This is a genomic window from Candidatus Hydrogenedens sp. (genome assembly GCA_035361075.1).
Taxonomy (GTDB): Bacteria; Hydrogenedentota; Hydrogenedentia; order Hydrogenedentales; family Hydrogenedentaceae; genus Hydrogenedens.
This window is the reverse complement of record DAOSBX010000007.1, coordinates 57,672-106,047: the sequence shown is the minus strand read 5'-3', so window position 1 is coordinate 106,047 and position 48,376 is coordinate 57,672. Positions and strand designations below refer to the sequence as shown.

Here is a 48,376-nt window from a genome sequence, read left to right as displayed (position 1 = left end):
AATACAATGGGCTTGTTGTGCCATTCTCTGAGCGACACGGTGACGTGTCCCTGTTTCATCGGATGGAATTTTTGCATTTGGCTTCAAAAAACGATTTGCATATAAAATTTGTGTTCCATCTGAATTAAGAATAATTGCTCCATCCATTTTTGATAATTCATAAATAAGTTGCGGTTTCAATTCCGCATTTAGTTCAACACCTCCCTCTGATAGTTGAGACAATTTTTTGGGTTCGCCAAAACATAATAAAGCACCCATTCCACTTTGAATTATTGCAGAAAGTGCTTCACGAACCTTGCTCCCTGGTGCAACCATCTGAAGGGCTTTTTTGAAGAGTTCATCTGTATCGTGGATACTACTCATAAGATTCCTCCCGTTCTTTAAACAGGTTCTTTAATTCATATACATTTGTTAGTGAAATTAGATGGACATCTCTACAGTTTTCTGGGATATCCGAAGACTCATATTTAGGAATAATACATGTTTTAAAACCAAATTTTGAAATTTCATTAAGACGAATTCGTGTAGCATTAACTCTGCGGATTTCTCCTGTCAAACCAACCTCACCGAAAGCAACCCAGTCAGGGCTCATTGGAATTTCCCAAAAACTTGAAAGCAATGTAATAAGGATAGGAAGGTCACCCGCAGTCTCATCTACAAAAATTCCTCCTGCCACATTAACAAAAATATCCCTATCCGCAAGGAAAATACCTGCTTTTTTTTCTAAAATTGCTATCAATAAGGACACACGTTGCGCATTTAATCCCATAATTCCACGTCGTGGTTGAGGATTTCTATTTTTTCCGACAAGAGCCTGAATCTCTACCAATAAAGGTCTTGAACCACCTATCATAGGCATCACAAGAGAACCACTTGCTCCCTGTGGACGTTCTTGTAGAAAAACCGCACTCGGATTGGTTATTTCTTTTAATCCTTCAGCACACATTTCAAATACACCTATCTCCTGAGTAGAGCCGAACCGATTTTTTATGGCTCGCAATATTCTAATAGAAAACTTCCCTTCCCCCTCAAAATATAATACTGTATCTACAATATGTTCTAACACCTTCGGTCCTGCAATATAACCCTCTTTCGTGATATGCCCTACTATCAACATTGGTATATTTTTCTCTTTGGCTTTCTGAACAAGTTCATATGTGCATTCCCGCACCTGTGTAATACTACCTGGAATAGAGTCTACTTCTGGGTTACTAACACTTTGAATTGAATCTATAATTAGAAGAGAAAAATGATGTTCATCAATCGCATAAAGTATCTCTTGTAAGACAGTAGATGAGAATAAAAATAGATTGTCTTGAATAGAATTAACTCTACTCGCTCTATCTTTCACTTGATGATAAGACTCTTCTCCATGAACATATAATACAGAGCCAACATTTTTAGACCACATCCCAGCAATTTGAAGTACCAATGTAGATTTCCCTATTCCTGGCTCACCTCCAATCAAAATAACTGCTCCAGGTATAATCCCACCACCTATAACACGGTCAAATTCATCCACCCCTGTTGGAATACGTTTCCTTAGATGCTCAAATGATTCCAAATTAACAATAGAAACGACTTGAGATGAACTCTCTACTTTATAATTTTTGTTGACAGATGTTGAAACCCGTTCTAAAAATGAATTCCATGACTCACATTGGGGACAACGTCCTAACCATTTAGGTGAAATCAAACCGCATTCCGAACATTCATAAATTTTTTTTTCGCGTGCCATCGTTGTAAAATCTTATCACTTTATTTTATTCTTATCATATTACACATAAATAATATCGAAATTTATATTAACATCCCAACTAAAAAGATGAGGTAAAAAATGGAACAGTTGTTTTTCTTATCTGAGGAAGAAGTATTGCATATTCAGGAAAACTATGGAACCCCCATTTTTGTTTACGATGAACAAAGTATGTTTAAATCGGCTCAAGAAGTTTTATCATTTCCCCATGCCTTTGGTTTTACCGCTCGTTTTGCAATGAAAGCACTACCTACTCGCAAAATTCTGCAGAAATTTCACAAGTGGGGATTACATATAGATGCCAGTAGTGAATATGAAGCAGAAAGGGCTCTTCGTGCTGGTATTCCCCCTCAACATATACAAATAACAGCACAGCAACTCCCTATAAATCTCAAAATGTTCGTAGAGAAGGGCGTTTTATTTAATGCATGTTCTCTCCAACAATTAAAAATATATGGAGAAATGTTCCCCGGAACAGAAGTGAGTGTTCGAATAAATCCTGGATTAGGCTCAGGCTCTTCTAATCGCACTAACGTCGGAGGACCGTCATCAAGTTTCGGAATTTGGCATGAATATTTGGACAAGGTGTATGAAGTTGCGAATAAATATAACTTAAAAATCACTGGCTTACATACACATATTGGTTCTGGTTCTGACCCTGAGGTATGGGTTCATTGTGCTCATTTAGCATTAGATACAGCAAGTAAGATGCCAGATGTAACTCGTCTTAGTCTTGGAGGTGGATACAAAGTCGCAAGAATGGCTGATGAAAAAACTGCAAATCTACAAGAAATAGGTAAAAGAATCCTTCCCTCCTTTTATGAGTTTGAAAAAAAATATGGTAGAAAACTTCATCTTGAAATTGAACCAGGAACATATTTAGTGGCACTTGCTGGTTCTTTAATTTGTAGTGTAATTGATGTGGTTGATACAGGACCTTCAGGTTACCGATTTATCAAAGTTGATTCTGGAATGACTGAAAATGTCCGCCCATCAATGTATGGTGCATTACACCCACTTGTACTCGTATCTAAGCATAATAATGCTTCACAAGGAGAATATCCTTACATTGTTTCAGGACATTGTTGCGAAAGTGGAGACATCTTTACTCCACAACGAGGTGACCCTGAAAGTTTAGAGCCACGAATGTTAAAAGAGGCTACCATTGGTGACGCTTTGGTTGTCGAAGGTGCCGGTGCTTATTGTTCCAGTCAATCCTGCAAAAACTACAATTCCTTTCCTGAATGTGGAGAAATCCTCAGGAAAGGTCCATTTGATTACGAGTGGATACGCAAATTCCAAACATTGGAACAGATGATTCAAAATGAATTATAAATACATAAAGAGATGTGACCATGAATAACCTAACTGCGTTAATTACAGGTGCCAGCAGAGGTATTGGGAAAGGGATAGCCTCGATTTTGGCACAAAATGGATATAATATTATTGCTATTGCCCGAAGTCCACAAGGGCTTGAAAAATTAAAAGATGAAATTGAAACAAAATATAAAGTAAAGTGTTATCCTTTTTCTTTAAATATCGAACATCTTAAAGAACAGGATGATTGGTTTTTAAAAGAAGTTCATAATCTTCCTGAAATCGACTTATTAGTAAATAATGCAGGAATTGCTCCTGAACGTCGCATGGATATTTTAGAGTGTATCCCTGAAAGTTACGACCATGTATTAAGCACAAATTTACGAGGACCTTTCTTCTTCACTCAAAAAATAGCCAAGCGAATGATACAGACACGGATAGAAAAAAAACAGATACCATATAACCCACGGATTATTTTTATAACAAGCATCTCTTCAAATACTGCATCACCAAGCCGAGCAGAGTATTGTATAAGCAAAGCAGGTCTCAGCATGACTGCTCAATTATATGCAGTCCGTTTATCTGAATATAACATCCCTGTTTTTGAAATTCGCCCAGGAATTATCATGACAGATATGACAGAACCTGTAAAGGAAAAATACGACAAACTAATTCAAGAAGGTCTGCTTCTTCAAAAACGATGGGGAACTCCAGAAGACATAGGGAAATGTGTTAAAGCCATAGCAGATGGTTTGTTTGATTATGCGACAGGTTCTATTTTTGAAATTAGTGGCGGTTTCAGTGTGTTGAGATTATAATATACAACTAAATAGGAAATAGATTTAGATATGGTTATTAAAAGACACGAATTAGCAAAAATGATAGATCATACTTTACTTCGACCCCATGCTACAGAGGATGAAATTCGAATCCTTTGTGAAGAAGCAAAAGAAAATAATTTCTGTTCTGTAAGTGTTAATCCAACATGGACAAAATTATGTGCTCAGTTGTTAAAGGATACCCCAATAAAAGTCGACGTTTGTATAGGTTTCCCTCTTGGTGCCACAACAGCACATGTTAAAGTACTCGAAACAGAAGAAGCTATCCGCAATGGGGCACAAGAAATTGATATGGTCATTAATATTGGTGCTCTTAAATCAGGCTATACAGCCTATGTAGAAAAAGAGATTGCAGCCATTGTAAAAACAGCTAAAAATGTACCCGTAAAAGTTATCTTAGAAACAAGTTATTTAAGTACTGATGAGAAAGTAGCGGTTTGTGAAATGGCAATACGCACAGGAGCCTCATTTGTGAAAACTTCAACTGGATACGGAATAAAAGGAGCCACTGTTGAGGATGTTCAACTGTTACGGAAAGCTGTTGGAAATTTACTCGGCGTTAAAGCAGCAGGAGGTATACGAACCTATGGTGAGGCAGTAACCATGATAGAGGCAGGTGCAAACCGAATAGGAACAAGCACCAGTTTGGATATATTACAAGATGCCCCGCTTTAATAATAATTTAGAACGATAAGGAGGAATATTATGGATGCTATTGAGGCAATTAAAACACGTCGTTCTGTAAGACAATACATAGATAGAGAGGTTCCAAAAGAATTGCTGGAAACACTGATTGATTGTGGACGACTCTCTGCCACTGCAAGAAATGAACAGCCATGGGAATTTATCGTTATTGTTGACAAAGAATTAAAAAGAAAAGTTGCCGAAACTACTGACCATGGCAAATTTATTAGTGAAGCTGGAGCATGTATTGCTGTGATTTGTAAAGATACAAAATACTATATTGAAGATGGCTCAGCAGCTACACAAAATATCCTCATCTCAGCAAATGCATTGGGCTTGGGCTCATGCTGGGTAGCTGGGGATAAAAAACCTTACTGTGATGTTATCCTGAAATTACTAAATGTTCCTCCTCATTATAAATTAGTGAGTTTAATTGCTATCGGCTATCCTGCTGTTATTCCCTCTCCTTCTAAAAGGAGTCTCTCTGACGTTTTACATTGGAACGTATTTTAAAAATAGTAAAGAGTTTATATAATGTCTTTACTCCAAATGTGACTCACAAGAAGTTAAATAATCAGAGAAATATTGATAAGTGGCATATTGAGCACGAATTATTCCCTTACCATGTTCAACATAACGGTTTGTCTGTCGTTCATCTAATATTCTTGCCTTTACATTATCCTGTATTTGAAAAGATACCATTTTGAGTACTTGCTGTTTAAGTTCAGGATTAAGTATAGGGAATGCAGATTCAACTCGATAATCAAGGTTTCGTTCCATTAAATCTGCTGATGAAAAATATACATCCGCATTTGCACCTCTACCAAAAATATAGATACGTTGATGCTCCAAAAAGCGATCCAAGATAGAAATCGCATAAATATTAGCATGTGCAGGCATAGCATAAGTAGTACGAACAATCAAATCAATATGAACTCCCGCATCTGCTGTTTCTTTTAGTTTTTTTATAATCTTCGTATCGGTAAGATGATTCACCTTCAACAAAATATAACCTTCAGACCCTTTTTCTTTTTCACGGTTTATAAGCCTATTTAGCGATTTGCGAAGTGTAAAAGGTGAAACTAAAATATGTTCAAAATCAGGTGCTTTTAATGGAGGCAATCCCGACGTTCTATCTAATAATCGTATCGCTTCTTCAACTTCTTCTGCTATCTGTACATTTGAAGTAAGTAAAATACTATCTACATATTGTCTTGCTGTTTTCTCATTAAAATTACCTGTCGATAGTGCGACAAATTTCTTGCCTTTCCTTTTTATAAATAGAAATTTTGCATGGACTTTCATAGGAGGAACACCATAAGCAACACGCACACCTGCTTCTGCTAATCGCTCTGCAATTTGGATATTATGTTGTTCATCAAATCTTGCCTGAAGTTCTATCGAAGCAAAAACCTTCTTACCATTCCTTGCAGCATTAATTAAAGCATTTACGATTCGAGATTGATTAGCCACACGATAAATAGTAATTTTTATTTCTTCAACATCTGGGTCAATTGCAGACTCACGTATCAAACGAATCACATGGTCAAACGATTGATAGGGATATGTAAGCAAAATATCCTGTTTTTCCACAATATCCAATATCAGTTTTGATGTTCTACTAAGAACTGGATGTTCAACAGGAGGCAAAGGTTCAAAAAGTAAATCTTGCCTTCGTGCAGGGAAATTTATTAAATCTTTCATGTTATGATAACGCCCACCCGCAATGACAGTATCTTCCTCCGAAATTTTTAATTCTTTCAGGAGTTTTTTACATAATTTTCTCGGCATTTGCTCATCATAATGAAACCGAGTAGGTCTTCCCCCTTTACGCTGTTCCAGCACCTTTCGCATCTTACGGATGTAACCTTCTGAAAAATCATTGTCAATATCTAACTCCGCATCCCTTGATATTTTGAATTCATACGCTTCAATATCATCATAAGGAAAAATATAAAACACATCATTAAGAAATAAACGAATAACATCATCAATGTATGAAATATTACCACTTGGTAGTTCTATAAAACGGGGCAAAACGGACGGAATTTCAAGAATAGCATATTTTTTGTTTTTTTGGATGTTCATTTGTATTGCAAAATAGATAGCCCCATCAATAATAGGTGGTAAAGGAACTTTTTCTTGCAATAAAATAGGGACAAGGGTATGAAGTATATTTTCTTGGAAATATTCTGAAAGCCATTGTAATTCAGATGGGGATAATTCTTTTAACTCTTCATGAGTTAATATTCGAATTCCATAATTTGCTAATTCTTCAGTAATCGTCTGATAGGCTTGTCTAAAACGTTCATCCAATTCTCGAGAAAAATCACCAATAACTTCAAGAAGATACGCCATTTTTTGTTCACCTAATTCAAGCCTCCTTTTAACACTTGCTACACGAACCTTAAAAAATTCATCCATGTTAGAGGAAAAAATTCCAAGGAATTTTAATCGTTCTAAAAGAGGATTTCGAGAATCTTCCGCTTCCTGAAGAACCCGCTCATTAAAAGATAATATAGATATTTCACGTGTATGGAATATTCGTTCTTTATTTAACATAATAACAGACTAATGTTTTTATAATTATAAAGACATAAACATCTTTTACTAATTTAACCTATTTCCCCATCCACTATCAATCTACAAAATTAAAAACAGAAATTATCTTCGCTTTGTCCTGGACATGGATAATATCTACCCGAATTATAAATTTGAATAACACGGAGTAATTCATCAAACTCAATTTTCCAGTTTTGTGGATTATAATCTGCTGAATAAGGTGCACATTCATGGTCATCACCAATACCAGGAGAGTATCCATCTTCAACGTTATTTATATCACAATAATAACCTTCCATATTAAAAAACTGAACAACTCGCAACAGTTCTGAAAGGTTAAGATATCCATCCCGATTCAGATCTGCTGAATAATAATAAATATACTCACCTTCTGTAAATCCCTCGATTATTCCCTCACCTTCCAGCACTCCTTCACCCTCCACTATTCCCTCTGTCGTTCCTTCTATAATTCCTTCCCCTTCTTGGCTCCCCTCGACAATCCCTTCCCCCTCTAAAATTCCCTCATTTGAACCTTCCAATACCTTACATTCCTCATACGTCAAAAAGTCCGATATCTCAAGGTTTTCAGGAACTCCATTTCCACTTGACAATCCTGCAATAAAACTTGAACTCATACAATTAAGCCATGTAATTGCAATTCTACCGTCATAAAATAACTCCACCTGTGTATTTACCTCTCCTGAGCCATATCGCATCACTTGATAATAAGTAACAATAAAAGCATCTTTTTCAAATTGATAGATAACAGAACCACCTGCTGATGGATTTAAATCATCAAAAAACAGCGATATTCTCGGGATAGAAAAATGCCTTTCTAATGATTCGTCATAGTCATTATCACCTCTTGTAAAGGTCAAATAACCATTACTTCCAATATAACAACTTGTATATTCAGTACCATATAGATAAACTTTGGTGCCTAATGGAAATTCAAGAAAATAAAAACTATCATCCCCCAATGTTATAGGAGTTGCGTTTCCTGTATCTCTCATAAAATTAGTTACATCTTCCTTACATGCCGAATAATAATCAGGTGAATTATCAGGTGTAAAAACAATCCGATTGTAAGAAATAGGGACTGTATCAACTATGGTGCTTTGATAATTATATGTAAAATAATCAGGTTGCATGAGAGTCTGGAAAAACGAACAATCACTGGTATAACTATTTCCAGCACGGTCAACTAAAGTAACCCTGTAAAAATATTTCGTATCTGGAGTTAGTCCTGTTAGTAAAATTTTATGGTCTGTAGTCCACATTATCGACTCTTCATGATTTGGGAAAGGAGTAGAACAAAGCAATCCATACTCAAATCTGACATTACTATTTTCATTTGTTTGAATCTGAAATTCAGAACTCCGAGTTGAAGGAAAAGCGTTTAATTGTAGTAATTCTGGTGGAAATGCATCTATATTGGCTTCTGCAACTTTTATCTGTGAAATCCCTTCATCTGTATGTTCATCATAATATTCTGCGGAAATTATTCCTTCATGGATAACAGATAGCATTCCATCATTTTGTCCCGTGTTAGTTGTAGTTAATTGAATTGTTCCCTGAAACAAACCTGGTATTTCTTTTTCAATTAATTGCATCTGTTCCGAATCACCACTTGTCGATGTTATTGACAAGTCTATTGATTGTTGTCCTGCCAAGTCAGCATCTGAAAGCGTCAACATCGCAAGAGATGAAGCGGTATATACTGACTTGTCCCAAATAACACTCCCATCAGACCCCGGTACAACTGGAATCTCTACCTGAATCGGATAAATTGGATTCCCTGTTACGGTTAGAGTAAGCGTAGGAACAAGTCCCGGAGGAGATAACTGAATTAAATTGTTTCCAAACACAGTTAAACCAGCCCCAAATAATGTCGTAGAATTACTCAAAGTTGCAGAGGCATTTTCCCATTCAATATATAAGGGGAATGGCAATCCATCGGGACTTACAGATATATTATAGTTTATAACAGGGTTCTGTAACTCCCCTATCCATATTTCAGTAGAGGGGTCTCCCAAAATATTATACATCTCAAAGTAATATTGTGTTGTACCTATATTGCCGTAAAAATTAAAGAATTTTAATTTACCTGCAAGTATCATTCCAGCCGTCCATGTTTTATTCTCAAAAAAACTTTGAATAATATATTTTTCCAATACATCGTCTTCATCCCAATATGAAGATTCTGAACTCCCGAAAAATCCCACACCTCCAGCTGGAACCCGTTGCCATGTTTCACCAAAACATTCAGGTCTTCCAAATTGACCAGTTTCGCATGCAAAACTCAATACCCAAGGATATACTGTATTAGATAAAGAATTTAAATTATCTTGCGTAATTGCAGGCCCGTCTTGCCATTCGGTTTCAGAACCATGCCCCGAATAGACAATCCAACCCCTCCCCTCATTAATAGCTGACAAGACATCAGAAGTAGTTGCATTATATGTTACTGTATATAATTTTTGTGTAGCGAAACCTTTAGGCGAAAAATAATTCGTTATCACATAATTATGCGTTTGCTCGGTCACTTCATAATGGTCAACACCTGTTAAAAAAGAAGCCTTTAAATACCAAGGTGTGGATAGTGCCCATTGTGCCTTTTCATATTGAAGAATTTTATTAATAGCATTATCTAAATTCGCTATTGTAGATGCACTGATCCGACCAATCCATAAATCGGGTGTATAGTATTCATCACCATCTACAACCGAATAATATAAATCAGTAACAGGATTATAATAAGCATAACCTTGCTGTGCAGGTATATAATTTGCGTCGCCTACTAAAACTACAAATGAAGGAGGAATTTCCCAACTTTCATAAGCCTGTTTTATATAGTTTCGAATTAATGTCGAATTTAATCCAATATCTGCTACATTCTTAACTGTTATTATAAAACCCCTCTGTGTCTTCCATTGTATCCATTCATTCAGTTTGCTACTATTAATAAAATTAGACCCTACGATAACGAGCATTCCTGTCGGTATTGTGTAGTTACTTTCTATTTTCTCTTTACTTGTATCAGAAAGATTATTTACTATCAAAGGCTTCCATAAATCATCAACGTATTTTGATTCATACTTTTTATCTCGTACCTTTAGAGACTTGGCATTATCCCAGCGAACGGAAATATTTACATTACGTCTTAAAAATATTTTATTTTCTGAAGGAATATAATGAATTGGGTAATATGAAATTTGGTATAAATTCTTTCCACGGACTACCCCGAAAGGCTCAAGGGTTATGGTCTCTCTTCCATATTCTTTTCCTTGTTCGTATGCACTGGAATAGATAATAAATTTAGGTTTTTCTTTACCGATAGATTTTTCCCATGGAGGTTGAACTGGATAAACAGGATAAAGCAATTCTTTCTCTTCTTTAATAGATATAACTTCGTAGACAAAAGATACATTTTTCACATTAACTGGAACTTCTATCAATCGACGCAATACTGGAATTTCAGGATAACCTTCAGAACCCTCTATACCCATATCACAGATTTCCAGACGAGAAAATATCTGTTTATCGATATTCTGCTCTTTTATCTCTATATCTGAAACCAATTGTATATTTATATCACAACCTGAAACAAGAGGCGTCGATTGAATATGAACTTCTGTTGAAGCATCATAGGAGAAAATAAAAAAAAGACATATACAACCGATTAAACATTCTTTTTTATATAACATCCGAACAACTCTTACTCCTTCTTACAAATTACATTCCTATTAAAATTATACCACAATATCACCATATTTATTCCTGAAAAAAAAATATTACTGCAGTCTTTTACAGACTGCAGTAATATATATAGTATTGAAAAAATTGTATACTACATTACTTTTTTTGTGGAACAACTGCGTCTTTTGCCGCTTTAGCAATTCTGAATTTCAATACTTTCTTTGCAGGGACTTTCATCTTCTCTTTGGTCTGTGGATTGATTTGGATGCGAGCCTTACGCTGTACTACAACAAGCTTGCCCAATCCGGGAATGACAAAACCTGCAGGAGCCTGAGCATAAGCCAGCTCGACTAACTTTTGAAGAAGTTCATTAACTGTCTTCTTGGTTAGCCCTGTCTCTTCAGCGAGTAGTTGAAGGATTTGAGCTTTGGTCAAAGGCTTATCACCTTCTTTTGCTTTTTTGAATGGCATATTTGTTCCTCCAGTGGGTTACTCCCCATCGTTTTTGTTGGCTCCATGAATATTGCAACTGGCAATATCCAATCAACGCCAACGTTTTTACTGTAATATATGTAAGATATACAATTTAAACTCAAAAATCAAATTGGAAAGTACCTTTTTTTGATTTTTTTATTTAATAAATTAAATTATTTCAAAAATAAAGAATCGGAAGGTTATTTTTATGTTAGCTCACATTATCCAAGGTAGAGAAGGTTGCATTTACGGTAAAGAAAATCATTTAGGTATTATTATTGTAGACGCATTAAGAGCAAGTGCTACAGCATCCATGCTTCTTCATCATGGAGCCACCAAAATATTCGTAGTTGCTGAAGTAGATACCGCACGACAACTAAAACATATTTTTCCAAACGCTCTCTTGTATGGTGAAAGAAATGGCCTTCCACCAGAAGGGTTTAATTTTGGAAACAGCCCACAGGAAACGGTATATGCCAAGGGGAAAGAAGTTATTTTTACTACAACAACAGGAGCACGCTTACTATTTGAAGCATATAGAAGAGATGTCCCTTTTATAATTATGTCTACTACAATCAATGCTAAAGCAACCATTCAATTTCTAAAAAAACAAAATAAAGATTTTGTAATAGTTCCTGCAGGATTATTCGATACCCCTGAATTCTCTGCTCAAGAAGACTGGGTAAGTGCAAGTTTCATTCTTCAGCAATTGGAAATATCGATAGGTTGTGGAAGAGATATATTTGAATACTGGGTAAAAAGAATTGAAAAAGAAGGTATTAAGAAATTATTTCAAACAGCACCACATGCTGATAAATTAAGAACCATCGGACTTAAAAAAGATATATATTGGTGTGCCAGAACAAACATAACCAACTCAATACCTATAGTCACAGGAATAGAAACAAATTATTTAATCCTTGAAAATGCACACATCCCATAACACAGACACAAACTATCTACTCTGGTTGGTAGCCTTCTGGAGATTTTGTAAGTATCGCCCATGAAGCTTTATCTATCCATTCATACAATTTCTCAACCCCCAATCCAAGTGCATACCAGGCAGGAGCATAAAGTAAGGTTATTTGTCCATGAAGATTATAGCGAAGATGGGAATAATCCCAAATTTTTAACCCTATAACCTTGTGAAAGATGATACCTGAGACATACTCAACAAAAAATATACCTATCATATAAACAAATGCCCTCAATGGTAATGGAACCTTATTTGCTTTCAAGGGATTCCTTAACCACGGAGTTATAATACCCAATAAACCATAATCAATCATCATCCATGGCGAGGTATGCCCATATAAATTAATTTCACCATGTTTAATTAAACCTCCGAAACTTGTAAAAAAGACCTCCATCACCAATCCTAACAATGCAAAAATAATAAACCGTACTATAGACCTATGATAATCCATAATATCTCCTTTCCTTTTATAATAAACCTAAAAAGAACTATAGTTTACTTAACTTAGGAGCCTGCCTGCATATTTATTTATCACACCCACTATAAAATTATTTCAAAAAAATCCATTTATGATACCTTACTATTCATTTTTTCACACGATTATAATCTGTTTTATAAATCACAAATAGGATTATGCTCGGGGATGAGCATCCTTATGGGCTCGAGTTATCCGTTCTACACTTACATGTGTGTAAATCTGAGTAGTAGAGATATTTGAATGTCCTAACAATTCTTGAACAACCCTCAAATCGGCACCTCTGTTAAGTAAATGGGTAGCAAACGTATGTCTAAATGTATGCGGAGTCACCTTTTTTGACAAACCTGCTAACATTGCATATTGCTTCACTATCCGCCACAATGTCGTCCTGCCCATTTGTTTGCCCGACCTTGATACAAATATACATGTAGTCTTAACATTCCCAGTATTTCTAACAGATAACCATTCTTGAAGTCGAGAAATCGCCTTACTACCTAACGGAACAATACGTACCTTATCCCCTTTCCCTCGAACTCTTAATAAACCCTCATTAAAAACAATATCTTGGATACTAATCTTTGATAGTTCACTTATTCTTAAACCACAAGAATAAAATAATTCTAAAATAGCAAGGTCCCTTTCTTTATTCTTCTTTGTAGTTTCCGCCACCTTAAAGATTTGCTCTATTTCGCCTTCTGTCATAAAATGGGGTAGTTTCTGAGATAAATGAGGAGTATCTATAACATCAATAGGGTTCGTATCCACTATTTGCTCATCACATAAAAATCGATAAAAACCTCTTAATGTGCTGAGATGCTGAGCTATAGAACGCGTAGATAGTCCTCGTTTTTGAAGATTAAGTAAATATTCAAGTATTAAAGCAGAATCAACTTTTTCCAAACCATTTATATGCTTCTCATACAAAAAATCGAGAAAAGAAAGCAAGTTTCTTTTATATGTATCTAATGTGTTTTCAGAAAGTCCCCATTCAAAAACAGCAAGCTCAAGAAAATAATCTATCAAATTGACGAATTTGGTTTCTTTTTCATTCGGATTCATCCAAAATAAATTCTCCGGGCTCTTTCTGACCTGAAATTTCTCGTTTTACCTCTTCTTTCAGCTTTTTTAATTTCATTTCTTCTTCAATCTTCTGTGTTACCTTCATCAACAGTTTTCCTGCATTGGGATGTTCCAAAGCCAGAGCCTTTTCCAACATCCATCGACTTCTATGCAAATCTCCCAACTTGTAATAACAAAAACCTAAACCATAATATGCATCACGATGTTCTGGATTTTCCTCACAAATCCAACGATATAACGCAATAGCCTCCACTATCTTCCCCCGACTTACCAGTGAGGCGGCTTCTCTCGAACGAATTTTTATATCCGATGAAAAAGTCAAATAGCTCCTCCCTGACTCTTCTAAGCCATCATCTGGTAGCGGAAGTTTCACCACTTCTTTATTAATTTGTACTTGAGGAGGAGGTGAATCTTTTGGTGGTATTTGTTCAGTCTTTGCAGGGTCAATTCTCATTACCAACTTTTTACCACATGCAGGACATGTCCCTCTTAACTCATGGCCATCAACTTGAGGAACCAATCGTGCACCACATTCACACTCCAAAATTTTTGTTTTTATATCTTGTCCATCCATGTTATAACTCCTGAAATAATAAACTAAACTATATTAGTTGCTTATCTATACTATCAGAACTATCAGATAAAGTGTCCTTTCCAATCTCTAACTTTTCTTCAGGTTCTACAATATCTTTTATTGAAAATTTTTTTACTTTTTCTCCAATATGTCCCACAAGGTCTGACTTAACAGATCTAATTGCACCTCGAATTCCATTTGCTATACCTAAAGGAGACGAGGCACCATGTAAGGCAATTACAACTCCCTGGACCCCCAAAAGAGGTGCCCCTGGGTATTCATTTGGATTAACCGTTTTCTTCAATTCTTGGAGTGCACTTCGAGCAAGCACTGCCCCTAAACGGTTCATTGAGGACTTGAGGAGCTGTTCCTTCATAAATATTCCAACAAATTTTGCAACCGATTCTGCGGTCTTTAAAATAATATTCCCAACAAATCCATCACATACAACAACATCTGCCTCTCCCTCAAACACACTATTTGGTTCCACATTCCCTATAAAATAGATATTTTCTGCTTTACTTAATATTTGAAAGGCTTGCTTTAATACCACACTCCCTTTAATCATTTCCTCACCAATATTAATAAGACCTACACGAGGTTTTTCAACCCCGAGAGCATAATGGGAATAGGCAGCACCCATAATGGCAAAATCACATAAATGCCTTGCCTGACAATCCACATTAGCACCTAAATCCAATAAAACAACTCTCCCACCCTTTGTAGGTAGTGCTTGAGCCAGTGCAGGACGTGAAATTCCCTCAATAATCCCAAGAACAATACGCGAACCAACCATAACAGCACCTGTATTGCCAGCACTAACAACCGCATCTACTTCCCCAATCTTTAACTTTCTTAATGCAACCAAAAGGCTACTTTCCTTCTTCTGCCTTAACGCAATAACAGGCTGGTCATGCATCGAAATATATTCTGGGGTATGAACAACTTCAATATTACCTCTTTTCGGATATTTATCTAATTCCTTTTTTAGGAGTTCTTCATCCCCAAAAAGAATAATATCACAATTCCTCTCCAAACTCGCTTCCACTGCTCCCTGCACTTCAATAGCAGGAGCACCATCAGAACCCATCGCATCTAAGGCGATGCGCATGTTTTTTTCTCCATGTTAAGGATTATTCTTCTTCTAACTTTAATACAAGACGGTTCTTATAATAGCCACACTTTGGACATACACGGTGAGGTAAAATTTTCTCACTGCAATGTGGACATTCCACTAAGTTCGGTTTGGTCAATGCATGATGTGACCTTCTCATATTTCTTTTTGCTTTTCCAGTTCTTCGTTTTGGGACAGGCACGTCTTAATCCTCCTTTATGTTGAGGTTCATTCCTTGTAGTAATTCTGATAACTTTGTATTTGTTAAATGCATTGATTCATCATCTGCATCTTTCTTACATGTACACATATTATGATTAAGATTGGTGCCACATATTGGGCACAAACCAGCACAATCTTCTTTACATAAAAATTTATATGGCATATCTAACACCAACTCTTCCCAAATATAGGGGGCAAGATTAATTTCATCTCCTTGGTATGTTCTTTTCTCTGCCAATTCATCAAATTCATCTTTATCTTTTCCTTTTTTACCTCTATCTTCACCTTTTTCTGTATCAACAATAATATTTAAATAACTATCGCATCGTCCTTGCTCAAATAACCATATAATTTGTTTATTAATTTCATACCTTGTTTCATCAAGACATCTATCACATGCGTGTATAAAAAAACCTGCTATTTGCCCTTCAAATAAATAATTCTTGCCAACTTTTTTCATGACCCCCTCCACTTTGACAGTCTCAATTGGAAGGGATTTAACATCAACAGGCTGTATTTCCGAAACCTTTACAGTTTCGTTAATCTGATAGCCCTTGCCTGATATATCCACTATTCTTATTTTTAGTATATCCAATGGACAATTCCTTTATCAGACAGGGCTTTAGATAAACATAATTTTGCAAATTTTATCAAAAAAACTAAAGAAAATCAAAAGAAATAAAACATCTTTTATTATGATGTTTTTTAACCTATTTATATTATACAATAATAGATTGATAGTTTTCCAAATGTTATAATATTTTTCATGAAATAATTAAATCACATGCTTTGTTTGAATAACAAAAGCCAACAGAGGAGAAATAACTATGAACATTCAAATTGCCTCCAAAAGCCAAGTAAAAAAAGATACTATGTTTTTGGCACTCTCTATTATTTTATTATCTATCGCAAGCATTTCTTGCTCATCAAATGCCCTTAATATTGGTGAAGTCATGCCAGATTTCAAATTAAAAGATTATGATGGAAAGGAACATTCTCTATCCCAGTATAAAGGTAAAATCGTTGTAATTGAATTTTGTTCCCAAGAATGCCCTTATTCTCGCGGGGCAGATCCAGATTTAATTAACCTGCACGCAAAATACAGTCCCAAAGGTGTCGTTTTTTTGGGAATTGATTCTAATTTTGAAACAACACCAGAAGAAATAAAAAAATATGCACTTGAAGTTAAGAAACCCTATCCTATTCTAAAAGATGTTGAAAATAAATATGCTGATGCAGTCAAGGCTAAGGTAACACCCGAAATTTTCATCATTGATAAAGATGGGAAAATTGCATATCACGGTGCTTTTGATGACCGTAAAAGACCAGATGGTAAGCCAACAGAAAAGTACACAGAAAATGCTATTGAAGCCTTAATAGAAGGTAAGGCTGTCCCTAAACCAGAAACAAAGGCTTGGGGCTGCGGTATCAGAAGAGAGATTCAATAAAATATTTATAAAGACAACTTTAAAAACTTATGGTTAAATCTATAAACATCTTGTTTGTTGTACTCTTTATGGCTTTCCTTCTTCTGTATACAAGTACCGCAATCGCTCAGGAGACCAATCAAAATCAGCTTCAAGAAAAAGAAGAAATCAAGCCAAATATAAAAATTATTCGTTTACAAGAAATTGAGACCATCATTACTGAAAAAAGACAAGGCATTACTATCATTAATCTTTGGGCAACATGGTGCCCTCCATGTGTTGAAGAGCTACCCTTCTTTGGAAATATTTATAAAAACTACCCCAAGGACTTAGTTCATCTTTATCTTATTAATATTGAGGGAAAAGAAAACGGAAAAAAGGTCGTAGAACCTTTTTTAAAAAAGAAACCATTACCTTGTCCTGTATACCTGCTTGAAGATGGAACTCCTGAGATGATAGAGAAAACACTTAAGACCCAAATAAGTGGCGCGTTACCAGTAACACTTATTTATAACTCAAAAGGAAAACTTGTAAAAAAATTTGAAGAAGCCATAACAGAAAACACATTAAATGAAATATTAAAAAATTATGGCATAGAACCTATCAAGAAGAGTGAATAGGAAAACTCCTGGTAATAACAACATTAACCCCTGTATTTTCAAAATTCTCAATAATAATCTTTCCTGCACTAACAGGAATGTCAACTTTCTGGGTATATAACTTTTTTAATAAAGGTTTAATAAACTTTTTAGGTATTGGCTTGTCTGTTTTAACAGGAATATATGGCATCTCATCTGAATTTGTTGCAATAACAGCAGTTACAATCCGCTTTGGGTCAGTAATCTCTTCGTAAGCATATATTTCACCTCGTTCACACTTAGCACCCTGATAAGAATACGTTCCGGGTTTAACTTCTCTTACTTGTATATGGCACCCGTTTGGACAACTTAAACAAATAATCTCTTGTTCCATCTTACTAATACCCTATTATTCTAATGAAAATTCAATAGGTAATAATTCTCCATTATCAACAACCTCAACTAAATCTTCAGGCTTCAGTTCCACATGAAACATTTCTGCTGGCTTTACATGTCTTAATGTAACTTGTCTAACCAACTTTTCACCTTGGCGAATAACCAACGTCGCTTTATCTCGCACAACCAAAGAACGCATTGAAAATCGATTTTTTTTCCCTAACCGATACCGATTTGGAAGTACATATTTCAAGTTAGACCCCACTATAACTTTTCCCTGCAACACTTTTTCTGTTTTACCCTGTAAATAATTGACCACTTCCGTTGCACAACGTTGCGCCTCATCAGAAACCCAATCTACAAGGTCATGAACATGCAATACATTACCACAAGCGAATACACCTTCTGCTGAGGTCATAAGTCGTGTATCCACCAAAGGACCTCCTGTCTCTGGATTCATTTTTATTCCCGCAGACTGCGTTAATTCGTTTTCAGGAATTAATCCTACAGAAAATAGTAATGTATCACATTCAACTTTAAACGTTTTTGAATAATTAGGCACCCCATTCTCCAACGGGGTAATTTCAACTGCCTCGACCCTATCTTTCCCTTCTATTCTCGTTACAACATGACTTAGATATAATGGGATATTATAATCGTTCAAACACTGGACAATATTTCGTGTTAAACCAGATGGATAAGGTAATATTTCAACCACACAAAGGACTTCTGCACCTGTCCAAGTCAATCTTCGTGCCATAATCAACCCTATATCTCCAGAACCAACGATGACTACTCTCCTACCAGGCAAATATCCATCTATATTTATCAACCTTTGAGCCAAACCCGCTGTAAAAATTCCAGCGGGTCGAGTTCCAGGAATCCCAAGATTGCCACGGTTCCTTTCACGGCATCCCATGGCCAAAACGATAGCCCGAGCATTTATTTGCAAAACCCCATATTCACTACTGCATAAATTCACTTGTTTTATAGGCTGATGAACAGCCATACTGGTTGCGGTAGTATTTAAAAACACATCAATATCCGAGCGAACTATTCTTTGAATAAACCGCTCAGCAAACTCAGGACCTGTAAGTTCTTCCTTAAACAAATGTATTCCAAAACCATTATGAATACACTGTGGAAGAATACCACCTAAATAAGGTTCACGGTCAACCACTGCTGTCTTTAAACCTTGCTCAGCGGATTTTAATGCGGAAGCCATTCCCGCCGCTCCAGCACCTATTACTATAACATCATAATTTTTCTCCTGCATATATTACTCCTGAATTTGTTTCATTGCGAAATCTTGGAGTCGTTGATAGACAATCCAACTATTATCTCCCCGCTTTGTTATCTTTTCTATCGGTATTCCTGTCTCCTTTGAAATAATTTTTAATATTTTATAAGTACAAAAAGCACCCTGACACCGTCCCATTCCAGCCCGTGTATAGAACTTAATTCCATCTAAAGTTATATGCCCTTTTGAAATAGCCTCTATAACTTCAGCTTCAGATACGTTTTCACACCTACAAACGATATGTCCATACTTCGAGTCCTTTTCTACAAGTTGGGCTAACTGTTCAAAAGTTAAATCTCGGACTTTAATTGGATGTGGCAAAAATGGGTCGTATTCTTTTTTCTCTATAAGTGTCAAACCTTCTTGTTTTAGTAAATCTTTCACATACTCACCTATAGCAGGTGAAGCAGTTAATCCTGGCGACTGAATACCTGAGACATGTATAAAATTAGGCTGTAATTTTGAAGGTTCAATATAAAAATCATTTCCTTTTAATGTAGGTCTTAATCCAGCAAATGAAGTTATTATTTCTCGTCGAGAAATAGCCGGAACCATATAAGTTGCCTGCATAAATATGGTTTCAAGATTCTGTGACGATGTTTCTACATCCTCTTTATCATCTGTCTCAATTGCGGTAGGACCAACCATTAATGTGCCTTCAACAGTTGGTATTACAAGAATACCTTTTGTATGAGCACCAGGGACAGGGAAAATAACATGATTAGGTAAGCCTTTGGCATTCCTTTGAAGCAAGAACTCTTCACCCTTTCTTGGTATAATTTTATACTCCTCCGCATTAAATACCTTAGAAACCTCATCTGCAAATAATCCAGCAGAATTAACCACATATTTAGCTTTAACAGTTTTTCCCTCTTTCGATTCAATCACCCAGTAATCATGCTCTCGAACACCTCGATTAACTGTAAATTGAGTCAGGACATCAACTCCATTCTTCTGTGCCGATTCTACTAACGAAAATACATAGCGATATGGCTCAATAATTCCACCTGTTGGGGCATATAATCCCCCAACAACATCCGGATTCAGTTGCGGTTCTAAATTAAGTATTCGTTCACGTCCACAAATCTCCATACGTGGAACACCATTTGCTACGCCTTGTGCATATAGGTGTTCAATAGTCTTCATTTCCTCCACACTGAAAGCAACAACAAGAACACCAACCCTCTTGAAAGGAAATCCTAACTCATAATGGAGTTGGTCAAACATCAAATTCCCACGAATTTCTAACCGTGCTTTTAAAGAGGTAATAGGATGATGAAAACCAGCATGAATAATTCCTGAATTGGCTTTTGTTACACCAAACCCAACATCGATACATTTTTCGAGTAGGGCAACTGAGACCTCATAAGCTGATAACCTTCTCGCTATCGAGGCACCACAACATCCCGCACCTATAATGGCAACATCATAAATCTTGCTATTCATTGTTATCCTTGCTTTTATTGTATTTATCTGTTGTTTATAAATTACATATCAAAAAATATGTATGAATATAACAACTATGAAACCTCATTTGCCAAACGGCGAGTTAAATCGATGAGTTGTTGAAGTTTTTCAAATGCTTTTCCTGAATCTATAGATTGCTCAGACATCTCTAACGCTGTTTTCCAATCTGAGGTCATTCCACTGGCTATAATAGCAGGTATAGAATTTAATAGGACTGCGTCTCTATATGGTGATTTTTCTCCAGTTAATACATTTCTAACTATTTCCGCATTAACTCCAACATTACCCCCTTTAATTTCATCAAGGTTGTATCTTCTAAATCCAAATTCTTCGGGTGTAATTTGGTAATATTTTATACTGTCTGGAGTTATCTCATATACCTCTGTTTCACCAGCAATATTTACTTCATCAATTCCATCAATTCCCCAAACCACAAAACCTCGTTTTATACCTAACATTTGCAATGCTTTCGAAACGGGTTCCAACAAATCTTTGGAAAAAATACCAATAATTTGACCATCTAATTTAACAGGATTACATAGCGGACCTAATAAATTAAAAACGGTTGGGAACGGTAATTCTGATCGAATCTTCGCTACAAATTTCATAGCTGGATGGAACCTACGTGCAAATAAAAACCCAATACCTATTTCATCAATACAAATCGCGACTTTCTCTGATGGCAAATCAATAACTACCCCAAGGCATTCAAGCACATCAGCACTCCCACAAGCACTCGTGGCACTTCGATTACCATGTTTTGCGACATTAACACCTGCACCAGCACAAACAAGAGCTGTTGTGGTTGATATATTGAAGGTTCCTTTACGGTCTCCTCCAGTTCCACAGGTATCAATAACTGGGGTTCTCGAGACAGAAACAGGCATAGCAAACCGTCTCATTGCCATTGCCAGACCCGCCAATTCCTCTCCAATAACAGGACGAGACGCCATCGCAGTTAAAAAAGATGCGGTTAATATTTCTGAAACACCTCCCTCCATAATAGCGGAAAGCGACTCGTAAGCATCATCACAGGTAAGATTGGCTCCACCTACAACTCTCTTCAGAATTTGTGTAAATTCCATCCTTAACAAACTCCATAAATTATCATCACTTCATACCTTAAAGTGGAATGTATTACAGATTTAATTATTATTTTAGTGTCTTTAAATCATGCGGTGAAGATTGGTATATCCCAACAAAATCTAATGTTGGGCATGCTAATGATTTGTCTATTTGAATTCTTATTTCTTTTGTTTTTTGTTGGGGTATGCAATGGATTCTCTTATAACCAATGGTAGTTCCTGAATCTACTTTTTCAAAGGATTTACCCTTTTTTACCCAGATAGAATGTCCTTCAACCCGTTGCCCTAATGAAATCTGCTCTTTTAATACGACCCTATCAAATATAACAGGTTTAGAAAAATGTAATGTAATACTTGCATTTAGAACATTATCATCCGTTGCCCAGTATAAATTATCATTTTCTTTCAAACACATTTCTGGAGAAAATTCTTTTGCATTTCCACGCACATTACTTGCACTCCAATGCGCACCTTCCGCAAGATTTGTTTTAAATGTTTCTGTGATCACATTACGCCACTCTAACAGCCGTGACACATCCGGCTCCGGTAAATGTCCAGAACGGTCAGGTGACACATTAAGCAATAAAACAGCACCCCTACCTACTGAATAATAGTAGATTTTTAATAGCTGATTTAATGATAAAAGTCTGTTTTCACCATCGGTATGATAGAACCATTGACCTTTACGAATAGGTACATCACATTCCGCAGGCCACCAAACCTTTTTTCCATCACGCTCTTGAACATTCCACAGCGTTTCAGGTGCCAAACCATCTTCATTTCCGACCCAACGAATATCAGGACCACAAATAGCAATCAATGCATTCGGTTCTAATTGTTTTATTAGTTGATAATACCCTTCCCAATCATATTTATGCCCTTTCGTGCCAGCCCCATCAAACCATACTTCAAAAACAGGTCCATAATTTGTTATCACTTCACGTAACAAACTCTTGAAGTACTCATCATAAGCAGTATTATCATTATATCTTGGCTCATGCCTATCCCAGGGAGATAGATAAAAACCGAAATAAATCCCTGCTTTTTTACATGCTTCTGATACCCCCTTAACAACATCTCCCTGACCATTTTGCCACGGTGATAAACGTACACAATAATCTGTATGCATGGTAGGATATAACACAAAACCGTCGTGATGCTTCACTGTCAAAATTAAATAACCCATACCTACGTTCTTAGCAACATCTGCCCATTGTTGAGGATTAAAATCAGTTGGATTAAAACTTTCTGCCAGTTTTGTTCCATCTGTCCATTCCTCGTTATGGAATGTATTTATTCCAAAATGACAAAACATTCCCATTTCTTGCTGATGCCATTTAATCTGTTGGGGCGTCGGTATTGGATATAATGGCTCTGGAGGTGTAACCATATTTACACTAACAGATAAAAAACTTAAAACTAAGAATATACCCATAAAATAAAACCTCCTAATATAAATCCTTCTTATTTGTTACGTTTATCAATAAGAATTCTATTACTACTCTGTAATTTACATTTTATGTATAATTGTTTTAATGAATTAAATACTTCTTGTGGCGAAGTCGTTAGGGTAGGATTACATATTAAACCGCATATATAAAGATTAAGTGGTATATCACTCCTATGCTTAAATTTATCAGGGGATAGCCGATATTTGGCAAACAGTTCTCCTAACGAATTTTCCCATGAATTCTTTAAATCTTTGAAAAACAAATCCATATCCCTCGGCGGAATCATAATAATAAAATGGCCATTTCCTATATGTCCTAAGATACAATCCTTTCCATAGTAAGAAATCACAATAGATTTTAAATGTTTAGCAAATATCCTAAGTATTCTTGTAGATTCATCTTCACCTAATAAGTTATAAAGATTTTGCACCCCTGACAATTCGATATATACAAATCCAAAGTTTTGAGTTAGTAAAATGGTTCTTTGTAATTCTAATCGCATAAAACGAACTGTACCAAAACCCGTATAATCATCAACAAGGGGGTCTCTTTTTATTGATGCTAATAAAGCATTTAATCGTGATAAAAGCATATTCATAGATATAGGCTTTATCAAATAATCATCTGCACCTTGAGAAAAACCATGTTCTAACTCTTCATGGTCTTTCATCGCTGTTATAAAAATAATTCCTATATGATAAATTTCCCTATCTGTCCGAATTCGCCTACAAAGTTCAAATCCAGAAATTTGAGGGAGCATTATGTCAAGCAATACAATATGAATACCTTCCCTTTTTATCGTCTCAATCACATTATCAGAAGTATTTAAAACAAAACATTGAAAATCTTTTTGAGATAGTTCCTTCACTAATTGTGAACAAAACTGAACATCATCATCAACAATTAATACTTTAGCTGGCATTGAACCCCCTTAATGTTATATGGTATGTAACCATATTTACGATAATTAAATTTGTTATTATATAGTATCTTAATTTATTGTATATTATTCTATACATAAACTACCTATAAATTAAAATTCGTTTTGTTACAATAGTTTAGAATCCATAATTATAAAATAAACCAGATGGTTTGTAAAGAATATTAAATCCTCTGTATGTAAATGAAATATACAAAAGAATTGTTGTTTAATATCAGGATTTTAAATCTAAATAAAATTGATTTTTATTAATACTATTAGACAAATCTTGTAAGGTTATAATTCCCATGAACATACTTAAAGGACAAATAACAAAGGAACATTTGTCCATTTTATTAATTTTATTATTAGCTCTCTGTATAAAAATTAGCTACTTGTATCACATATCCAATCAACCTGAATTTTCAAATTTAATTGTAGACCCTCAGTTTAACGATTATTGGGCACACCGAATTATATATGGTAACAATTATCCCTCCCCTACAGGCGAAGATCCTATGATTGAATCAACTCCTTATGGTCGCCCACCTGGTTATCCTTTCCTTCTTGCTTGTATATACTTCATATTTGGTGATAATTATTACTCACCACGACTTATCCAATTCTTCGTGGGGCTTATAAATATTTACCTTACCTTTTTATTTGTGGCAAAAATTTCTAATAACAAAAGTGCTGGGTTGGTTAGTGCTCTTCTTCTTACGTTACTCTGGGAACCTGTTTACTTTGAAGGTGAAATTAATTATCCAGTATGGGTCATATCATTAGTTATTATATTTATATACTTATCTCTTACTTATTTACAAAAAAATTCAATAAAAGTACTTTTATTCCTTGGTCTTATTTTAGGCTTATTTTCCCTTTTCCGACCTAATGCTTTAATTATGTTCCCTTTTTATTTAGCCTTAATTATTTTCTGTAATTATTCTTACAACATAAAGAAAATGGGTATTCATCTTATCGTTTTCTCGTTCTCCCTTCTTCTTATAATATCCCCAGTATTCGTTCGTAATTATCTTGTTAGTAGAGAATTTTTTCTGATTTCCTCTTTTGGTGGAGTAAACACTTATATAGGGAATAATCCATACTCAACAGGAGATAGCCCAATTATTCCTGACATTATCAATCTATGTGGTGTAGATAATTGGAGTTGCTTTAATTATCGGCTATTAGTTAAAGGTCTTGGAATAAAACAGGAAGGGAGAGAATTCAGTTTTGGAGAAGCTTCTCGTTTCTTTTATCGTAAATCATTAGAATTCTGGAAGAATAATCCTCTATCTGCAATAAAATTAACCTTGCGAAAAACATTGCTTTTTTGGGGACCAACTATTGTTTCAGATGGTAAAGTTATTTCACTTGACAGAAATCTCTCCTTTATTAAATATTTGCCTGGTTTTCCATTTTTGTTGGGGCTTACTTTGTTTACAATATCAATACTTCTTTTGAAAATGCCGTTACATACTGAATATTTAAAACTTAATATCTTCCTTCTAATTTGGTGCTTACTGTATTCTTTTTCAGTAATTCCGTTCTTCATTTCTGAACGGTATCGTGTTCCTATAATCCCTCCTCTTTGCTTTATTTCTGGCATCGGTATTTCAACATTTTTAAACAATTGGAAAACAGAAAAATACTTAAAAAACATTTCGTATCTTTTGTTAGGGGTTTTCTGTTTATTTGCTACCTACAACATCCCTATTCATTATAAACCCGAACAATCACGTTGGCTTTATCATCGTGCTATTGTATTTCATAAAAGCCAAAAGATAACAGATGCATTAAATTATGCAAAAATGGCAACAAAAGTAAATTCAACCTATGCAGAGCCATACTCCCTACTTGGTATAATCTCATTAGAACAAAATAAGCTTGATGATGCAGAAAATTACTATAAAAAGGCTTTGTCTGTAAATCCATATTATGCTATGGCAAATAATAATCTCGGATATGTTATGGAACTTAAAAATCAGATTGAACAAGCAAAGCAATATTATGAAAAAGCATGTAACCTTAGTCCTGTTTATAGTTTAGCATGGATAAATTTAGGAAGGGTTCATTTATATTATCTAAATCAATTGGATGAAGCAGAGCAGTGCTTTTCAAAAGCTATAGAATTAGAACCCAAGAATTGGGCTGGATGGTTTCACTTAGGAAATGTTTCAATTCAGAAAAATAATTACCCACTAGCAGAAGATTCTTACAATAAATCTTTATCATTAAATCCCCAAAATCCTCACATCCTCAATAATCTTGGTTTTTTGTGTATACAAACGCAAAAATACAATAAAGCCATAGATTATTTAAGAAAAGCGTTAGAAATCAACCCTCAATTTGAAGATGCTATGTTTAATCTCGGAAACACTTTTAAATATCTTGGGAAATTAGATGAAGCTATCTATTGGTACCAAAAAACAATAGAAGTAAACCCCAACTATCCAGAAGCAAAAGAAGAACTTGATAAACTAACATCGAATTCTGATAAAGAAGATGTACGAAAAAAATGAATTCTACCAATAACTCCAAAATGAAGAATAAGGACTGGGTCATACTTGCATGGATTATATTACTTGGGCTTTGTTTGCGGACTATATATTTATGGCAGTTAATAGATGCTCCTGATTTTATAGCACTTCGTCAGGATTTAGATGTTCAAGACTATCAAGCAAGGGCAATGCTTTCAGGAGATTGGACTGTAAGAGAAGGGGTATCTGACCCTCATATTCCCACAACACCCTATTATCGTCCCCCTGGATACCCTTATTTTCTTGCAGTCGTATATTGGTTATTTGATGGTTCATACCTTGCCCCAAGACTCATTCATATGGTACTTGGTTTAATTCACATTGTCTTGATTTATTATTTAGCAAAAATAGTGTTTAATCGAAGAACAGCCTTATGTTCTTCGTTTTTTGTTTCTACATATTGGGCTTTTATTTATTATGAAGGTGAAGTAAACGACCCTGCTTTATTTGTATTTTTCGTTCCATGCATTCTGCTCCTTCTTTATTTCGGAATTTTTAAGAGCACCCCTGTTCTATCCTTCTTCGCAGGATTATTAATTGGTATATATGCAATAATGAGACCTAATATTTTATCCTTTGTGCCTTTTATAATTCTATGGATATTATTCATATCATATAGGATAGAACTATTTAAAAAAAGTGTTTTACACATCTCGCTTTTGTTTATAGCAATATTTACCATCATTGTGCCAGTAACTATTAGAAACTACCTTGTTTCAAACGAATTTGTTCCTATCTCAACCTATTTTGGTGAAAACCTACTCATAGGGAATAGCGAAGATGCTGATGGAATTACTCCATGGTTACCTTATCTACAAGAATTGGAAGGAACAGGAAATTGGTCTGTATGGCATTATGATAATGTTGTTAAAGGCTTAGGTAAAGAATTAGGAAGAGAAGTCACTCACTCTGAAGCCTCAAATATTTTTGCAAAGATGGCAATCAACTATGTCATAAGCCATCCCAAAGAAACGTTGATTCTTACAATAAAAAAAGCTATTTTGTTCTGGAGTCCGCAAGAAATAACAGAGAATAAAGTGGTTGAAGGGGAAAAACAACACTATACCCCACTAAAATACCTTCCAGGTTTTCCTCTTGTTTTAAGTTCCGCTCTTTTTGGTATATTTCACCTTTGTCTAAAACAATATAGAAATAAGGAGAGGCAACAAATTGCAAACTATCCCCTTCTTATACTCATTATCCTTTTTATTATGAGTTATTATTTCTCCTTTTTACCTTTCTTCGTAAACGCACGTGCAAGAGTCCCAATTTTAGGAGTTATGCTCATTTTCGGTGGTTATGGAATTTCAGAGACCATCAGTTATATCCAGCAAAAGAGATTAAAGATATGGTGTATTCAAGTTATAATCTTAATATTACTTTTTATACTTTTCCACATAAACATTATTCCCTATAAACCAGATATGTGTCGCTGGCACTATGACCGTGCCGATTCGTTCCTTAGGGTTGGACGCATTGATGAAGCACTTGGAGAAACGTACGCACTAATGAAACGACCAGAACAACCCATGAATTATATGCCCTTTAGATTAGGGCATGCTTTTGCTAAATTAGGCTATACAGAATTGGCTATAAACCTATTAAGATTAGCGTTAAGCGTTAATCCATCAGAACAGAATCCCATGTTTCGTGAGGATTTACATTACCATATAGGTGCTCAGTTATTAAAACTAAAAAAATATGACGAAGCGATAAAAGATTTTAAGGAAGCATTAGAAATAAACCCACAAGATCCTAGAGTGCACAACGACTTAGGAATTATTTTTAGAGATTTAGGTAATTACAACCAATCCGAAAAGCATTTCTTAGAAGCCATTCGCATCGAACCTAAGTTTAATCTGGCTATAATTAATTTGACTGACTTATTTATTAAAGAACAAAAATATAACGATGCTATCTCCCTCTTAGAACATAGCCTGAAATTAAAACCCAATGATACCGAACTTTTATATAATTTAGGCTTTACATATCATTGTTCAGGAAACTTAGAAAGAGCTCTTTTATATTACGATAACGTGTTATCAATAAAAAATAATGAGCCCGCAACCTTAAATAATAAAGCTATGATTTATTGGAACACAGGACAAAAAGACCAGGCTGTTAGAACACTTAAACTATGTATTGATAACGCTCCATACTTTACTCTTGGCTATGCCAACCTTGGAGATATCTTATATTCTGATAATCAGAAAAACGAAGCCTTCTATTATTACGATAAAGGATTAGAGACAAATTCACAACATATTGGACTGAGAATAGCATTATCTTTCTTGTATCTGGAAATTGGTAAAAAAGAACAAGGGGAAATAGAATTAAAAGATGCCATAAATACAAATCCATCTTCTGTTGAATTATGGACAGCCCTTGGGAACTACTATAAAGAAATCCAACTTTACGATAAAGCGGAAAAAGCATATAAAAAAGCCATTGAACTTGATAAACTCAATCTACATGAGTATATAAATCTTATTGAACTATATATATTAATGAAAGATGTAAAGAAAGCAGAAGAAACATTTAAACAAGCAAAAGAGATGAATCCTGATTCAGAAGAATTAAAATATTTATTAGAAAAGATACATGGGAACAAATAGAATGCCTTTCAATTCTTCAGATACCTTATTCAACATACAAAACAGTGAAATTGAATTAAGTATTATTATTCCTTGTTTGAATGAAGAAAAAACCATTGCCCAGTGTATTAGAAAAACTCAGGATGTCCTAAATAATTACAATATAAAAGGGGAAATCATAGTTGCAGACAACAATTCAACGGATAATTCACCAATTCTTGCAGAAAAAGCTGGTGCAAAAGTAGTCCCTGTTTATGAACCTGGTTACGGAAATGCTTTAAGGACTGGCATTAAAAATGCTCAAGGGAAGTATATTATCTTCTATGATTCAGATTTATCATATGATCCTGAAGATATACCTACCATTCTTTCCAAACTTCATGAGGGTTTCTCTATTGTTATCGGTTCAAGGAAAAAAGGGATTATTGATAAAGGAGCAATGCCATGGCACCACAGGTATATTGGCACACCAGTAATGACCTTTCTTGCAAATCTCCTTTTCAAAACAAAAATATCAGATATTAACTCGGGTATGAGGGGTCTAACACAAGAAGCCATTAAGAAATTAGACATGCATTCTGAAGGGATGGAATTCGCATCCGAGATGATTGCTAAGGCTTACTGGGCAAAATTAGAAATTGCAGAAGTACCCATTCACTTCCACTGCGACCAAAGAGGCAGAAAACCTCATCTTCATTCCGTCAGAGATGGATGGCGTCATTTACAACTTATGTTTCATTATTGTTCTATTAACTGGTTTTTAATACCTGGTGGATTTCTATTACTCCTCTCTTATTTAATACATTTTTTGTTCCCCTATTATTCAAATATGTACTTCTCATTTTTTCTCGCACTACTGTTAAATATAATCGCTACTCAAATATTACTCATAGGAGTAATTGCACAAGGAAGAGTGAGAGGTTCTAAATTCAGATATAGGCCATCACGGTTCCTAACATACCTATCAAAAATTATAAAAATTGAGAAAGGAATGATTCTCGGAGGCATAATCTGTCTATTAGGTATTATCTTATCGACTTATTCTATGAAATACTTCCATTCAGATAAAGACTTAACACAACTAAATATTTTTTTTACAGGGATATTAGTCTTCATTCAAGGCGTTCAAATCTTTTTCAGCTCTATTTTAATTGGTTTGTTTGGAATACGAGTTTCAGAGGAGGAAGAATTTTTTAGGAAATCATGATTTTAAATCAAGTTATAATATATATATGATTCATATTGTCTTTGTAATGCCACCTTATCCATACTCTCGTTCTATTGGGAATCGCGAAGGCAATCGACAAATTGGTTTGATGCCTCCGTTAGGAATAGGATACCTTACCGCTTATTTAGAACAAACAGGGAAATATCATTGCAGTTTCGTTGATTCCGTAGCTGAAAGGTTAACCACCGAAGAAACAGTAGAAAAAGTTTTAAGGTTAAAACCAGATATTATCGGTATATCTTCATTTACAACTTTCCTATTAAACACGGCCTATGAACTTGCAACCCGATTAAAACAAGAGAGTCCAAATACACCTTTGATTATAGGTGGACCTCATACAACTTCCTTTGGCGAACAAGTATTAAAAGACTGCTCGGATATTGATTATGTTATTCCAGGAGATGCTGAAGTACCTTTACTTGAATTATTAGACCAAATATCTCTCGGAAAAGAACCGGCAAATGTAAAAGGAATCATTTATAAAAATAAAGATGGTTCTATCGTAGATACAGGTTGTTCAACACCTATCGATAATCTGGACATTCTTCCTTTTCCTTCTCGAGATATCTACAATCATGATTTATATGAGCCATTGCCCAGTTTAAGCCCAAAAAGACCAGCAATGTCAATGATAACAGCACGAGGATGCCCTTGGGCTCGATGCAAGTTTTGCTATCAAGGAGGTAAATATGCATCACCTTTTCGAAGGCGCTCACCTGAAAATGTGGTTAGTGAAATTAAAGATATCATCAATAAATACCATGTAAAAAATATCGTCTTTTGGGACGACAATTTCTGCATCTACCCAGAATGGATTTCACAATTCTGCTCTTTATTAAAACAAGAAAAAATAACATTAGATTGGTCTGTCCTCTCACGAGTTAATACAGTTACAAAAAACATGCTTCAAGAAATGGCTAATGCAGGGTGCTATAGTATCCAATTTGGGATTGAATCTGGTAACTCAGACATATTAAAACTTATTCGTAAAGGGCACACATTAGAACAATGTAGGGATGCTGTACGTTGGGCAAAAGACGTAGGAATGGAAACTCGCGCTTTCTTTGTTCTGGGTTTTCCAACGGAAACTCCTGAAATGAGCGAAGAAACTATCCGTTTTGCATGTGAACTAAACATCGATTACGTCGTCTTCTTCTCTTATTATGTAGCACCTGGAACACTTCTTGCAGAAATCGCCATGAGAGAAGGACAATGTTTTGAATTTATTGGACAACATATGCCCTCATACTTGCCAAACACATATCCAGATTTGGAAACACTGACAAGAAAAGTACAATCCGCATATCGGAGATACTATCTTAGACCTCGATATTTTGCTCGAACCATTGCAAGGACTATTCGTCGCCCCCATCATTTGAAAAATCAAATAAGGGCGTTTAATTATTGGCTTCGATTGAGTTTAAAAAAATGGACTCGCAACAAAAATTCAACAGTTAACATAACCTAAAAATAATGGATAAACTATGAGAACAAATATGTTCTTTTATTACTTCATAACAGGATTTCTATTCTCAATAATCTTTCAACAAATAGGGATAACCGAAGAAATATATAATATAGGAAACCGACGAGAAATTTTTATTGATAATAAATTAATTGATAAATTAGAGAATATATTATTTAAGTTATGTGAGCCTATTCCTGCTGAGAAGGTTTTATATTTTGATAAACCGTGGGAGGGTAAACACAGTGGATATGTGACCTTAATCCATGACCAAGACATTTATCGCCTCTATTACAGAGGACTTCCTGTTTCAAAAGCCGATGGCTCAAATGCAGAAGTTACCTGTTATGCAGAAAGCACAGATGGTATTCATTTCACTAAACCATCTTTGGGACTCTTTGAAATAGCAGGTTCAAAAGACAATAATGTAATTCTTGCTAATGACCCACCATTCTCACACAATTTTGCTCCTTTTATAGACGAAAAGCCCAACATTCCCAAGGAAGAACGATATAAAGCAGTGGCAGGGACTTTTGATAGTGGTTTATATACCTTCGTTTCCCCAGATGGAATTCGATGGCGGAAATTATCAGAGAAACCTATACTTAAAGGGGCATCATGGAAAGAATTTGCGTTTGATTCTCAAAATGTAGTTTTTTGGTCTATTTTAGAACAAAAGTATATTTTGTATTTTCGCACCTGGAATGGTCCCAATCAAGAATACCGTTGGGTAAGTCGAACAACCAGTTCAGATTTTTTAAATTGGGAAAAACCTGTAGTAATGGATAAAGGAAACGCACCATGGGAACATATATATACCAATCAGACAATCCCATATTTCAATGCACCACATATCTATGTATCTTTATCGGCTCGTTTTGTCCCAGGATGTAAGGTTCTATCCGATGAGGAAATACAATCTATTGGCGTCGAAAAAGATTATAGTCATGATTGTTCTGATGTAATATTTATGAGTAGCCGAGGAGGGAATCTATATAATAGATTTTTCTTAAACGCTTTCTTAAAGCCTGAATATCCTATAGAAAACTGGGTATCCCGAACCAATTACCCTGTGAGAGGTATTGTTCCTGTAGGTGATTATCAAATGGCTTTTTATATTCAAAAGAATTATGCACAGGACACTGCATATATCCAGCGATATTTACTTCGTCTGGATGGTTTTTCCTGTCTCTCTGCTGGGTATACAGAAGGCATTTTTACGACTGTGCCGATAATTTTCAAAGGGAACAATCTGTTTCTTAACTTTGCCACTTCTGCTGTAGGTTATGTAAATGTAGAAGTTCAAGACATAAGTGGAAAACCACTATCTGGATATGAATTCGACAATTCTATTCCGTTAAAAGGAAATCGAATTAATTTCAAAGTATCATGGAATAGCACTGATAATTTATCTTCACTTCAAGAAACACCTATTCGATTATCCTTTAAAATGAAAGATGCAGATTTGTATGCAATACAATTTAAGTAACAAAGGAGGTAGATATGCTTTATGAGGTATTAACTTTACTCCTTGTTTTTTTCGTAAATCAACAAAATATCATAAGTGACCCTCCCTTTTATAAAGACAAATTCAATTTGCTTTATTACATCGAAAATGGAGGGGAAAGTCACGAAATAACAAGATTAAAAGAATGGGATATAAGAAAAAAACATATATTCCAAAATATGCTCCTTGTAATGGGTCCTTTACCCGACCGTTCCCACCTACCTCCATTAGAGATGTATGTTGAAACTACAGAGGATATGGGGTCATATTGGCGAAAGAAAATTACATTTAATGCTGAAAAAAATGACAGATTACCTGCTTATTTATTAGTACCTAAAAATATTAACGGTAAAAGGCCTGCTATTGTATGTTTACATCAAACTATCGATATTGGGAAAGCCAGTCCTGTAGGTATTGGCGATGCAAAAAATAGACATATTGCAAAAGAACTCGCTGAACGAGGCTATATTGTAATTGTTCCTGATTATCCAGGTTTTGGTGATTATAAAATTGATGTTTATGCTATGGGATATGCCAGTGCAACGGCCAAAGGGATTGGAAATCACCGTCGTTGCATTGACTTTCTACAAACAATGGAAGAGGTTGATAAAAATAAGATTGGAGCCATTGGTCATTCTTTAGGTGGGCACAACACCCTATTTTTAGGGGCTTTTGATAAGCGAATTAAAGCAATGGTTACCAGTTGCGGTTTTACAAGTATGAAAAAATATTATAATGGCGACTTAACAGGGTGGTCTCACAAAGGCTATATGCCAAGAATAAAAGAACAATACCAGTGTAACCCAGATCTACTCCCATTTGATTTTACAGAAATTCTCGGAACACTTGCTCCTCGTCCTGTTTTTATCAATGCCCCTATACATGATAATAATTTTGAAGTATCAGGTGTAGATGATTGTGTCAACTCTGCAAAAAAGATTTATGCACTATATAAAGCAGAAGACAACCTAAAGGTAGTCCACCCTGATTGTGGACACGATTTCCCCCCTGAAATTCGAGAAGAAGCCTATCAATTTTTAGATAAACATTTAGATTTTTCTCAGAAATAGTTTATTTATTATTCTGCAATTTTGCAGTCAAATATTCTTCAAAAAAAGATTCAACAAATACACCTCTATTCTGTAGTGCATAATATTCATGTAACGCTTTTTGATAATCTTTTTCAACAAATATGAAATTTAGAAGATTTGTCCATGTTTTGTAATATCCATCTTCACACTCTGTAGCTGAATAAAACCATTCTTTTGCTTCCTCTTCCCTATTTTGAGATAAAGCAATTACACCCAAAGCAACTCGTGGAAGAGCAAGGTCAGGATGTATTTCAACTATATAATGAAGTTTTTCCTTTGTAGATTTAATATCACCCCTAACAGAAGTCATGATTGCATCGAAACACAAATAAGCCAGTTTTAAATCTTTATCGAATTGAATTGCTCTATTTAGGAAATATTCTTTATATTTCGGGCTAATACTTCTCTGGCTTATTTGGTAGTATCGTAAGGATTTTATAAGGTTATTTGTGTCATTCCCTTTTTGAAGTGTGCTATATAAGTTTTTATATTGCAATCTTTGAAGAGGATCCATTATTAATTTCTCGAGCAAATATACTGCACATTCCTTATACCCCGTCTCAACATAGGAAAGAACTAAATCCGATATTGTAAATTTCAGTGATTCATCTGACAAATCTTTTACATTCCAATTATGATAGTTTACTCCTTCCAGAGGTGTGATTTTGTATATTCGAATAGGTTCTATCCCATAAAAATCATAATACTCATATTTAATCTTGTTTTCTTTTAATAATTGCTCCAAATCAGAAGACCCAAAATCACTAAAATAAAAAGAAACATATATAAACCATATTTTTTTACTAAAACATTTACTATCCTGTTGGAATAGCCCAGAAACTATAGGGATAAAAGTCTCTACATTTTCTACAAAGGAGACAGGAATATTTTTGTCTTTCATATTAAAAGAAAAAACATCTTTATTAATGGCTTGATAAACAAAAACAGGAGAGTTTTCTCGCTCTAAGAAAGCCCGTTGTTCAATAAAATGAACTGCTTTCTGCCAATTTGTACGTTGAGGTCCCGGAAGCGTAATAAATAATTGATAACAAAAAATGAGTGTTAACAAAAATAATATTAATCTTTTCAAATATTTATTATTACTTGTGTTTATAAAATACCCATAAAGCAAATATACAGCAAGACTACTATAAAGAGTGTATCTTGGGAATATACATGGTCTCCATAGAAACGAAATAATGTATAAAATTATGGGAGGGAATAAAGTAAATAAAACAAGTAAGAAAATTTCATCCTTTATTCCACTTTCATCTTTTAGATTTTTTAATACATATTTCAAAACAAACAAAATTATTCCGATATTTATAACTAATAGAGATAAGTCCATTATAGGATGGATGAATACCAAGTAATTAGGTACTACTTCATTAATAGTCCTTACCTGATATGTCAAACCCACTGCATCATCAGCAAATAAATCCCCTAAAAATTCATATAGAGTTGGTATTTTAAACCAGAAAGATTCCTCTGTTGAATAATATTTTAAATTCAAAATATAAAGTAATGGGAAGATACTTATAATTATTTGGGAAAAAACAAAAGAATACTTCTTATATCTCTTTGCTTTATATGTAAAAAGTACCCAAAGTATTTCTATACCAATAATAAGAATGGCAAAGGGGTGAGTCCATAAAAGAACAAAATTTATAATTGTTAATATAATCCATTTTTGCTTTTTATCCTCTTCTACACATAAAAGTAAAAAGTATATAGAAAGAGTACAAAGAAAAGTCAACAATACATACATCCGTATTCCCTGTCCAAAAAAGCGATGTATTGGGGAGAGAGCAAAAAACAACCCCGCTAACAATCCAATTTTATAGGAACCTAATTTCTTACCAATAAAAAGTAAAATAGGGATTGTTATTACACTTAACAGGACAGAAAAAAAACGCAAACCCAAAACAGAAGGAGAAATATAATGCCAGAATAGATATTCAAGAACATAATAAGCAGGCATAGTGGCAGGGTCATAAAGAGGATTTAAGAAAAGGAATTCTTTTAATGACCCAACATTAATATGAACTAAACTGGAATATTCATCCCACCAAACCGATTCATCTGAAATATTATATATACGGAGACCAAATGCTAATAAAATAATGAATATGCAGTATATATATGCATGGATTTTATATATCTGACATATTCCTTTTCTTTCCACAATGAGGTCCTGATTGTAAGTTTAAACTAATTAGATTCATATTCACAGTTTAACAATTAGGCTTTTCAGAATTCCATAGTCCTTTTGTTGCACGGTGAATAAAAATAGGGAGGTAATATGGTAACAATAATGGTTTCGGATAACTACGTAACAATCGGTAAATACGTATCGGGTCCACATAAAACTTTTTCATTGCTTTCCGCTGATATGAAAAAAGAACCTTATCAGGCAAATCAGTTAGATTAACATTCATTGCAGAAAAATCCATGTTATTATAATTTAATTTTTCAAGTTTCTCTGGTTTGTTTTCTTTAACCCATTCATATAGAGGTGTACCTGGAAAAGGTGTTACTGTAAAGAAGCTTGCGGTATGAAAACGAGATTTACATGCGACATCAATAGTTTGTTGAAGTTCTTCTTCAGTTTCTGTAGGAAAACCCATCATACAAAAACCAGTAATGTAAATATTTTTTTTAGCAGTTATTTCTACCGCTTTTAGAAATTTATCTATATCTAATCTTTTACATGTAAACTTTTGTAATCGTGGTGAACCTGTTTCCAATGAAAATCCACACAAATAAGTACCTATTGAATGCATTGCGTCTATCACTTCTTGTGTTGCAATATCTCCACGAATTGCTGTTGGGAAAGCCAGTTCTATCTTTAATCCCCGTTTATGCACCAGTTCGGCAATTTCTATGACTCTCCGCTGATTAAAATTAAAGTTATCATCCAAAAATTCAAAATCAGTAACATTATATTTTTTGGCAAAGAATTCTATTTCGTCCACGACTCGTTCTGCTGAATGCATCCTTATCTTCCGCCCAAAAATAGAATGACACCACATACATTGATATGGACATCCCCGACTACTAAACAATGAGACATATTTTCTCCGCACAATAGGTGCGATAGATTGATGTTTCCAGTAACGGGGCAAATCAATTAAATCGTATGCGGGAAACGGTAGTTCATCTAATTCTTCAATCATAGGTAACATTCCAGGATTATTAATGATTTGCCCATCACTACTTTTCCAAATAATCCCCTGGATATTCTGCAAATTGCCCTTTTCTGGATAACTTTCTATAATTTGTTTTAAGGCTATCTCTCCTTCTCCTGGAACAACCACATCAACATCTACATCATTAAATACATTATCTCTAACAGCAGAAGCATGAGGACCACCAAGTAGTATCCATGATTCAGGACAGACTTCACGAAGTAATGGCACCAAATTAGGCAATTGATACGCAAATGTTGTAAGAGTAGACAAGCAAATAATATGTGGCGCAAATTTGCTAATCTGTTTGCTCAACTCCTCTACGTCATAATTTTCAAGTCTCTGATTTATAACACAAATATCCAAGTCTTTTAATTCTCTGCGTAAATAAGCAGAAAGATATAATATTCCCATTGGAGGTGTTGCTAATGGGTATAAAGGTCTCCTCAACCCCAAATTAACTAAAATAATCTTTTTCTTTGTCATCAATGTATCACCTGTTTAGTTAGTATTATAACAATAATAAAAAAGGTATCTAAATAGCATGAAAAAATTTTTCATAAGTATGCGCAGGTATTGCGTGGATTTTACATAAAATCCATACAAACCATTGAAATTTTCTGAGCAATGGATAGTATGAAGGGTAATCAGTAAAATATTTATTTGGTGCTTTTACAATTTCTTCAAACTCCTCCCGAGTTAAACCTTGTTTCCTAAGGCAGTGTTCTATTCGTTCCTCATCCTCAAAAAAGGGCGGTTCAGATAGTGCTTTTAACGCATCTTCCCGAGATACAACTCCAGTTCTTACTTTTGCTGATAGTTCAACCACCCGCCAGTCAAAACCAAATTTTCTACGTGCATAGTAATAAACTAAAGTAAATAATTCATTATCTAAATGGTGTTGTCCCGTGTCTTTCCAATCAAATTTTTCCTCTAATAATTTTTCTACTTTCTCTCCTGTATCGTCATAATAATTGGTAACATTTATCACTCGGATTCCTTTCCAGAGAATCCAATAAATCATATCTTTCAATTCTATATTTTGAAAATGTTTTAACGGTATCGTGCAATATCGTGCTACAATAGCACGAGTATATCTCCCATCAATATAATTCCATTTTAATGGTGTAACACCTTCTTCCCTAAAAGAATGGCTTAAAATAATATATTTAACATTTTCTTTTTCCGCAGTACGGAATAAACTACTTGCAATTCCGATGTCATCGGTCAGGTCAATATAAGGGACACAAGCACGGATTGTAGCATTGGTCAATTCCCGAGATTCAGGCCAATCCATAATAATCGTATGTAACTCTACATCTAATTTATCGCACAATTTAGCAAGATTCGTTTTTGCAATTTCTGAGTCCCAACCATTGTCAAAATGAACCGCCAGAGGTCGTAATTTCATAATTTCTTTAACATAATATAAGCAATACGAAGTATCTCTTCCTCCACTAACACCAACAACACAATCATATTTTTTACCCTTTCCATCCCTTCTTATTTTCTCTGCAATTTTTTGTAATATCATAGCCCCTTTTTCGCCAACTGGAAAACGTTTATCCAAATCATCATGCATGTGACAGAAATTACATATTCCATATTTATCTAATCGCACTCCTGGAATAGATGTATCCATGACACATCGTTTACATAATACTTTATTTTCGTGTTGGCTCATATTTGTGTGACCTTACTTATAATCGTGACAATTCCAAATCAATAGGCTTTTTAGGGTCTCTTTTCCGAATATGTTCTGGTTTAAAGTATTCTAACAGTTGTTCTTCTGTAGGATAAGTTATTAACACTGTCCTTCGAGGACCGTAAAAAAGGAAGAATGCGCCACATGCCACCGCAGAAACTCCCGACTGGTAATATGCATCCGCTAAATCTTTAACAGAACCTGCTCCTCCACATGCAATTACAGGAATTTGAACATTATCCGTAATCATTTTTATTAAGTCTAAATCATACCCTTCAAGGGTTCCATCTCTATCAATACTCGTAATTAATATTTCACCTGCTCCTTCTGCCTCTACTCTTTTTGCCAATTCTATTGGGTTTAGACCTGTAGATTTTCGCCCACCATGTGTAAATACCTCATATCCACCATCTACTTTACGTACATCAATAGATGCAACAATACATTGCCTCCCAAACTGTTCTGCGGATTTTTGTAATAAATCGGGGACTTCAATTACAGATGTATTAAGAACCACTCTATCAGCCCCCGCATTCAATAATTCTCTTATGACATTAATACTGCTAATTCCTCCCCCAACAGTAAAAGGCATCGAGGTTTCTGCTGATATTTGCTTCACCACTTCTATTTCAGGAGGCCGATTTTCAAGTGTCGCAACTATATCAAGTAATATTAGCTCATCTACATTATGCTGGTTAAATACACGAGCTGCATTAATTGGACAACCTACATATTTAGGGTTTGAAAATCGAATCGTCTTTTCCAAACCCCAATGACGTAATAAAAGAACAGGTATTACTCTAACTTTTAGCATTCAACACCTCGTTAAGAAAATTTTGTATTAACATTGTCCCACCAATATAACTTTTTTCAGGATGAAATTGGGTCGCATAAATGTTCCTATTCTCATATAAAGAAATGAAAGGAATCCCATATTCGGTTATCCCGAGTTTACCCTCAATTTCCTTTAACGGGACAAAATAAGAATGTGCAAAGTAAAAATTTGGTTTTTCTATCATTCCTGATAATAAGGATAATTCTTCTTTATTTGTTTTCACATCGTTCCAACCGATATGAGGCACTCGAACAAAGTCTTTTACAACACTTCTTATATGATATACATTTACAGGTATCCACCCCAGTCCTTTTGCCTTACCTTCTTCACTAAATTCTGCCATAATTTGGAATCCTAAACAAATACCCAAAATAGGTTTCTTTAATTCTAAAACATAGTGATTTAATTTTTTTGTTAAGCCAGATTTTGTTAAAAAATCCATAGCACTTCCACAAGCACCGACCCCAGGCAAAACAATGGCATCAAACGAATCTAAGTCGGTTTCTCTATTTATAACTTCAATTGAGACACCTGCCTTATAAAAAGCACGATAAACGGAATGAATATTTCCAGCCGAGTAATCAATAATTGCTATTTTTAATCCTTTATTTTTATTGGTTACAGTTTCCATCAAATTCATTCCAAAAGTCTTGATTTCGTCCTACTATAAAATTATTTAAAAATAAATAATCCAGTCCTGACTCAATAAATGTCTGCAATGCTTCATTTGGTGTACGAACAATTGGCGATTCATGCATATTGAAACTTGTATTTAAAACGACACTTGTCCCTGACAACTTTTTATAATGCTTTAATATCTCATAAAATGTTGGATTATTTTCCTTCTTTACAAGTTGGGCTCGTGTCGTTCCATCAATATGAACAACTGCCCCATGTTCTTCTTTCATTTCTTGTGTACTACGAAAACAGCAAGTCATGAATTCACCTGCATGCCTTGCCTTCTCATATCCTATCAAAAAATGCCCCGCATCCTCATCTAAAAGAGCGGGGGCAAAGGGCATAAAGTCACTTCTCTTCAACATAATATTTAACTTTTCAGTTATATCTCGCATAGTTGAATCGCACAAGATAGACCTATTCCCTAATGCACGGGGTCCCCATTCCATTTTATCATCAAATCGGGCAATAATCCTTTTATTGTAAAGACACTTCGCAATAATACTATTTATTTGGTGGCTTTCAAGTTCCTTAAACGGCAGTTTATATTGGTCTATCGCCTTTTTTGTTTCTTCTTTGCCATACGCATCACCCCAAAATGCATGTGGAAGCGATTTTGGATAAAAACGAAATTGTGAACTTATTGCTCCTAAACTTAACCCTCCATCACCCATATTTGGATATACAAATAATTCCTCAACTTCCTGTAATTCATGTATTTTCTGGTTTAACAATACATTTGCAAAGACACCACCTGCAACAGTCACCTTATTTAGTCCTGTTCTTTTTATCCAATATTTCACTAAGGAGCAAACCGTTTGTTCTAAAATATTTTGTGACCATGCACATAGGTCTTCCCGTGAATATTTTTCTAATAATTGCAAAAGCCATACTCTCAATTTTTTACCATAAGGACCTTTATATAAAAGGATATCTTGATTCCATGAAAATGGGTTGTCATGTTGAATCCTATTTGCATCCCCGTGAGCAGAGAGCCCTGTTAATTTTCCCTCATCTCTACATGGGACAAAACCTAATACCTCTGTTAAATTTTCGAAAAACAAACCAAACGAACTTTTAGCAGAGGATTTCCATAATCTTGTGATTGTATTCCCTTCTCCTTTAGAAACGGTCAAAGATAAACCGTCTCCCATTCCATCTGCAGTTACGATAAGTGCCTTATCAAATCCAGAACAGAAATAACTTCCCCATGCATGGGCTTCATGATGTTCTATAAAATGAATATCTATTTCTTTAGATAAGTCTGGCAATCTTTTTTGGATAATTTTCTTAAGAATAAAGGCGAGTTTCCGTTTCATCGCATCAGTAGGATTTATGTAGCTTATTGGATTATAGGACACAGCCCATTCTGTAATATTATTCCATAAACTTACGCTACCCTCACTATGTTTTTTTTCCCTTCGTGCATCGAATGCTTTCTTTTGTAAGTTTGGAAATATTCTAAATAATGGGAACGGAGTTACAAATCCTGAAACGCAAACTGATTCTATCTCTTTAATTGAAATTCCTGTCTGTTTTAACGCTGACTGCAGAGATTGATACGGAAATCCACCTTCATTTTTCCTCCGTGTATATCGCTCTTCATTTGACATAAATAAAATATGGTCATCATCACAAATAGTAACTCCAGAATCAAAGAAATCTTCACTAATACCTAAAATAAGCATTTACTTATAACCTTTAACATCACTATCATAACAAAGTAAATTTACATCCATAATGCATTCCAGATAGCAGATGGATTTAGTTGCCATATTAAAGCAAGTTCTACAATTGGTGCACACCAGCATGTGGCACATCCTTGAGGAACTTTTAAATTCTTTAATAATTTATCAAAAGAGTGGTCATTATTTTTACTCAAATTATTGCTTTCTTTTCCATACAATCTCCTTGTCTCATACAAATGACATGAAAGCAATGAACCATCGGGCTCAATAGTAAATGTAAGCCTTCCCGCAGGGCACCAAATGTTATGTGGTTCAGGCCAATAACTTAAATACTTTAAGCCTGCATAAGAGTTCCGAACAGGATAACCTTTCCGCTTTGCGTCAATTACTTTTTTTATAACCTGAGTATAATCTTCTCTTTTTGGAGCAATCGGATTAATGTTTAACGAAGAATCAAGGTGAAGAGTTGCAGGCTGAAACATTACTTTAACATTCATTTCCTTTGCTCTTTCTAAAACAAAATCTATAGCCCCAATATTTATTTTTGAAATCACACATAAAAAGGACATAGAGATATTTTTACTTTTGCAGAAATTAACAACATGAAAAAGACGCTCATATGTGCCTTTACCGCGAATTGCATCATGTACATCTGCTGGACCATCAAAACTAAGATTTATGTGGTCTACGACATGTTCTATTCCATCATACTTTTCTATTCCTGAACCTGTAGAACTCAAATAAACACTAAACCCCAAAGATTTGGCATATCCTAATATTTTCATAATGTCCTTTTTAACAAGTGGCTCACCACCTCCAAAAGTAATCCATCTAATACCCGTCTTATATAAAATAGATAGCCTTTCAAGTATTTCATTTGTTTCCAATTCTTTGATTTTCAATTCATTTGCACCACAATATAAACATTGATACGGACACCGAAAAGTAAGATTCCATTCTGCAAATAGAGGTGCATTAACTTTAAATATCTTAAGTTTTACCCAAGAGTAGATAATCGCATGTATTCGACTAAGATTTTTCAATAAAAGAACCATTTGAATCGTTCACCAACATTGCAAGTTTATGTAATTTCAATTTAAACAGGGCTAACCAACCAAAAGGAATCCATATCCAAAATGTAATTATACGAAACAAACCAATAGAAACAATTATTTCTGGCAATTGAATATTTATCCAGTGAAGCGAAATGCTTAACGTCGTCTCTATAATACCTATACCTCCAGGGATACCGCTACAAATTGCCAATAATATATTTCCCAAAATAATAATCTGAACCTGAGACAAATATAACCCTGATTCACTACCACCTAATAGTAAATAAAACATAATTCCATTTATTGCCCAGCCAATAGAACAAAGAACACTTAATATAATTACATAATGAAAATCGAACAATTCTTCTGGAATAAAAATATTCCATTTTTTTAACAAATAGTTCGATATTTTCAATACTACCGGAAACAAAAATAAAGACACAAAGCATAACCCGAGAGGAATCATGAAAAAGCCTGAATAAAACCCTAATGAAATCAAAATAACTACTATGGCACCTTCACATACACAAAGCAAATAAAAAAACTCGATGGACACTGTTTTTGTTATCGGTTGTTTTGTTGCCTTCGACAATACATATGCTCGCAAAACTCTTCCTAACTGAGCTGGCAAAACGATTCCAGCCCCTTGTGATAAATAAATCCATAGGTTTTCTACAAATGGAGACTTCGCCCTCGCACGGACTACGACAGAACGCCATAACATAAAATCTAAAATCCAATCTGCAAGTCTTAATCCACAAGCCCCTAAAAAAAGTCCCCATCTACTTGTTATAATATTCTTTATCTCCAGCAAATTCTCTGATTTAAGTTGATATACACCAACAATAGTAAGAATTGCTAAAATAATAAAACCTGAAAGGTGAACTGCATTCTGTATCTTATTTTTACTAAAATGAATCATTGAAATTACTTTATTTATTAAGGATGTTTAATGATACCACGTCGATGGGTATATATTTTACCTGCTGAATACAAGCAAGTGCTAAATCCGCCAGAAGCATTATTAACTAATGAACTTCTTATTGCTAAGTGGGAAGAGGATTTTGCTAATTTACTTGGCTCAAAAAATGGCGTTTCTGTATCGTCGGGACGGGTTGGATTAAAACTTATATTACAACATCTTAAAATACAAAATGGGGACGAAATCATTATTCCTGCCCTTACATTAAAAGCACTGGTTAACATAATTGAATCATTAGGAGCAAAACCTGTTTGTGCAGATATAGACCCTAAAACACTTAATATTACACCTGAAACTGTTTCTAAACAAATTACAAAAAGAACAAAAGCAATTATCGCTTTGCATACCTTTGGAAATCCGTGTCTCATAAAAGAGATATGTGAGATAGCGGACTATCACAATATCCCCGTTATTGAAGATTGTGCCCATGCATGTGGTGCCAAAGTGAAGGATAAATTTGTAGGAACATTCGGATATGCCGGTTTTTTTAGTTTTGATATTTCAAAGCCAATTAACACATATGGTGGCGGGATGGTTGTCAGTCAAGACGAGACATTAATAAACTACATAAGAAATTATAACCTACAATTAAAGCAAGACTTAAAAGAAATTAAGAAAAAAGCAAAATCTATCCAATTTGAACAAACTTTGTATAACTCAAAATTGATGTACCTTATTCTATTTTTTAGAACTCAACGATTCTTCTTCAAAATCATAGAATTTATATACCGCAAGTTTCAGAGTGTTCCACCTGAAAATATAATTTATAACCCATTACAATCCGCTATTGGAATAGAAAAATTGCCCTCTCTCATATCAAGGATTGAACATCGGAATGAAACTGCACAATTATATCGGAAATTACTTTCTGATAAAATACACATTCCTTATGTAGATAGTGACAATACCCCTTCCTATTACATGTTTACTATTATCCTCCCTATAAATGCACGTAAAGCATGCCGTTCCCTTTTATTCCGTGGTATTGATACTGCCTTTGAAGAAGAAGTCATTGATAACGTGGCTCCTTTAATAGATAGTTCATCCTGCCCCAATGCAAACAGTGTTTACCCTTATCTATTAGCCTTACCTTTTTATGATGGCATATCAGAAGAAACAGTAGAGTATATATGTACTTGTTTGAATAGCCTTGTTTCCTAAATCAAAGTTAATGCTTTTCTACTTTATCTATCTTTGTTAGCATTCTTTTAACATCTTCATTATCAGGTTGTATTTTTAGTACTTCCTCAAGAATCTCATTAGCTTTTTCTTTCTGGTTTAGCATTAAATACACATCAGCGATTTCAAGTAGGGCTTTCACGATACTCTCGTTAGATATATTCTCTTTATCTTTATATCGTCTCAATGCTTCTTGAAACAGAGATAATGCTTCTTCAAAATGTCCTGCTTCCTTTTTAAATAAAGCATAATCAGCCCACCCTTCCCCGTCACTGGGATAAATTTCAATGGCTGTTTTATACGCTTTCTCTGCCTCATCATATCGTTTTTGGATTTTATATAGATTGCCTAAATTTCTCCAAGCAAGTGGAAATTTATATTGCAAATTTATTGCCTCTTTTAGATGTTTTTCTGCCAAATCATACATATTGACTTGAAGTGCATAAAATCCTAATGCGTTATGAAGATTATGGTCTTTAGGTTGTTTTTCCAATGCTTTTTCAAAATATGAAATTACCTTTTCCAATTCACCTTTTGCATAAAAAGCCTCCGCAATATTATAGAGTGCATTTATCAAGTCGGGTTTTATAGATAACGACTTTTGATAAAACTCTATTGCTTTATCCATATCACCTGCCAAAAAAGCATGATATCCTAAATTATTATATGCCAATGGATTTTTATCGTCTATTTCAAGGGCCTTATTATACATTTCTTCAGCCTCTTTCATTCTTCCCATTCTGTCATACAAAACTCCCAAATCATAAGGGATATAAGAATTATCGGGGCTGTTTACCATACCTTTTTGATATAATTCGATAGCCTCCTCAGTATTCCCTCGTTTTTCCGCCAATTGTGCCAAGTTATAATATGCCAACTCATCGTTAGGTCTTATTTTCAGTGCCTCGTAAAACTTTTTTTCTGCTTCATCCCATTTATTTAACTTTACTAATAAACTTCCCCAATTATTTAATACCAATGTGAAATCGGGAACAATTTCTAATGCCTTCTTAAAATGTTCAATAGCCTTCTCTGGGTCATCATCTTGTATCAAAATGGCTAATTCCCTATGAGCCCGTGCATCGTTAGGGTTCATTTTTATCGCCTTTTCAAGATAAGTTATTGCCTCTTCTTTGTTTCCCATTCGAGATAATACCTGTCCTATCATGTAACAAACGTTCTGGAAATCTGGGTTAACATTTAGAGCCAATTTCAATTTTTCCAACGACTTTTCATACTCCCCCTGATTAGCGTAAATAGCCCCCATTTTAGCAATAACATAGGAAAATTGTGGGTATGCCTCTAATGCTTTCTCATAACAATAAACCGCCTGTTCATAGTCTTTTTTTATCTCCATTATTTCACCCAATTCATTCCATGCTCTGGCATCTCTTACATTTAGTTCCACTGCTTTTCGGAAATATGTTTCTGCTTCATTTAATCGCTCCTGTTTTTTTACCACACAGCCTAAAAGGTAAATACTATCCTGATATTCAGGATTTAACTCGATGGCTTTTTTAAAGCTATTCTCTGCTTCATTCAAGTTATCTTTGGCAAACAAAATTCTCCCCAAACGTTCATAGGCATAAGCAAAGTCTGGCTTTGCAGATATTGCCTGTTGATAATAGTCTCCTGCGGTGTCCCATTCACCATCATCCGCAAGAATATTTCCCAGTTCGCAAAGTGCCCTTGCATCTTTGGGATTTAATTCTATCGCTTTTACTAAGGTATTTCGTGCTTCTTCAAGTCGCCCCAAATTTCTCAGTTCCCTTCCAATAAGATAGTAAACATCTTGATATGATGGGTCTGTCTCTAATGCCTTTTTATAAAAAGCCAACGCCTCTTCAGAACGTCCTTGTGATGAAAGTATTCTACCGTATTTATCTAAAACATAGGTGAAATCAGGAACAATTTTTAGTGCCTTTTCATAGTGGGCAAGTGCTTCTTTCCAATTTCCTTGACGTTCAAGAATTTCACCTATCTCATTATGTGAACGGGCATCATCTGGATTTAGCTCCAGTGATTTTCTAAAATATTTCTCCGCTTTATCATCATCTTTTAATGCGAGATAGGTTTTGCCAAGATAATAGAACATATCTTGATAACTTGGGTCTAAACGAATGCCTTTTTCAAATTGCTCCTTCGCTTCCTTAAAATACCCTGCTTTATATAAGTCTTTGCCCAACCGATGGTGCATATAGGGTAAGCTTCTCGGCATATAAATAAGAGTTTGTGCCTCTTCC

At 34.8% G+C, this 48,376-nt stretch carries 40 protein-coding genes (1 of these 40 running past the window's edge); 14 read left to right on the top strand and 26 right to left on the bottom strand.

Annotation, left to right across the window (positions count from 1 at the left end):
- Positions 1-363 (bottom strand): diadenylate cyclase (locus PLJ10_03820; GenBank protein HOK08771.1); only part of this gene is annotated, 363 nt, incomplete at its 3' end.
- Positions 356-1,738 (bottom strand): DNA repair protein RadA, encoded by a 1,383-nt coding sequence (radA, locus tag PLJ10_03815; protein ID HOK08770.1) that lies wholly within the window; start codon positions 1,736-1,738, stop codon positions 356-358. The genes PLJ10_03820 and radA, both read right to left, overlap by 8 nt.
- A gap of 99 nt (positions 1,739-1,837) precedes the next feature.
- Between radA and PLJ10_03810 the strand changes: the two genes are divergently transcribed.
- From PLJ10_03810 to PLJ10_03795, 4 genes are read left to right on the top strand one after another with little or no spacing between them, the layout of a single operon-like run.
- Complete coding sequence (locus tag PLJ10_03810) at positions 1,838-3,091, top strand: diaminopimelate decarboxylase (GenBank protein HOK08769.1); 1,254 nt, start codon at positions 1,838-1,840, stop codon at positions 3,089-3,091.
- A gap of 20 nt (positions 3,092-3,111) precedes the next feature.
- Positions 3,112-3,891, top strand: coding sequence for a 3-ketoacyl-ACP reductase (locus PLJ10_03805; protein HOK08768.1), 780 nt, complete (start codon positions 3,112-3,114; stop codon positions 3,889-3,891).
- A gap of 30 nt (positions 3,892-3,921) precedes the next feature.
- A complete protein-coding gene (gene deoC, locus PLJ10_03800; protein HOK08767.1) occupies positions 3,922-4,587 on the top strand; it encodes a deoxyribose-phosphate aldolase in 666 nt (221 codons plus the stop codon).
- 30 nt (positions 4,588-4,617) lie between these two features.
- Positions 4,618-5,109 carry a nitroreductase family protein gene (locus PLJ10_03795; GenBank protein HOK08766.1) on the top strand — a complete coding sequence of 164 codons (492 nt, stop codon included), beginning with the start codon at positions 4,618-4,620 and terminating at the stop codon, positions 5,107-5,109.
- Positions 5,110-5,136: 27 nt separating this feature from the next.
- Here the strand turns inward: PLJ10_03795 and ppk1 are convergent, their stop codons facing one another.
- From ppk1 to PLJ10_03780, 3 genes are all read right to left on the bottom strand, one after another.
- On the bottom strand, positions 5,137-7,158 hold the full coding sequence (gene ppk1 / locus PLJ10_03790) for a polyphosphate kinase 1 (GenBank protein HOK08765.1): 2,022 nt from the start codon (positions 7,156-7,158) through the stop codon (positions 5,137-5,139).
- Between the two features lie 89 nt (positions 7,159-7,247).
- Entirely contained in the window at positions 7,248-10,865 is a 3,618-nt protein-coding gene (locus PLJ10_03785) for a C25 family cysteine peptidase (GenBank protein HOK08764.1), read from the bottom strand.
- A gap of 148 nt (positions 10,866-11,013) precedes the next feature.
- Positions 11,014-11,328: an HU family DNA-binding protein gene (locus tag PLJ10_03780; GenBank protein ID HOK08763.1), complete on the bottom strand. Its 315-nt coding sequence runs from the start codon at positions 11,326-11,328 to the stop codon at positions 11,014-11,016.
- Positions 11,329-11,539: 211 nt separating this feature from the next.
- On the opposite strand from PLJ10_03780, the gene PLJ10_03775 reads away from it, so the two are divergent.
- Positions 11,540-12,274, top strand: a complete 735-nt coding sequence (locus PLJ10_03775; GenBank protein ID HOK08762.1) for a 2-phosphosulfolactate phosphatase — start codon at positions 11,540-11,542, stop codon at positions 12,272-12,274.
- A gap of 16 nt (positions 12,275-12,290) precedes the next feature.
- On the opposite strand, the gene PLJ10_03770 is transcribed toward PLJ10_03775, so the two are convergent.
- The 6 genes from PLJ10_03770 to PLJ10_03745 all read right to left on the bottom strand — a co-directional run bounded on the left by PLJ10_03770 (position 12,291) and on the right by PLJ10_03745 (position 16,370).
- A complete protein-coding gene (locus tag PLJ10_03770; protein HOK08761.1) occupies positions 12,291-12,758 on the bottom strand; it encodes a putative ABC transporter permease in 468 nt (155 codons plus the stop codon).
- 180 nt (positions 12,759-12,938) lie between these two features.
- Positions 12,939-13,844 (bottom strand): tyrosine recombinase, encoded by a 906-nt coding sequence (locus PLJ10_03765; GenBank protein HOK08760.1) that lies wholly within the window; start codon positions 13,842-13,844, stop codon positions 12,939-12,941.
- Entirely contained in the window at positions 13,831-14,439 is a 609-nt protein-coding gene (locus PLJ10_03760) for a hypothetical protein (GenBank protein HOK08759.1), read from the bottom strand. The genes PLJ10_03765 and PLJ10_03760 overlap by 14 nt, the downstream gene beginning before the upstream one ends.
- A gap of 28 nt (positions 14,440-14,467) precedes the next feature.
- The gene (gene plsX / locus PLJ10_03755; GenBank protein ID HOK08758.1) at positions 14,468-15,550 is read right to left on the bottom strand and encodes a phosphate acyltransferase PlsX; all 1,083 of its coding nucleotides are present in this window, start codon (positions 15,548-15,550) and stop codon (positions 14,468-14,470) included.
- Positions 15,551-15,572: 22 nt separating this feature from the next.
- Positions 15,573-15,755, bottom strand: coding sequence for a 50S ribosomal protein L32 (gene rpmF, locus PLJ10_03750; protein HOK08757.1), 183 nt, complete (start codon positions 15,753-15,755; stop codon positions 15,573-15,575).
- A 3-nt stretch (positions 15,756-15,758) separates the two neighbouring features.
- On the bottom strand, positions 15,759-16,370 hold the full coding sequence (locus PLJ10_03745) for a DUF177 domain-containing protein (protein HOK08756.1): 612 nt from the start codon (positions 16,368-16,370) through the stop codon (positions 15,759-15,761).
- 232 nt (positions 16,371-16,602) lie between these two features.
- On the opposite strand from PLJ10_03745, the gene PLJ10_03740 reads away from it, so the two are divergent.
- The gene (locus tag PLJ10_03740) at positions 16,603-17,223 is read left to right on the top strand and encodes a redoxin domain-containing protein (GenBank protein HOK08755.1); all 621 of its coding nucleotides are present in this window, start codon (positions 16,603-16,605) and stop codon (positions 17,221-17,223) included.
- A 68-nt stretch (positions 17,224-17,291) separates the two neighbouring features.
- Positions 17,292-17,822 (top strand): TlpA family protein disulfide reductase, encoded by a 531-nt coding sequence (locus PLJ10_03735; protein HOK08754.1) that lies wholly within the window; start codon positions 17,292-17,294, stop codon positions 17,820-17,822.
- Here PLJ10_03735 and PLJ10_03730 read toward each other — a convergent pair.
- The 6 genes from PLJ10_03730 to PLJ10_03705 form a co-directional block, all read right to left on the bottom strand.
- Positions 17,806-18,174, bottom strand: coding sequence for a DUF1667 domain-containing protein (locus PLJ10_03730; protein HOK08753.1), 369 nt, complete (start codon positions 18,172-18,174; stop codon positions 17,806-17,808). The genes PLJ10_03735 and PLJ10_03730 overlap by 17 nt on opposite strands.
- A gap of 15 nt (positions 18,175-18,189) precedes the next feature.
- Positions 18,190-19,452 carry an FAD-dependent oxidoreductase gene (locus tag PLJ10_03725; protein ID HOK08752.1) on the bottom strand — a complete coding sequence of 421 codons (1,263 nt, stop codon included), beginning with the start codon at positions 19,450-19,452 and terminating at the stop codon, positions 18,190-18,192.
- 3 nt (positions 19,453-19,455) lie between these two features.
- Positions 19,456-20,922: an NAD(P)/FAD-dependent oxidoreductase gene (locus tag PLJ10_03720; GenBank protein ID HOK08751.1), complete on the bottom strand. Its 1,467-nt coding sequence runs from the start codon at positions 20,920-20,922 to the stop codon at positions 19,456-19,458.
- Between the two features lie 74 nt (positions 20,923-20,996).
- Positions 20,997-22,028 (bottom strand): anthranilate phosphoribosyltransferase, encoded by a 1,032-nt coding sequence (gene trpD / locus PLJ10_03715; GenBank protein ID HOK08750.1) that lies wholly within the window; start codon positions 22,026-22,028, stop codon positions 20,997-20,999.
- 67 nt (positions 22,029-22,095) lie between these two features.
- Positions 22,096-23,463 (bottom strand): alpha-L-fucosidase, encoded by a 1,368-nt coding sequence (locus PLJ10_03710; protein HOK08749.1) that lies wholly within the window; start codon positions 23,461-23,463, stop codon positions 22,096-22,098.
- Positions 23,464-23,492: 29 nt separating this feature from the next.
- Positions 23,493-24,401 carry a response regulator transcription factor gene (locus PLJ10_03705; GenBank protein HOK08748.1) on the bottom strand — a complete coding sequence of 303 codons (909 nt, stop codon included), beginning with the start codon at positions 24,399-24,401 and terminating at the stop codon, positions 23,493-23,495.
- A 305-nt stretch (positions 24,402-24,706) separates the two neighbouring features.
- Here PLJ10_03705 and PLJ10_03700 point away from each other — a divergent pair, with 305 nt between their 5' ends.
- The 6 genes from PLJ10_03700 to PLJ10_03675 are packed head-to-tail and all read left to right on the top strand — an operon-like array spanning position 24,707 to position 34,802.
- Positions 24,707-26,920, top strand: coding sequence for a tetratricopeptide repeat protein (locus tag PLJ10_03700; protein ID HOK08747.1), 2,214 nt, complete (start codon positions 24,707-24,709; stop codon positions 26,918-26,920).
- Between the two features lie 20 nt (positions 26,921-26,940).
- Complete coding sequence (locus PLJ10_03695; GenBank protein ID HOK08746.1) at positions 26,941-29,553, top strand: tetratricopeptide repeat protein; 2,613 nt, start codon at positions 26,941-26,943, stop codon at positions 29,551-29,553.
- 1 nt (position 29,554) lies between these two features.
- Positions 29,555-30,739, top strand: coding sequence for a glycosyltransferase family 2 protein (locus PLJ10_03690; protein HOK08745.1), 1,185 nt, complete (start codon positions 29,555-29,557; stop codon positions 30,737-30,739).
- A 25-nt stretch (positions 30,740-30,764) separates the two neighbouring features.
- Positions 30,765-32,228, top strand: coding sequence for a radical SAM protein (locus PLJ10_03685; GenBank protein ID HOK08744.1), 1,464 nt, complete (start codon positions 30,765-30,767; stop codon positions 32,226-32,228).
- A gap of 16 nt (positions 32,229-32,244) precedes the next feature.
- A complete protein-coding gene (locus PLJ10_03680; protein HOK08743.1) occupies positions 32,245-33,714 on the top strand; it encodes a hypothetical protein in 1,470 nt (489 codons plus the stop codon).
- Positions 33,715-33,728: 14 nt separating this feature from the next.
- A complete protein-coding gene (locus PLJ10_03675; GenBank protein ID HOK08742.1) occupies positions 33,729-34,802 on the top strand; it encodes an alpha/beta fold hydrolase in 1,074 nt (357 codons plus the stop codon).
- Between the two features lies 1 nt (position 34,803).
- Here PLJ10_03675 and PLJ10_03670 read toward each other — a convergent pair whose 3' ends face one another.
- The 8 genes from PLJ10_03670 to PLJ10_03635 are packed head-to-tail and all read right to left on the bottom strand — an operon-like array spanning position 34,804 to position 44,894.
- Complete coding sequence (locus PLJ10_03670; GenBank protein HOK08741.1) at positions 34,804-37,008, bottom strand: glycosyltransferase family 39 protein; 2,205 nt, start codon at positions 37,006-37,008, stop codon at positions 34,804-34,806.
- A 49-nt stretch (positions 37,009-37,057) separates the two neighbouring features.
- Entirely contained in the window at positions 37,058-38,497 is a 1,440-nt protein-coding gene (locus PLJ10_03665; GenBank protein HOK08740.1) for a radical SAM protein, read from the bottom strand.
- Positions 38,498-38,546: 49 nt separating this feature from the next.
- Complete coding sequence (locus PLJ10_03660) at positions 38,547-39,695, bottom strand: N-acetyl sugar amidotransferase (protein ID HOK08739.1); 1,149 nt, start codon at positions 39,693-39,695, stop codon at positions 38,547-38,549.
- Positions 39,696-39,711: 16 nt separating this feature from the next.
- Positions 39,712-40,530 (bottom strand): AglZ/HisF2 family acetamidino modification protein, encoded by an 819-nt coding sequence (locus PLJ10_03655; GenBank protein ID HOK08738.1) that lies wholly within the window; start codon positions 40,528-40,530, stop codon positions 39,712-39,714.
- Positions 40,517-41,182, bottom strand: coding sequence for an imidazole glycerol phosphate synthase subunit HisH (gene hisH / locus PLJ10_03650; GenBank protein HOK08737.1), 666 nt, complete (start codon positions 41,180-41,182; stop codon positions 40,517-40,519). Before hisH ends, PLJ10_03655 begins: the two co-directional genes overlap by 14 nt.
- Positions 41,163-42,917 (bottom strand): carbamoyltransferase C-terminal domain-containing protein, encoded by a 1,755-nt coding sequence (locus tag PLJ10_03645; protein ID HOK08736.1) that lies wholly within the window; start codon positions 42,915-42,917, stop codon positions 41,163-41,165. The genes hisH and PLJ10_03645 overlap by 20 nt, the downstream gene beginning before the upstream one ends.
- Positions 42,918-42,958: 41 nt before the next feature.
- Complete coding sequence (locus PLJ10_03640) at positions 42,959-43,972, bottom strand: radical SAM protein (protein HOK08735.1); 1,014 nt, start codon at positions 43,970-43,972, stop codon at positions 42,959-42,961.
- Positions 43,947-44,894 (bottom strand): lysylphosphatidylglycerol synthase domain-containing protein, encoded by a 948-nt coding sequence (locus PLJ10_03635; protein ID HOK08734.1) that lies wholly within the window; start codon positions 44,892-44,894, stop codon positions 43,947-43,949. The genes PLJ10_03640 and PLJ10_03635 overlap by 26 nt, the downstream gene beginning before the upstream one ends.
- A 30-nt stretch (positions 44,895-44,924) precedes the next feature.
- On the opposite strand from PLJ10_03635, the gene PLJ10_03630 reads away from it, so the two are divergent.
- Positions 44,925-46,115 carry an aminotransferase class I/II-fold pyridoxal phosphate-dependent enzyme gene (locus PLJ10_03630; GenBank protein HOK08733.1) on the top strand — a complete coding sequence of 397 codons (1,191 nt, stop codon included), beginning with the start codon at positions 44,925-44,927 and terminating at the stop codon, positions 46,113-46,115.
- A gap of 7 nt (positions 46,116-46,122) precedes the next feature.
- On the opposite strand, the gene PLJ10_03625 is transcribed toward PLJ10_03630, so the two are convergent.
- Positions 46,123-48,376: the 3' portion of a tetratricopeptide repeat protein gene (locus PLJ10_03625; protein HOK08732.1), read on the bottom strand. The gene runs 1,529 nt beyond the window's last position; 2,254 of the gene's 3,783 nt are visible here — the last part of the coding sequence; its start codon lies beyond the right edge, outside the window; its stop codon occupies positions 46,123-46,125.

Bases quoted from the DNA above. Each gene is read 5' to 3' on its own strand.
- radA (HOK08770.1), bottom strand. From the start codon at position 1,738: ATGGCACGCGAAAAAAAAATTTATGAATGTTCGGAATGCGGTTTGATT.
- PLJ10_03810 (HOK08769.1), top strand. From the start codon at position 1,838: ATGGAACAGTTGTTTTTCTTATCTGAGGAAGAAGTATTGCATATTCAG.
- PLJ10_03805 (HOK08768.1), top strand. From the start codon at position 3,112: ATGAATAACCTAACTGCGTTAATTACAGGTGCCAGCAGAGGTATTGGG.
- deoC (HOK08767.1), top strand. From the start codon at position 3,922: ATGGTTATTAAAAGACACGAATTAGCAAAAATGATAGATCATACTTTA.
- PLJ10_03795 (HOK08766.1), top strand. From the start codon at position 4,618: ATGGATGCTATTGAGGCAATTAAAACACGTCGTTCTGTAAGACAATAC.
- ppk1 (HOK08765.1), bottom strand. From the start codon at position 7,158: ATGTTAAATAAAGAACGAATATTCCATACACGTGAAATATCTATATTA.
- PLJ10_03785 (HOK08764.1), bottom strand. From the start codon at position 10,865: ATGTTATATAAAAAAGAATGTTTAATCGGTTGTATATGTCTTTTTTTT.
- PLJ10_03780 (HOK08763.1), bottom strand. From the start codon at position 11,328: ATGCCATTCAAAAAAGCAAAAGAAGGTGATAAGCCTTTGACCAAAGCT.
- PLJ10_03775 (HOK08762.1), top strand. From the start codon at position 11,540: ATGTTAGCTCACATTATCCAAGGTAGAGAAGGTTGCATTTACGGTAAA.
- PLJ10_03770 (HOK08761.1), bottom strand. From the start codon at position 12,758: ATGGATTATCATAGGTCTATAGTACGGTTTATTATTTTTGCATTGTTA.
- PLJ10_03765 (HOK08760.1), bottom strand. From the start codon at position 13,844: ATGAATCCGAATGAAAAAGAAACCAAATTCGTCAATTTGATAGATTAT.
- PLJ10_03760 (HOK08759.1), bottom strand. From the start codon at position 14,439: ATGGATGGACAAGATATAAAAACAAAAATTTTGGAGTGTGAATGTGGT.
- plsX (HOK08758.1), bottom strand. From the start codon at position 15,550: ATGCGCATCGCCTTAGATGCGATGGGTTCTGATGGTGCTCCTGCTATT.
- PLJ10_03740 (HOK08755.1), top strand. From the start codon at position 16,603: ATGAACATTCAAATTGCCTCCAAAAGCCAAGTAAAAAAAGATACTATG.
- PLJ10_03735 (HOK08754.1), top strand. From the start codon at position 17,292: ATGGCTTTCCTTCTTCTGTATACAAGTACCGCAATCGCTCAGGAGACC.
- PLJ10_03730 (HOK08753.1), bottom strand. From the start codon at position 18,174: ATGGAACAAGAGATTATTTGTTTAAGTTGTCCAAACGGGTGCCATATA.
- PLJ10_03725 (HOK08752.1), bottom strand. From the start codon at position 19,452: ATGCAGGAGAAAAATTATGATGTTATAGTAATAGGTGCTGGAGCGGCG.
- PLJ10_03720 (HOK08751.1), bottom strand. From the start codon at position 20,922: ATGAATAGCAAGATTTATGATGTTGCCATTATAGGTGCGGGATGTTGT.
- trpD (HOK08750.1), bottom strand. From the start codon at position 22,028: ATGGAATTTACACAAATTCTGAAGAGAGTTGTAGGTGGAGCCAATCTT.
- PLJ10_03710 (HOK08749.1), bottom strand. From the start codon at position 23,463: ATGGGTATATTCTTAGTTTTAAGTTTTTTATCTGTTAGTGTAAATATG.
- PLJ10_03705 (HOK08748.1), bottom strand. From the start codon at position 24,401: ATGCCAGCTAAAGTATTAATTGTTGATGATGATGTTCAGTTTTGTTCA.
- PLJ10_03700 (HOK08747.1), top strand. From the start codon at position 24,707: ATGAACATACTTAAAGGACAAATAACAAAGGAACATTTGTCCATTTTA.
- PLJ10_03695 (HOK08746.1), top strand. From the start codon at position 26,941: ATGAAGAATAAGGACTGGGTCATACTTGCATGGATTATATTACTTGGG.
- PLJ10_03690 (HOK08745.1), top strand. From the start codon at position 29,555: ATGCCTTTCAATTCTTCAGATACCTTATTCAACATACAAAACAGTGAA.
- PLJ10_03685 (HOK08744.1), top strand. From the start codon at position 30,765: ATGATTCATATTGTCTTTGTAATGCCACCTTATCCATACTCTCGTTCT.
- PLJ10_03680 (HOK08743.1), top strand. From the start codon at position 32,245: ATGAGAACAAATATGTTCTTTTATTACTTCATAACAGGATTTCTATTC.
- PLJ10_03675 (HOK08742.1), top strand. From the start codon at position 33,729: ATGCTTTATGAGGTATTAACTTTACTCCTTGTTTTTTTCGTAAATCAA.
- PLJ10_03665 (HOK08740.1), bottom strand. From the start codon at position 38,497: ATGACAAAGAAAAAGATTATTTTAGTTAATTTGGGGTTGAGGAGACCT.
- PLJ10_03660 (HOK08739.1), bottom strand. From the start codon at position 39,695: ATGAGCCAACACGAAAATAAAGTATTATGTAAACGATGTGTCATGGAT.
- PLJ10_03655 (HOK08738.1), bottom strand. From the start codon at position 40,530: ATGCTAAAAGTTAGAGTAATACCTGTTCTTTTATTACGTCATTGGGGT.
- hisH (HOK08737.1), bottom strand. From the start codon at position 41,182: ATGGAAACTGTAACCAATAAAAATAAAGGATTAAAAATAGCAATTATT.
- PLJ10_03645 (HOK08736.1), bottom strand. From the start codon at position 42,917: ATGCTTATTTTAGGTATTAGTGAAGATTTCTTTGATTCTGGAGTTACT.
- PLJ10_03640 (HOK08735.1), bottom strand. From the start codon at position 43,972: ATGGTTCTTTTATTGAAAAATCTTAGTCGAATACATGCGATTATCTAC.
- PLJ10_03635 (HOK08734.1), bottom strand. From the start codon at position 44,894: ATGATTCATTTTAGTAAAAATAAGATACAGAATGCAGTTCACCTTTCA.
- PLJ10_03630 (HOK08733.1), top strand. From the start codon at position 44,925: ATGATACCACGTCGATGGGTATATATTTTACCTGCTGAATACAAGCAA.